Source organism: Ferdinandcohnia jepli (assembly GCF_047246645.1).
In the GTDB taxonomy this organism is placed as follows: Bacteria; Bacillota; Bacilli; order Bacillales; family Bacillaceae_L; genus Ferdinandcohnia.
Genome location: NZ_JBFOKR010000006.1, coordinates 154799 through 212469, shown reverse-complemented (window position 1 = coordinate 212469; position 57671 = coordinate 154799). Strand labels below are relative to the sequence as shown.

At 37.1% G+C, this 57671-nt stretch carries 56 protein-coding genes, 1 pseudogene and 1 other annotated feature (1 of these 58 cut by a window edge); of the genes and pseudogenes, 22 read left to right on the top strand and 35 right to left on the bottom strand.

Annotated elements, in window-relative coordinates; all coding sequences use genetic code 11:
- The 6 genes from AB3M96_RS08375 to fabL all read right to left on the bottom strand — a co-directional run.
- On the bottom strand, nt 1-588 hold the 5' portion of the coding sequence (locus tag AB3M96_RS08375; RefSeq protein WP_412967130.1) for an ABC transporter ATP-binding protein. 426 nt of this gene lie to the left of the window's left edge; the window shows 588 of its 1014 coding nt (coding positions 1-588); its start codon is at nt 586-588; its stop codon lies beyond the left edge, outside the window.
- Nucleotides 589-758: 170 nt separating this feature from the next.
- Entirely contained in the window at nt 759-2507 is a 1749-nt protein-coding gene (locus AB3M96_RS08370) for an ABC transporter ATP-binding protein (RefSeq protein WP_412967129.1), read from the bottom strand.
- Between the two features lie 109 nt (nt 2508-2616).
- The gene (gene ntdP, locus AB3M96_RS08365) at nt 2617-3147 is read right to left on the bottom strand and encodes a nucleoside tri-diphosphate phosphatase (RefSeq protein ID WP_412967128.1); all 531 of its coding nucleotides are present in this window, start codon (nt 3145-3147) and stop codon (nt 2617-2619) included.
- 244 nt (nt 3148-3391) lie between these two features.
- On the bottom strand, nt 3392-3646 hold the full coding sequence (locus tag AB3M96_RS08360) for a YgaB family protein (protein WP_412967127.1): 255 nt from the start codon (nt 3644-3646) through the stop codon (nt 3392-3394).
- Nucleotides 3647-3941: 295 nt separating this feature from the next.
- The gene (locus tag AB3M96_RS08355; protein ID WP_412967126.1) at nt 3942-4118 is read right to left on the bottom strand and encodes a gamma-type small acid-soluble spore protein; all 177 of its coding nucleotides are present in this window, start codon (nt 4116-4118) and stop codon (nt 3942-3944) included.
- An 88-nt stretch (nt 4119-4206) separates the two neighbouring features.
- Nucleotides 4207-4956 carry an enoyl-[acyl-carrier-protein] reductase FabL gene (fabL, locus tag AB3M96_RS08350; protein WP_412967125.1) on the bottom strand — a complete coding sequence of 250 codons (750 nt, stop codon included), beginning with the start codon at nt 4954-4956 and terminating at the stop codon, nt 4207-4209.
- Nucleotides 4957-5237: 281 nt separating this feature from the next.
- Between fabL and AB3M96_RS08345 the strand changes: the two genes are divergently transcribed.
- On the top strand, nt 5238-5462 hold the full coding sequence (locus AB3M96_RS08345; protein WP_412967124.1) for a hypothetical protein: 225 nt from the start codon (nt 5238-5240) through the stop codon (nt 5460-5462).
- A gap of 38 nt (nt 5463-5500) precedes the next feature.
- On the opposite strand, the gene mutY is transcribed toward AB3M96_RS08345, so the two are convergent.
- On the bottom strand, nt 5501-6577 hold the full coding sequence (mutY, locus tag AB3M96_RS08340; RefSeq protein ID WP_412967123.1) for an A/G-specific adenine glycosylase: 1077 nt from the start codon (nt 6575-6577) through the stop codon (nt 5501-5503).
- Nucleotides 6578-6897: 320 nt separating this feature from the next.
- Between mutY and AB3M96_RS08335 the strand changes: the two genes are divergently transcribed.
- From AB3M96_RS08335 to AB3M96_RS08325, 3 genes are all read left to right on the top strand, one after another.
- Nucleotides 6898-7878: a metal-dependent hydrolase gene (locus AB3M96_RS08335; RefSeq protein WP_412967122.1), complete on the top strand. Its 981-nt coding sequence runs from the start codon at nt 6898-6900 to the stop codon at nt 7876-7878.
- A 221-nt stretch (nt 7879-8099) separates the two neighbouring features.
- Complete coding sequence (locus AB3M96_RS08330) at nt 8100-8258, top strand: small, acid-soluble spore protein K (RefSeq protein WP_412967121.1); 159 nt, start codon at nt 8100-8102, stop codon at nt 8256-8258.
- A 51-nt stretch (nt 8259-8309) separates the two neighbouring features.
- On the top strand, nt 8310-8462 hold the full coding sequence (locus tag AB3M96_RS08325; protein ID WP_412967120.1) for a YpzG family protein: 153 nt from the start codon (nt 8310-8312) through the stop codon (nt 8460-8462).
- Nucleotides 8463-8497: 35 nt separating this feature from the next.
- Here AB3M96_RS08325 and AB3M96_RS08320 read toward each other — a convergent pair whose 3' ends face one another.
- On the bottom strand, nt 8498-8815 hold the full coding sequence (locus AB3M96_RS08320; protein ID WP_412967119.1) for a YfhH family protein: 318 nt from the start codon (nt 8813-8815) through the stop codon (nt 8498-8500).
- A 1-nt stretch (nt 8816) separates the two neighbouring features.
- Nucleotides 8817-9617 (bottom strand): recombination regulator RecX, encoded by an 801-nt coding sequence (gene recX / locus AB3M96_RS08315; RefSeq protein ID WP_412967118.1) that lies wholly within the window; start codon nt 9615-9617, stop codon nt 8817-8819.
- 99 nt (nt 9618-9716) lie between these two features.
- Between recX and AB3M96_RS08310 the strand changes: the two genes are divergently transcribed.
- From AB3M96_RS08310 to AB3M96_RS08280, 7 genes and pseudogenes are all read left to right on the top strand, one after another.
- Nucleotides 9717-10619, top strand: coding sequence for a TIGR01777 family oxidoreductase (locus tag AB3M96_RS08310; RefSeq protein WP_412967117.1), 903 nt, complete (start codon nt 9717-9719; stop codon nt 10617-10619).
- Between the two features lie 335 nt (nt 10620-10954).
- Nucleotides 10955-12079 carry an amidohydrolase gene (locus AB3M96_RS08305; RefSeq protein WP_412967116.1) on the top strand — a complete coding sequence of 375 codons (1125 nt, stop codon included), beginning with the start codon at nt 10955-10957 and terminating at the stop codon, nt 12077-12079.
- A 361-nt stretch (nt 12080-12440) separates the two neighbouring features.
- Nucleotides 12441-13001 (top strand): GNAT family N-acetyltransferase, encoded by a 561-nt coding sequence (locus tag AB3M96_RS08300; protein WP_412967115.1) that lies wholly within the window; start codon nt 12441-12443, stop codon nt 12999-13001.
- 103 nt (nt 13002-13104) lie between these two features.
- Complete coding sequence (locus AB3M96_RS08295; RefSeq protein ID WP_412967114.1) at nt 13105-13233, top strand: YfhE family protein; 129 nt, start codon at nt 13105-13107, stop codon at nt 13231-13233.
- Between the two features lie 115 nt (nt 13234-13348).
- On the top strand, nt 13349-13543 hold the full coding sequence (locus AB3M96_RS08290) for a YfhD family protein (protein WP_412967113.1): 195 nt from the start codon (nt 13349-13351) through the stop codon (nt 13541-13543).
- Nucleotides 13544-13793: 250 nt separating this feature from the next.
- A pseudogene (locus AB3M96_RS08285) lies at nt 13794-14297 on the top strand (peptidoglycan recognition protein family protein); the annotation flags it as partial.
- Complete coding sequence (locus AB3M96_RS08280; RefSeq protein ID WP_412967158.1) at nt 14286-14846, top strand: peptidoglycan-binding domain-containing protein; 561 nt, start codon at nt 14286-14288, stop codon at nt 14844-14846. The pseudogene AB3M96_RS08285 and the gene AB3M96_RS08280, both read left to right, overlap by 12 nt.
- On the opposite strand, the gene AB3M96_RS08275 is transcribed toward AB3M96_RS08280, so the two are convergent.
- The 6 genes from AB3M96_RS08275 to AB3M96_RS08250 all read right to left on the bottom strand — a co-directional run bounded on the left by AB3M96_RS08275 (nt 14781) and on the right by AB3M96_RS08250 (nt 19388).
- Nucleotides 14781-15230, bottom strand: a complete 450-nt coding sequence (locus tag AB3M96_RS08275; protein ID WP_412967112.1) for a VOC family protein — start codon at nt 15228-15230, stop codon at nt 14781-14783. The genes AB3M96_RS08280 and AB3M96_RS08275 overlap by 66 nt on opposite strands.
- Nucleotides 15227-16258: an S-adenosylmethionine:tRNA ribosyltransferase-isomerase gene (locus AB3M96_RS08270; RefSeq protein WP_412967111.1), complete on the bottom strand. Its 1032-nt coding sequence runs from the start codon at nt 16256-16258 to the stop codon at nt 15227-15229. Before AB3M96_RS08270 ends, AB3M96_RS08275 begins: the two co-directional genes overlap by 4 nt.
- Nucleotides 16258-16989 (bottom strand): SDR family NAD(P)-dependent oxidoreductase, encoded by a 732-nt coding sequence (locus AB3M96_RS08265; RefSeq protein WP_412967110.1) that lies wholly within the window; start codon nt 16987-16989, stop codon nt 16258-16260. The genes AB3M96_RS08270 and AB3M96_RS08265 overlap by 1 nt, the downstream gene beginning before the upstream one ends.
- 327 nt (nt 16990-17316) lie before the next feature.
- A complete protein-coding gene (gene larC2 / locus AB3M96_RS08260) occupies nt 17317-17802 on the bottom strand; it encodes a nickel pincer cofactor biosynthesis protein LarC2 (protein ID WP_412967109.1) in 486 nt (161 codons plus the stop codon).
- A 107-nt stretch (nt 17803-17909) separates the two neighbouring features.
- Nucleotides 17910-18872, bottom strand: coding sequence for a DUF4097 family beta strand repeat-containing protein (locus tag AB3M96_RS08255; protein WP_412967108.1), 963 nt, complete (start codon nt 18870-18872; stop codon nt 17910-17912).
- Nucleotides 18873-18875: 3 nt separating this feature from the next.
- Nucleotides 18876-19388 carry a DUF1700 domain-containing protein gene (locus tag AB3M96_RS08250; RefSeq protein WP_412967107.1) on the bottom strand — a complete coding sequence of 171 codons (513 nt, stop codon included), beginning with the start codon at nt 19386-19388 and terminating at the stop codon, nt 18876-18878.
- Nucleotides 19389-19586: 198 nt separating this feature from the next.
- On the opposite strand from AB3M96_RS08250, the gene AB3M96_RS08245 reads away from it, so the two are divergent.
- On the top strand, nt 19587-20780 hold the full coding sequence (locus AB3M96_RS08245) for a sensor histidine kinase (RefSeq protein WP_412967106.1): 1194 nt from the start codon (nt 19587-19589) through the stop codon (nt 20778-20780).
- Complete coding sequence (locus tag AB3M96_RS08240) at nt 20781-21434, top strand: response regulator (RefSeq protein WP_412967105.1); 654 nt, start codon at nt 20781-20783, stop codon at nt 21432-21434.
- A 322-nt stretch (nt 21435-21756) separates the two neighbouring features.
- Here AB3M96_RS08240 and AB3M96_RS08235 read toward each other — a convergent pair whose 3' ends face one another.
- The 5 genes from AB3M96_RS08235 to AB3M96_RS08215 form a co-directional block, all read right to left on the bottom strand.
- Nucleotides 21757-22944, bottom strand: coding sequence for a DEAD/DEAH box helicase (locus tag AB3M96_RS08235; RefSeq protein WP_412967104.1), 1188 nt, complete (start codon nt 22942-22944; stop codon nt 21757-21759).
- Nucleotides 22945-23097: 153 nt separating this feature from the next.
- Complete coding sequence (locus AB3M96_RS08230) at nt 23098-23820, bottom strand: polymer-forming cytoskeletal protein (protein WP_412967103.1); 723 nt, start codon at nt 23818-23820, stop codon at nt 23098-23100.
- 15 nt (nt 23821-23835) lie between these two features.
- Entirely contained in the window at nt 23836-24462 is a 627-nt protein-coding gene (locus AB3M96_RS08225) for a YhbD family protein (protein WP_412967102.1), read from the bottom strand.
- Between the two features lie 133 nt (nt 24463-24595).
- The gene (locus tag AB3M96_RS08220; protein WP_412967101.1) at nt 24596-25609 is read right to left on the bottom strand and encodes a PfkB family carbohydrate kinase; all 1014 of its coding nucleotides are present in this window, start codon (nt 25607-25609) and stop codon (nt 24596-24598) included.
- Entirely contained in the window at nt 25606-26256 is a 651-nt protein-coding gene (locus AB3M96_RS08215) for a bifunctional 4-hydroxy-2-oxoglutarate aldolase/2-dehydro-3-deoxy-phosphogluconate aldolase (RefSeq protein ID WP_412967100.1), read from the bottom strand. Before AB3M96_RS08215 ends, AB3M96_RS08220 begins: the two co-directional genes overlap by 4 nt.
- 127 nt (nt 26257-26383) lie before the next feature.
- Between AB3M96_RS08215 and AB3M96_RS08210 the strand changes: the two genes are divergently transcribed.
- Nucleotides 26384-27145 (top strand): IclR family transcriptional regulator, encoded by a 762-nt coding sequence (locus AB3M96_RS08210; protein ID WP_412967099.1) that lies wholly within the window; start codon nt 26384-26386, stop codon nt 27143-27145.
- A 57-nt stretch (nt 27146-27202) separates the two neighbouring features.
- Here the strand turns inward: AB3M96_RS08210 and glpK are convergent, their stop codons facing one another.
- The 7 genes from glpK to AB3M96_RS08175 form a co-directional block, all read right to left on the bottom strand.
- The gene (gene glpK / locus AB3M96_RS08205; protein ID WP_412967098.1) at nt 27203-28693 is read right to left on the bottom strand and encodes a glycerol kinase GlpK; all 1491 of its coding nucleotides are present in this window, start codon (nt 28691-28693) and stop codon (nt 27203-27205) included.
- 158 nt (nt 28694-28851) lie between these two features.
- The gene (gene lacZ / locus AB3M96_RS08200; protein WP_412967097.1) at nt 28852-31887 is read right to left on the bottom strand and encodes a beta-galactosidase, LacZ type; all 3036 of its coding nucleotides are present in this window, start codon (nt 31885-31887) and stop codon (nt 28852-28854) included.
- Between the two features lie 41 nt (nt 31888-31928).
- Nucleotides 31929-32753, bottom strand: coding sequence for a carbohydrate ABC transporter permease (locus tag AB3M96_RS08195; protein WP_412967096.1), 825 nt, complete (start codon nt 32751-32753; stop codon nt 31929-31931).
- Nucleotides 32750-33640, bottom strand: coding sequence for a carbohydrate ABC transporter permease (locus AB3M96_RS08190; RefSeq protein WP_412967095.1), 891 nt, complete (start codon nt 33638-33640; stop codon nt 32750-32752). The genes AB3M96_RS08195 and AB3M96_RS08190 overlap by 4 nt, the downstream gene beginning before the upstream one ends.
- A 243-nt stretch (nt 33641-33883) precedes the next feature.
- Complete coding sequence (locus AB3M96_RS08185) at nt 33884-35170, bottom strand: ABC transporter substrate-binding protein (RefSeq protein ID WP_412967094.1); 1287 nt, start codon at nt 35168-35170, stop codon at nt 33884-33886.
- Between the two features lie 567 nt (nt 35171-35737).
- Complete coding sequence (locus AB3M96_RS08180) at nt 35738-36763, bottom strand: LacI family DNA-binding transcriptional regulator (RefSeq protein WP_412967093.1); 1026 nt, start codon at nt 36761-36763, stop codon at nt 35738-35740.
- Between the two features lie 109 nt (nt 36764-36872).
- A complete protein-coding gene (locus AB3M96_RS08175; RefSeq protein WP_412967092.1) occupies nt 36873-39104 on the bottom strand; it encodes an alpha-galactosidase in 2232 nt (743 codons plus the stop codon).
- 223 nt (nt 39105-39327) lie between these two features.
- Nucleotides 39328-39573, top strand: a binding site (T-box leader).
- Between the two features lie 52 nt (nt 39574-39625).
- Here AB3M96_RS08175 and brnQ point away from each other — a divergent pair.
- Nucleotides 39626-40960 (top strand): branched-chain amino acid transport system II carrier protein, encoded by a 1335-nt coding sequence (gene brnQ / locus AB3M96_RS08170; RefSeq protein WP_412967091.1) that lies wholly within the window; start codon nt 39626-39628, stop codon nt 40958-40960.
- Nucleotides 40961-41013: 53 nt separating this feature from the next.
- Here the strand turns inward: brnQ and cydC are convergent, their stop codons facing one another.
- From cydC to AB3M96_RS08140, 6 genes are all read right to left on the bottom strand, one after another.
- Complete coding sequence (cydC, locus tag AB3M96_RS08165) at nt 41014-42747, bottom strand: thiol reductant ABC exporter subunit CydC (protein ID WP_412967090.1); 1734 nt, start codon at nt 42745-42747, stop codon at nt 41014-41016.
- A complete protein-coding gene (gene cydD / locus AB3M96_RS08160) occupies nt 42710-44464 on the bottom strand; it encodes a thiol reductant ABC exporter subunit CydD (protein WP_412967089.1) in 1755 nt (584 codons plus the stop codon). The genes cydC and cydD overlap by 38 nt, the downstream gene beginning before the upstream one ends.
- Nucleotides 44464-45477, bottom strand: a complete 1014-nt coding sequence (gene cydB / locus AB3M96_RS08155) for a cytochrome d ubiquinol oxidase subunit II (protein ID WP_412967088.1) — start codon at nt 45475-45477, stop codon at nt 44464-44466. Before cydB ends, cydD begins: the two co-directional genes overlap by 1 nt.
- Nucleotides 45467-46867, bottom strand: a complete 1401-nt coding sequence (locus AB3M96_RS08150; RefSeq protein WP_412967087.1) for a cytochrome ubiquinol oxidase subunit I — start codon at nt 46865-46867, stop codon at nt 45467-45469. The genes cydB and AB3M96_RS08150 overlap by 11 nt, the downstream gene beginning before the upstream one ends.
- Nucleotides 46868-47298: 431 nt before the next feature.
- Nucleotides 47299-48477 carry a toxic anion resistance protein gene (locus AB3M96_RS08145; protein ID WP_412967086.1) on the bottom strand — a complete coding sequence of 393 codons (1179 nt, stop codon included), beginning with the start codon at nt 48475-48477 and terminating at the stop codon, nt 47299-47301.
- A 5-nt stretch (nt 48478-48482) separates the two neighbouring features.
- A complete protein-coding gene (locus AB3M96_RS08140; protein ID WP_412967085.1) occupies nt 48483-49133 on the bottom strand; it encodes a 5-bromo-4-chloroindolyl phosphate hydrolysis family protein in 651 nt (216 codons plus the stop codon).
- Nucleotides 49134-49469: 336 nt separating this feature from the next.
- Here AB3M96_RS08140 and AB3M96_RS08135 point away from each other — a divergent pair, with 336 nt between their 5' ends.
- The 4 genes from AB3M96_RS08135 to AB3M96_RS08120 are packed head-to-tail and all read left to right on the top strand — an operon-like array spanning nt 49470 to nt 52188.
- Complete coding sequence (locus AB3M96_RS08135; RefSeq protein WP_412967084.1) at nt 49470-49865, top strand: GntR family transcriptional regulator; 396 nt, start codon at nt 49470-49472, stop codon at nt 49863-49865.
- A complete protein-coding gene (locus AB3M96_RS08130; protein ID WP_412967083.1) occupies nt 49852-50754 on the top strand; it encodes an ABC transporter ATP-binding protein in 903 nt (300 codons plus the stop codon). Before AB3M96_RS08135 ends, AB3M96_RS08130 begins: the two co-directional genes overlap by 14 nt.
- Nucleotides 50735-51475, top strand: a complete 741-nt coding sequence (locus AB3M96_RS08125) for a hypothetical protein (protein ID WP_412967082.1) — start codon at nt 50735-50737, stop codon at nt 51473-51475. Before AB3M96_RS08130 ends, AB3M96_RS08125 begins: the two co-directional genes overlap by 20 nt.
- Entirely contained in the window at nt 51475-52188 is a 714-nt protein-coding gene (locus AB3M96_RS08120) for a hypothetical protein (protein ID WP_412967081.1), read from the top strand. Before AB3M96_RS08125 ends, AB3M96_RS08120 begins: the two co-directional genes overlap by 1 nt.
- A 48-nt stretch (nt 52189-52236) precedes the next feature.
- Here AB3M96_RS08120 and AB3M96_RS08115 read toward each other — a convergent pair whose 3' ends face one another.
- Nucleotides 52237-53616 (bottom strand): MATE family efflux transporter, encoded by a 1380-nt coding sequence (locus AB3M96_RS08115; RefSeq protein ID WP_412967080.1) that lies wholly within the window; start codon nt 53614-53616, stop codon nt 52237-52239.
- Between the two features lie 192 nt (nt 53617-53808).
- Here AB3M96_RS08115 and AB3M96_RS08110 point away from each other — a divergent pair, with 192 nt between their 5' ends.
- From AB3M96_RS08110 to AB3M96_RS08100, 3 genes are all read left to right on the top strand, one after another.
- Nucleotides 53809-55119, top strand: coding sequence for an alkaline phosphatase family protein (locus AB3M96_RS08110; RefSeq protein ID WP_412967079.1), 1311 nt, complete (start codon nt 53809-53811; stop codon nt 55117-55119).
- Between the two features lie 73 nt (nt 55120-55192).
- Complete coding sequence (locus tag AB3M96_RS08105) at nt 55193-56452, top strand: MFS transporter (RefSeq protein WP_412967078.1); 1260 nt, start codon at nt 55193-55195, stop codon at nt 56450-56452.
- Nucleotides 56453-56531: 79 nt separating this feature from the next.
- A complete protein-coding gene (locus AB3M96_RS08100; RefSeq protein WP_412967077.1) occupies nt 56532-56708 on the top strand; it encodes an SE1832 family protein in 177 nt (58 codons plus the stop codon).
- Nucleotides 56709-56789: 81 nt separating this feature from the next.
- Here the strand turns inward: AB3M96_RS08100 and AB3M96_RS08095 are convergent.
- A partial coding sequence (locus AB3M96_RS08095) for an LPXTG cell wall anchor domain-containing protein (protein WP_412967076.1) occupies nt 56790-57671 on the bottom strand: 882 nt, incomplete at its 5' end.

The following is a 57671-nucleotide window of genomic DNA, read 5'->3' as shown; positions in this document are numbered from 1 at the left end:
TAAAATTTGTGATTGAATGGTAACATCAAGTGCAGTTGTTGGTTCATCTGCAATTAACACCTTAGGGTTACAAGCCATGGCCATTGCAATCATGACTCTTTGCCTCATACCACCTGATAATTGATGGGGATACTCGTCAAGTAGCTCTTCTGCTCGAGGAAGCCCCACTTTTTTCATAATTTCTACTGCTCGTTCGCGTGACTTCTTTTTATCAAACTTCGTATGTATCTTGATTCCTTCAACCATTTGATCACCGATTGTAAACAATGGGTTTAGTGATGTCATTGGTTCCTGAAAAATCATTGCAACATCATTTCCTCGTATTTGCCGCATCTTTTTCTCTGGAAGCTCGACCAAATTTTTTCCATCAAATACAATCTCGCCACCAACGATTTTTCCCGGAGGACTTGGAACTAGTCCCATAATTGACAAAGATGTAACACTTTTCCCACAGCCAGATTCTCCAACAATCCCAAGAATCTCGCCTTCTTTAATATAAAAGTCTACATTGTCAACCGCTGGAATTTCTCCTTCATCCGTAAAGAATGAGGTACGGAGACCTTTTATTTCGATTACCTTTTCTCTCATCCAACCACCCCTACCTTTACGATGAGTTTTTTCAATAATACAATTATTACAAATACGTAAGAAAAATACTGTCGAATATTTACTAAATTTTTAGATAATTTATGCTACTATTTCCCTGGAAATGACAAAAAAAGACACAGTTCTTATGAACCGTGTCCTACCTTCTTTTACTAGTTGTCGAGTTGTTGTACTTGGAAAAGTTTGAAATAATGACCTTTTTTACTCATTAATTCATCATGCGTCCCTATTTCGACAATTTCTCCGTGTTCGATCAGGACAATTTTGTCGGCATGTGTAATTGTTGAAAGTCGGTGTGCGACAATGAAAGTGGTTCGGTTTTTAGCTAGTTTTTCTAGCGATTCTTGAATGAGATGCTCACTTTCTAAATCCAATGCAGATGTCGCTTCATCCCAGATCAGTAGAGGAGGATTTTTCAAGAATACCCTAGCTATTGATATTCGCTGTTTCTGACCACCTGAAAGCTTAACGCCACGTTCCCCGACCTTTGTATCATAACCTTGTGGTAGGCTCTCTATAAACTCGTGAGCATTGGCAGCCTTAGCTGCTTCGATTATTTCCTCATCGCTTGCATCAGGTTTTCCAATACGGATATTGTCTTTCACCGATTCACTAAACAAGAAAGTATCCTGAAGTACCATTCCGATCTTATCACGAAGGCTTCTTGCTCTAAATGAACGGATATCTGTTCCATCTATCTGAATTTCACCTTCTGTAACATCATAAAATCTAGGAATCAAGCTAACAAGAGTTGACTTTCCTCCACCACTCATTCCTACTAAAGCAACTGTTTCCCCGCTATTAACAAATAAATTCACATTTCGCAGGACATTCTGTTCCTCATCCTCGTATGTAAATGAAACATTTTTAAACGTTACATTACCTACTATATCCTTACACTCAATTGCGTTTGGTCTATCTTCTATATCATACTTCTCATCAACGAATTCAAATACACGATCCATTGAAGCTAAGGCTTGCGTTAATGTCGTAGAAGAGTTAACAAGTCTTCTTAAGGGGTTATAAAGCCTATCAATGTATCCAACGAAGGCAACTAGCGTACCTACTGTCAAATCGCCTTGTATGACTTGGTAACCCGCATACCCAATGACAAGTAGTGGAGCAACGTCAGTAATGGTATTAACAACAGCAAATGTCTTTGCATTCCAACTCGTATGATCGAGTGCTTTTGTAAGAAAATTACTATTTTGTTTATCAAATTGCTTTTGTTCGTGGTTTTCAATCGCAAAGCTCCGTATTACAGGAATTCCTTGCACACGTTCATGAAGATATCCCTGTACCTCAGCCAATGCCTGTGACCTTGCTCTTGTTAGGTTTCGAAGGCGGCTATAAAAATACTTAATCGAAAGTCCATATAGAGGAAAGAGTATTATCGATACGATGGTTAGTGGGATGTCCATTGTAAACATAATGATAATTGCAATTACAATCGTAAACAAATCTAACCAGAGATTCATTAATCCAGTAATAACGAATGCCTTCGTTTGTTCTACATCATTAATAACTCTCGAGATTACTTCTCCTGCTCTTGTGTTTGCATAATATCGCAAACTTAACTTTTGAATATGGTCAAAAAGTTGATCACGAATATCATATAATATTTTACTTCCTACCCATTGCGCATAATATTGTCTGTAATATTCCACTGGTGGTCTTAGGACAACGAAGATAACTAGCATAATACCCATCGCCCAATAGAGATGAGTTAGCTTTTCATTACTCGTAAGGTCCTTTGCTCCGATGACATCATCAAGTACATATTTTAAAAGCAATGGAATTAATAAGGGAATTGTAAATTTTATAATTCCTATTAAAATTGTTAGTACAATCTGAAACCGATATGGTTTCACAAATTTCATATAACGTTTAGTACTCCCCAAACCATAAACCTTCCTTCATGTTGCTGTGTTTAAAATGACAAACTCTGTAAGTTTTTCCTTCCCACCAAAGTAAAAACCTGTTGTCTAGTTCAACAGGTTTTCGTAATAACTAACTTCGATAGGTTAAATACCGTTCATACCAAATATCAATAAAGTCTGGTGCAAATGGACCTTTTCGTCCACGAATCCACTGGATAAGCTTGTCTACATTATTTTTTAAAATTTTATCAATTACATCCGGGTAATTCATTTCACGACGATGACGTTCATACTCATCTTCATCTAAGAGAATGTATGTCATATCAGGGAACACCTTTATGTCTAAATCATAATCGATGTATTTTAATGCCTCGTTATCAGCAATAAATGGAGAACTAATGTTACAGTAATAATACACACCATCTTCTCGAATCATCCCAATAATGTTAAACCAGTGGCGTGCATGAAAATAGCAAATTGCAGGTTCACGGGTAATCCATGTTCGACCATCTGATTCCGTAACTGTTGTACGATCATTACCACCAATTACTAGACTTTGCGTCCCTTTTAGAACTTTGGTTTCTTCCCAAACCCGATGGATATGACCATTGTGTTTATAGCTATGTATTTGTATAGTATCTCCTTCCATGGGAACACCCATATTCTCTCCCTCTTTCACTTTTGGACGCTTTGTTTCATATTTCTATTTGAATCTCTTCTAGATGTGAGTAAAACAAAGAAAAACCATTTTCTATTATTATAACGGTTAGAGGGATATTTTATCAAATATACCATGTCGTATTTGTGTTCAGATTTTTTTCAATCTTTGTTGATTCCAGTAAATTAGTTCAAATCTATTATAAACAAAAGAGCCACCGTATTTTAACGATGACTCATTACTTATCCTATACAGTTTGGTGCAATCGTTCTTGATAGGAACGAATAACCTCCTCAGTTTGTTGCTGAAATAAATTATGAATTTGTAACAATTCATCCTTCATATGTTTAATCTCTTCTTGTATTGATTGTAACTCCGTTTCCTTTTGTAGTTCTGCTAATTCTAATTCAAGCTGCTGACATCTCTCAATTTCGGATTGAATAAACAGAAGTTTATCCATTGTTTTTAGCTGTTCACCAACAAGGTTATCAAAATTGCTCATAATGTTGCACCCTCCTATTGTCTATGAACCCTCATTATTGTTATATCCTATTATTTCTGTATGTAGACTTAATTTCCTTTGACTTTATATGTTGAGAATTAGGAGGTTTTGTCGTTTGAAATAATGAGTCCAGTGGTAAAATAAAATGGCTTTTTTAAAAGATTGTTGGTATTTCCTTTTTTCCTTTGAGACATAGGGGTACAAAATGCATCAGATTTAGGAGAAAACAGACATTAAAAAACACTTCCTAACGTATGTAGGAAGTGTTGCTTGTACTAAGTATTATATGGGTGTATTAGCCTTGTCCTTTGTTAGACTGAGACTGTTGGTTTTGGCGTCTTACTTCTTGAGCGTTAGTTTCGCTAGCAAATTCAGTTCCGAATTGACCACCAGCACCTTGAGATTGAGCGTTTTGTTGTCTCACTTGTTGAACGTTAGTTCCAGATTGAGTTCTGTTTGGTTGTTTAGCCATTTGTAATCACCTCCACGACAATTAATTTGTCCCAGAAGTGATTTGATTATCCCGAAAAAATAATTTTTCTCAAAATAAAATTTCCAGCCTATACAAGTAGTGATCTACCGCCATCTACAATAATGGTCTGGCCTCTAATCATACTGGCTTCTTCAGTTAGCAGGAACATAACAACATTTACTAAATCCGCAGGTTCGACCATCCGACCAGCTGGAGTATTCTTTCTCGCATCCTCAAGTAACTCCTCACGATTTGGAAAATGTGTCAGTGCTTCGGTATCAACTGCTCCACCTGAGACTGCGTTTACAACGATATTCTTTGCTGAAAGTTCTACAGCCAGATAACGGGTTAAAGCTTCTACTGCCGCTTTAGAAACACCAACTGTAGTGTAGTTTTCTAGATAACGAATGGAACCTAGTGAACTAAGCGAGATAATTTTACCTCCACCATTTTTTTCCATTCTTTTCGCAGCCTCTTGTGCGCAAAATAAAAGTGCTTTGCTATTGATATCCATTGTCCAATCCCAATGAGATTCTTCTAGTTCCATTGCGGGACGTAACACTCCTGATGCTGCATTATTCACTAGAACATCTAAACGACCAAAGGTTTCATCAATTTGAGTAAACATATCCTTAATCTTTTCAGGTTTACCTACGTTTGCCTTGACAACCATCGCTTTTTGTCCAAGTGCTTCAATTTCTGCTGCAGTTTCAAGTGCAGCCGTTTTACTTCTAGCGTAGTTTACAACGATATCATATCCTGATTTAGCTAAACGTAATGCAATTGCTTTTCCAATTCCCCTACTACTTCCTGTAACTAATGCAACTTTTGATGACATATGTACAACTCCTTTTGTTTGTCATTTTCACCTTGCCTATTTACCACAGTTTGCTTTTTTTTCAGTAAATTCTTAAAAAACCCCCTCAAAAAAAATCAGTGACATTGTCTTATACAGCAAGGTATGTGTCCTAAATTTGTCTTCAAATTCCACATCTAATTTAATTTGAAGACAATTGTTTAATAAAATAATTAGGATAATTTTGCTTATTTTGTATAAACTTATTAATTGAAAAGAGATAAAAAAATTGACGCTTCATTTAAAAAGGAGGGTAATTGAATATGTATGTTGGTCGCGATATGACTCATTTATCAATGATCCCAAAGAGTGAATGGAAGGAAAGTGAACTTGCTTTTTTCCATCATTCACTCCAACAAATTGTTCCATATCTTAATGCCGAAGGTCAATCTATTCATCGTGAAATCATTCAAGAAATTGAATCCCGTGGTGGTTTTCGCCACTATGACGCAGATTATACTCATGGTTCTAGGCTGTCTTATGATTAGAGAAAGATTTATAAAATATTTTATTCCCTTGAGCTTTCTCATCTGTCGAGAAAGCTTTTTAATATGCGCTGATGGGATACCGGGAATGTAAATTGTTGTAATTCCTCTAAGTTAACGAGTCTAAGCGAGTCGGATTCTACTACATCATTTACACTTCCTACAAAAACGGTAATATTCCATACTAAATGTGAGAATACATGTTGTATCGTTGTATATGCTTCTCCAATTGATGCTTCAATATCATAATCTGACTGTAAAAACTCCGTTAACTGCTCTTTTTGGGTGAAAAATTCCGAAACTGTTTCATGGTTTGGAAATTCCCAAAGATTTGCCAGTAGTCCTTTATTAGGTCTTTTATGAATTACAAATTGATCTTTATCATTTTTTAACACAACAGCAGCCATTGATACAGCTTTAGGAGCCTTCTTTTTAGTTTTAACAGGGAGCTCCTTTTGAACACCTTCTGCAAACGCCTTACAATGGTCCTGAACAGGACATAATAAACAAGCAGGATTACTAGGAATACATATTAACGCACCTAACTCCATCAGAGCTTGATTAAAAGCGGATGGATCTTCCTTAGAAATGAGTTCTCTCACAATATCTTCAAAAAGTTGCCTTGTTTTTGGTTTTGCAATATCATCCCAGATGGATAATATCCGAGATAATACTCTCATTACATTACCATCAACGGCTGGTTCTGGTATGCCATATGCAATACTTAGTATAGCACCAGTTGTATATGGTCCAACACCCTTTAAACTAGAGATTTCCTTTACTGTACTGGGTACTTGTCCACCGTACTGTTCTGCTACCTCCTTAACCGCAGCCTGAAGATTTCGAACCCGTGAATAATAGCCCAGACCTTCCCAAGCCTTTAATACCTTTTCTTCATCGGCGTGTGCCAGGTCTTCAATGGTCGGAAATGTTGAAATAAAGTTATTAAAATAGGGTATAACTGTGTCTACCCTAGTTTGTTGTAGCATAATTTCAGAAACCCACACTTTGTATGGATCCTGGTCCTGCCTCCAGGGGAGGTCTCTTTGTTCTTTTTCAAACCAGCTGATTAAATCCGCTTGAAATTGTTTGATTGAAAAATTTTCTAATGCGTTCATTTATCTATTCACAATTCCTCTCACATGGTGGTAAACTTATTAGAAAAGCGCAAGCGCCTTGATCAGCCCCGACAAGCGCTGGAACCCTGACGAGGAGGCTGTTGCCGCCGCAGGAGGGGTGAAGCGACCTCGAGGGGCTAGGCGCTGGAGCTAGACACTAGAATAAATTGAGAGCATTTTAAATATATAAAATGCTTGATCTCTAAATAAACATTACGCGCAAAACCACAAATTACATTACCTCACTACATGAATCCCTTTATGAAATTAGAAAGTTTGGTTACATTAAAAATAAATAAGTGTGAAAAGGAGGTCCACGCTTGGATACAGGAACACACGTAGTTATGGGTCTTGCTTTAGGTGGGATTGCTACCTTGGACCCTACAGTAACAGTAAATTCAGCAACAACTACTGCTGTCATATTTGGTACCCTAATTGGCTCACAGGCACCAGATTTAGATACGATTCTAAAATTAAGCAACAATGCTCATTATATACGAAACCATCGTGGGATTACCCACTCGTTACCAGCTGTTTTACTATGGCCACTAATTATCACAGGAGCACTTTCCTTGTTTTTTCCAGAAGCAAACTTATTCCCTTTATGGCTATGGACATTTATTGGAGTTATCTTACATGTTTTTGTAGATATCTTCAATGCTTATGGAACTCAAGCCCTTCGTCCTTTTTCGAATAAATGGGTTGCATTAGGCGTTATCAATACGTTTGACCCTTTTATTTTTCTTGTCCACATTCTTGGAATTATTATATGGAAGCTTGGCGTTCATCCCGGAGTAACCTTTTTCACTGTCTATGCAGTACTTATTCTTTATTATATCATTCGTTTTCGAATGCGAAATAAAGTTGAAAAAGCTATTCGAGCAAAGGTCGACCATATCACTGACATCATTATTTCACCGACATATCGGTTTAATCAATGGCATATTGCGGTAGTAACCGAAGGGTATTTTTATGTAGCACGCTCAGTAAAGAACGAAATCATTATCCATGAACAATTTGTAAAGCGGCCGATTCCTGATACACCAGTCATAAACGCTGCTGTTAAAGATAAAAACCTATCTGCCTTTTTATCCTTTTCCCCAGTATATCGTTGGGAAATAGATGATTATGATGATTACTATGAAGTACGGTTTATTGACCTACGTTATCGTAGTAAAGGACATTATCCTTTTGTTGCGGTTGTTCAATTAGACCAAGATTTGACTATTATTAATTCATATACTGGATGGATATTTAGTGAAGAAAAACTTCGCAAAAAGTTAGAACTTGTTCCAAATTAACCCTCAATTGAGGGTTTTTTATTTTCATGCAACAATTTTATAAAATTCGTTTATCAGCATGTCTTTAAAAATTAACAAGTGTACTGTTACACTTCTAATATTACCATTAATTCACGCATGCTTTTTTACATGATTCAACTGATATAACCTATACTATAAGTACGTGTTTAAAGGGTAAATCCTTTTTACACGATATCTTTTGCTTTTTAGGAGGTATTCGCATGCGGAATAAAAAAAGAGGCTTCCCAAATCAAGAAAGCAATAAATTTGAGGGTGAACCTAGAGCAAAAGCAGAATATGCCTCACGAAGAGCAGATGGTACGATTAACACTCATCCACAGGAACGAATGAAAGCTTCAAGTGAACGACACGACTTTTAAAAGTAAAGTACTGTAAGAAGTCAAACTCGAAACTACTTGGAGGTGCGTTTTGTGGGTAACAAGGGATATAAGAGAAACAATTATAACAATCCTTTCCAACAAGCTTGGGCTAACCCAAAACATGCTTGGGCACAAGTAAATGGTGAAACTCGAAGAACACAAAACCTCATCATTTTAGAGCACCAAACAAGAAAACAGTCATGATTGGAAAAACCAGAGAGCATGCCTCTCTGGTTTTGTTATTCCTTGATTAATAATGAAATTGGTAATGCTTCTTCTGTACTTTCCTGACCGACACGGTGTCCCCATGCAAAAACACCATTCATATAGTTTATTTTAAAATAACTTCCAGGATCACCATCTATTTCATATATTTCACCTGATTTAAAGTCCTTTGGATTTAACAAATATGCTTTTGCCATTGCTGCTTTTCTTTCTAGTACTGCTAACTCATTTACAATTCCTAGTTGTTCTGCTTTTCGTGCTTTTTCTTTAAGAGTTGCGATTTCCTGATTTAATTCGTATTCAGTCATTTGGCTATAACGCTTTTCTTGCATGTTAGTTCCCATCCTTTATGTGTTCAATCAATTTTTCAATAAGTTCAATGTTAAAACCTTTTCGGTACAGGGATTGCTTCATTTTCTGCTCATACTCCCAGCCTTCCAGCTTCTCGTACTTTCGATGTGCCTTTATTCCGTGATGTAGTACCGCTTCCCATTCCTCATCAATGTCCTTTTCAACAGAAACCTCTTCCAAAGCAATTTGAATAATATCCCACGTAAACCCTTTTCGCTGTAATGCTGTCTCAAGTTTTTGAATCGTGAGTCTTTCTGATAACTTAGCTGTTTTACTTAATGTTTTTTCAACAAGTTTTATTGCTGTTTGGATTTGTTCCTCTTTTGAAAAGAGTTCTAAACTTTGTTCAATAAGGTCCCGATTTATCCCTTTTTCATATAATTCCTGTTTAATGACTTCAGGTCCTTTGCTGGTCGTGTTTATTTGTGTTTGAACATACGCTTTGGCAAATTCTCCATCATCTACGTATTTATAGTCTACGAGTTTATGTATAACATCTGGAATAATCGGCTCATCTATTTCCTTTTTCTTTAAATAATCGATGATTTCTTGTTTTGATCTCATACGATAGGACAAGTAAGTTAGCGAAAGATTAAATGCTTTTTTCACTTCATCCTCAAATTGAATTTCTGTTATATCAAGCTCATCTAACTCCATGCCCTTCTTCAATTGAAACGAGATAAATACATCCTGGTCAACACTAAACGCATATTGCTCATCAAGAAAAATATTATACCGTTCTATATTCTTCTTTTGAGTTGTTATCTTCGTAATAATGGCCATTTTACACACCTCCCTTTTATAGTAGCACAAGATTTTAAAGGATAAATGTGAAAGTTATGGAATATGTAGAAAAAGGATTCTTTCGAAGGAGGGTACGTTATGAAAATTGCGATTGCGGGTGGCACAGGATTTGTTGGCAAAGCACTAACAAATTATCTCCTACAACAGGGGCATAGCGTATATATATTAACTAGGAACACTTATAATCGTCATTCAGAGGAAAACATAACTTATGTCGAATGGCTCACTGATTCGAGTAACCCGGAAGCACACCTATCTGGGATAAATGCTTTTATTAATTTCTCTGGAGAATCACTAAATAGTGGTAGATGGACGAAGGAACGAAAACAACGCATTATTGACAGTCGCCTTGAGGCAACCCGCGAGGTAAATAGGATTCTTTCGATATTACCTACTAAACCTGAAGTTTTACTAAATGCGAGTGCTATCGGGATATATGGTACTTCACTAGAAGGAACCTACACTGAGGAAACTTCACAAAAAGGAAACGACTTTTTAGCAAATACAGTTGAAGCATGGGAAAAAGAAGCTGCCCAAGCAGAAGAGCTTGGGATGAGAGTTTGTTTTCTGCGTCTAGGTGTTGTCCTCGGTAAAGAAGGTGGGGCATTAGGTCGGATGGTTCTTCCTTATCGCTTTTTTGCGGGCGGAACTATTGGTACAGGACAACAATGGCTTTCTTGGGTTCATATAGACGATGTAATCAGATCAACTGACTTACTTCTACACAAGAAAAACATCTCTGGACCAGTAAACCTGACCGCACCCAATCCAATGAAGATGAAGAATTTTGGAAAAACGATTGGAAAGAGCCTGGGACGGCCGCATTGGTTACCCGTACCCGGATTTGCATTGAAACTACTTCTGGGAGAAATGAGTATTTTGGTTTTAGAAGGACAAAGAGTGCTTCCACAGAAATTGCTAGAGAATGGATATGAGTTTACCTATGAAACAGCGAATGCTGCTCTGGAGAGTATTTTATAAGGAAATATTGGTTCTATGAATTAAGTTAGTTGGTTATGGATCTATCGGATCTATCGTACTCTGCTCTTGGCTTTTTCTTATGAGGCCGGACATAATATGGATTTCCTTGCACCTCGCTTCAATCTTCCATCTAGCAGGGACCGATTACAGTTCTATCGTACCCTGCTCTTAGGTTATTCAAATCTAACTGGGACTGCTTTCCAACAACCCTTCTGACATAAATTCATATCAGCAGGTGCAAATAGTTCACTCTCACCCTCTTAGCGTAATATCAATCGAAATAGGAACCATATACTATCAATAAAAGCTAAAAGAAAGATAGGAGTTCACCACTAATGAAAAAAACAATTTTTAAAAATGCTTGTGTGTATCCGATAACATCGGAAAAGATCGACAATGCCGATGTCATTATAGAGAATGGAAAAATAGTAAATATAGGACATAACCTCGTTACGCCTGAAAATGCGGAGGTTATCGGTTGTCATGGTAAGTATTTGTTCCCTGGTTTTATTGATGTTCATACGCATCTTGGTTTATATGATGAAGGTACCGGTTGGGCAGGTAATGATGCGAATGAAACCATCGATGTCCTTACTCCACATATCCGGGCCTATGATAGTGTTCATCCGTTAGATATTGCTTTTCAGGACGCAATCCAGTCAGGTATTACTACTGCTCATATCATGCCTGGAAGTGCCAATGTGATTGGCGGTACCACTTCTGTTATTAAAACTCATGGAAAAAATATTACTAAGATGCTTCTCCAAGAAACCGCAGGGCTCAAAATCGCATTGGGTGAAAATCCGAAACGAATTCACAGCCTGGGCAATAAGGATTCTATAACCCGAATGGGTATTATGGGTATGCTTAGGGATGCTTTTTATAAAGCAAAGTATACGGATGACATTGATGACTTAAAAATGATACCTTTGATTCAAGCACTCAAGCGTGAAATTCCTGTTAGAATTCACGCACATCGTGCAGATGATATTTTATCTGCTTTACGATTTGCAGATGAGTTTAATCTTGATATCAGGATTGAGCATTGCACGGAAGGTCATTTAGTTGCTGAAGAGTTAAAGGAGCGAAATTTAAAGGTATCAGTTGGCCCAACACTGACACGTAGATCTAAAATTGAATTAAAGAATAAGAGTTGGAAGACCTATCAGGTTTTAACAGATGTTGGGGTTGAAGTATCCATTACAACGGATCATCCTTATACACCGATTCAATATCTTAATGTCTGTGCTGCAATTGCAGTTCGTGAAGGATTAGATGAGCAAAAGGCGCTAGAAGGAATAACGATTTCACCAGCCCGAAATTTAAATGTCGAGCATGCCGTTGGTAGCATCGAAATCGGTAAAGATGCAGATTTAGTAGTTTGGAACGAACACCCATTTCACTTCCTGGCAAAACCAGAACTAACTATGATAAATGGGGAAATTGTCTTTCAAAAATAAAAGGTTCGACACCTTCTGACAATGTTAAATAAGAAACGTCGAAACTTCCAATAATTTGATAAAAAAAATAATAAAAATCCTATTTATTTTTAAAGAAATATCGAGTATTATACTTAAGCAGAGCAAATTTGAAATATAAAAATTCAAGCCTACTCGGCTAAATTTATTTCCTAACTAACAACTATATATAACTTAAATTTGACCAACAATTGTTGGTTATCTTTAGGGAAGGCAAATGGTGCGCCACCAGTTTCTCTGGTTCTAGTGGGTTCGATTCCCACCCCGAAATTTTTTATCATTACAAAAAATTTCGAGGGTGGAATCGTTCAACACGAGTCTGTCCTCTTTGGAGGGGAAACTGATGCTAAAAAAGCGTGAACTTCAAGATAGTCAAGCTCTTTATGACTTAATGGTGCACCCGGATGTCTTCCCATTTGTGCGTCATAAAGCTTATTCTTATGAAGAATTTCTATTTTTAACAAAGCAAACGATTGAAGCGGAAGAGCGTGGTGAATTGATTTCACGAACCATTTTAGACGAATGGGGCTCTCCAATCGGGACAATTAACTTATTTGATATTCAAGACAATGCAGGTTTTCTTGGCACATGGCTTGGTAAGCCATTCCATGGTAAAGGATATAATCAACCAGCTAAAGATACCTTTTTCTCAGAGCTATTCTACGAGTTAGACATTGATACAATTTTTATGAGGGTCAAAAAGGTTAATGGCAGATCTACGAAAGCCGTTCAAAAGCTACCATATGTTACTTTAGCTAATGAGACACGAAAACATATCTTTGATAAGCTTAATGCTGAGGGAGATATATATAATTTGTTTGAGGTTTCAAAAGATTTGTATACACTTCATACAATGCGCATTGGGCATTTTACCGAAGAAGAGCATCAACTTAAAGAAGCATAATCTTAATAACCAAAGCCTGTTATATTTTTAACAGGTTTTTTGTTTGGATTTTTTTAGTAATGGACAAAATAATAGTACATTACATGAAAGTGAGGAATTGTAGATGGCAAAAGAAAAAAAGCGTGATAAATCAAAAAGCACACTAAGTAGTATGCAGGAGGTTTCTTACTCTCGAGACTTTAAAATGGCTGACCAGGCTGGCGGTTTTACTGCGAAACAGGCGCGTCATTAATCACATCTACGATAGAAACAATATTCTTCCACTTATGAATTGATTTAGTTAGGCCATCCTATAAATGAGCAGGTTGCATGGCAGCCTCTCTATTTTTTCAGGGGTGGTGTTTTTTATGGGAAGAGCTCATGGACATAAAACACGTGACAAAAATAAAGCAAAACTACCTCAGGTACCTAAAAATATGAAGTCTGACGGTCGCGACGTAGAATTCTCACGTGAGCTTGCTGATCAAGACGACTTAGAAGCATTGGCTCGTTCTAACGCCGCAGATGCAAGAGCAAAAAAACGAATGAAAAAAAATAAATAACATCTCAAGCTTAGTAAAGGGACTGTTCAATTTCGGACAGTTCTTTTTCTAATTTCTGCTACTTGTTTACCCCCTATTACTCACCTTCAGTTTCGATTCATTTAGCAATAGACAAAGTACCCTTACATATATTTAATATTGTCATTTTTTCATTTTCACAAGACAACTAGTACTAAGGTAGTAGAACATGTTCCATTGTTAACGCATATGATGGAACGACTCCTTACTATACATCAAATGGAGGTGTGAAATAATGGAGTATACAATTACAAGAGATTATATTCGTCTTGGAAATTCACGTTCTGGGCAGAAAATCTCGAAAGTACGCTTTATCGTCAGTCATGACACAGGTAATCCTGGTTCAACTGCGTATGGAAACCGAAATTATTTTGACCGCCAACAGCCTACTGCATCCGCTCATACATTCATTGACGACAACTATATTCTTGAAATAATTCCATTAAACGAAAAAGCATGGCATGTCCGTTATAATGTTTCAGCAGATAATGAGCGTTTTGGTGATGATGCCAACGATGCAGCTATTGGTGTAGAACTTTGTCACGGTGGTAAAATAAATTTCCAAGAAGCATATAAACGATACGTTTGGTATCATGCTTATTTATGTGACAAGTTTGGTTTAGATCCAAGAAGACATATTGTTGCTCACAGTACTCTTGACCCTGCAAGAAGATCTGACCCTCAAAATGCTTTACGGCCTAGAGGTATTTCTTGGGAAGAGTTTATCAATGATGTTCAAGCTTCACTAAATCGTGACTTCAAAGGCGTAGAGCCTCCTGAGCCTTCCCCAACTCCAGTTGTAGCTGGTGTATCGACTCGGCTTCCAATTAAAGAAGGAGATCGAGGTCCGTTTGTAAAAGAAATTCAACAAGACCTTATAAAAGCAGGATTTGCATTGCCACGCTATGGTGCCGATGGCAGCTTTGGTCCTGAAACCGAAAATGCAGTCATGCGGTTTCAAAAGCGTTATGGACTAGTGGTTGACGGCCTTGTAGGACCAAACACACTTGCTAGGCTCCAAGAAGTGCTCCGACAAAGTAACTCTGATGATGACTTTCCGCTACCTAATGTTGTATTACGTAGAGGGGATACCGGTGAAAATGTACGAATGCTTCAACGTGCTTTAAAACACCTTCGATTTGATCCAAAACAAATTGATGGCAGCTATGGTCCTCAAACCGAAGATGCAGTTAGACGGTTCCAGTCTATGTTTGCGGCGTTAAAGGATGATGGCATTTTTGGACCTAATACAAGAAAATATATGCGCATGGAATTGAACGATTGAAGACCCACTGAATTTAGTGGGTTTTTTTTTACATTCTATTAATTCGATGATCTCTTGATTAGGTCCCTGATAGAACACTATCGACCAACCATTGTTTAGAACTAACGGACCCTCAATTGGTAATAAGTTTGAAATTGCTAGTTGTTCCATCCAATTTGATAAATCTGAAACCTGCCAAGAAAAGTGAATTGTTTTAGTATCTAGAGTCGGTTCTTTTTCCTCTGGTTCAACTAACTCAACAATAATTTCTTCACTTTTTAAAAAGACAACCCTTTCACCTTCTAACTCCAGTAACTGTTCAACACTAAAGTCAAAGCAATTCTTATAAAATCGGATTGACTCCTCCATATTTTGCACTTGAATGCCAACATGATGCCACTTCATTGTTTTGTCTCATCTCGAAAAATTAAGTTCATATCACCAAATTCGTGCCATAAATATTCATGCGCTACCGCTATCTGATAACATTTTTCTAAGTAGTCTTTTCTTACAAAAGCAGATAGTAAATCAAGATGACTTGCCTCTGGTTCATGGAGTCCTGTTAACAGACCATCAATAACTTTTAATGAGTACCCAGATGTAATATATAAGTCAGTTACTCCCTCTCTTGCCTTCACTACCCCACCCCCATCAACAGCCGATTCAAGTGCACGAACAACTGTTGTGCCAACAGCTATTACACGTCCTCCATTTTCACGCGTTTTATTCACTAGTTGAGCTGTTTCAGGAGGAAGTATATACGGTTCAGGGTGCTTATTTGGAGTCGGCCACTGGTCATCCCCATAATAGCTTAAGCCTGCATGCAGTTGTAAAAACGCGAGATTTATACCTTGCTTTTTTAATTCCTGTAAGAGTTTCCAGGAAAAAGCTCTTCCTGCAGAGGTCATTTCAACTGAACCAGGAATAGTAGCATAAACTGTTTGATAGTTATCCAAGGACCATGGCTGGTTGATATATTCGTATCGAATTGGCTCACCATACTTGTAAAACATGTTAATTAAGTCGGTTTGGCCTTTTGAAAAGTGAAGCCTTACAAGTGGCTCCTCACTTCCGTAGTCTGCAATAATCGCAGTAACTCCCTCATAAAATTCAATACGTTCACCTATTTGTTTTGAACCATTTACAACCAATACATCCCATTCGTTTTCCGAAATTTTTCTAGATAATCGTATTTCAACTGGTCGGTCACCTTGTCTCCCATACAATACACAAGGAATTGTACGGCTACTATTCATTACAAGAAGGTCACCTTTTCTTAGGTGCAGTCCTAGATTTTTAAATGTATCGTGCTGAATTGTTGAAGTACCATCCATCACCATAAGTCTAACACTATCTCGTGATACTCCCCTTCGTTCAGCCGGTATAGTAGCGTTTAAATGTGCAGGTATTTCAAATTGAATTGTTTCAACCATTAGAGAGCACCCTCACTTTCATATTCAAAGGATTGTGCTTCGTAGCGTTTACCGTTACTAGACTTGGATTGGTCAGAAGCCAGGTAAAAGAAAACAACCAGCACATCATTTGGATTAGCAAGTTCATAATCACAATCCGGAACAGCCTTATCATGCATGTCTGTATCCATTTCTCCGGGGTCCACCATATTAATTCGAACATTCGTGTCCTGCAGTTCATCAGCCCATGTTTGCGTTAAACCTTCGACTGCAAATTTCGAAATCCCATATGCTCCCCATTCAGCAAATCCAGTTCTGCCAGCCTCAGACGTCACATTAATGATAGAACCTTGATCTCTCATTAACATTCCAGGGAGGACTCGTTTAGTTAGTAAAAAAGGATTCATAACATTTACATATAGAACTTCAGTAAAGTCTATATTGGGGTAATCCAGTAACAATGAAGGTCCCGGTCCGAAGATGGAAGCATTGTTAATTAACACATCTACTCTTCCATACACATCTTCAACAATTGACACGAACCTTTCAACATCTCTCTCTTTTGCAACATCTGCCGTTACAGCAATTACCTCTGCACCTAGCCTTTCAATTTCTTCTTTTACTTCATACAATTTTGTTTCTCCTCTAGCACAAATCGCAAGCCTCGCTCCCTGCTTAGCAAACGCTAAAGCTAGTGCTTTACCTAGACCCTTAGATGCCCCTGTTATCATGACAACTTGATTGTTTTTCATTTCTAATCCCCTTCCTTATCACTTGTTGAACTAAGTATAAATTGAAATAGGATTTAATAAATCGTGATAACGAGGGAGACCTTTCTACAAAAATGGGAGGAAACAAATATCAGACTTTAGATGTAGACATAATTTTCCCCAATCAAATGCGCCTTGGCGTATTTGCGCCCGATTTTTTTCGAGCTTGCTCGAAAAATTTCCTTTTAAAAATCGTGGCATCCGCCGGAGGCTTTAACTTTATTCAGCCGGAATTTGAACCCCGGCTGAATAAAGTTAAAATAGCTTCCCTCAATTTAGTGAGCGAAGCTTTTATCTATGCTACTTTTTCTATTCATAATCAACTTGCTTATGGTACTCTTTCCAAACCGCTTCATATACCTTTTTAAGTGGCATTTCGTATTGAGTAGCGATTTGTCGGCAGTCTTCATATTCCGGTGCTTTTTGGACGACTTGTCCTTCAAAAACACCTTCTTTTACAGTAACTTTTCCCCATTGAGTGCTAACTTCTGTAAATTTCCGTTCTAAACGATGAACAACTAATGGATAGTAGCGTAAACCTAGAGTAGTTGTCTCTGAGAATAGGATTTTCTTCATCTGTTCAAGCTTACTTTGTGCACAAAGAAGCTGTAAGAGCACACCAGGTCGATTTTTTTTCATAAATATGGGAGTATAATACACATCATTCGCCCCGGCCTCGAACAAAAGATCCATTACATATCCTAGCCATTCCCCTGACATATTATCGAGGTTTACTTCTAGTTTTATCATTTGATCATCAATATGCTCATGATTGGGTGGTAGTTTTTTGCTCAAGCCTCTCCTCCCCTTTCCTATATTAAGTATATAACATTTACTAATATTAGAAAAAGCCCGACCTTGTCGGGCTTTCGTGATATTGGAGCTGACATTTCACTTTCGTACTAGTTTACTGTGAAGTCGCCAGAACTTGTTCTAACATTTAATTTATACTCTCCAGAGCCAATTTCTCCGATGATTCGGTGCTCTGTCTTCTCTGAAAATTCCATTCCTTCGATATTTGCGTCTCCATCTCCTGATCCTCCTCTGAAATCAACAGCTAGAGAAGCAGGCGTCTTTAAAAACTCAACATCAATATCTCCACTACTAGCTTCAAGTATCAAATCTCCCGTTACCTCAACTGCCTCAACTTCTATGTCTCCTGAAGAAGTATTGATGGTTACTTCTTTTGAGTTTAGATTTGTTGTACTAATGTCGCCACTGCTTGCAAGTAATTCTATTACTTTTGCTTGATTATCAGTAGCAACAATATCTCCACTACTTGTTTTAATTTCCAGCTTATTCTCTACGAATACATCATTTACAAGTACATCACCACTTGACGCTTTTACAACAAGTTTACCAATACCTTCTCCATTTTTCACATCGATATCTCCAGAGTGTGTTTCAATCGTTAGCTCTTGTGCATTTACCTCGTCAACTACAATATCTCCTGATGCTGCGTTAATTTGTAATTCTTCATATACCTTTTCTGGCACTTCAACATTCAAGCTTACTTTTGTAAAATTAAACATCATGAATTGGAACTTGTTTTCCTTTTCCATTGTAATTTCAACTGTGTCACCGTCTTCATTTATGTCTAGGTTATAAAGAGCCTTGCTTTTTTTACCTACTTTACCAGTGAACTCAACGTAAATTTCATCTCCATTACCGGGAGTTACATTAACGTCGACAGAAGGTGAATCTATTACAATTTTCTTTACTCCTTCGGCCGGTACCTCCTGTTTTTCATCCACTTCTACTGAGCTAAACGTGAAAACTTCTACTCCGGAGGTATTAACAGAAATGATTAAACCTAAAACCCCGACCATTACCAACAACAACGCACCATACATTATTTTTTTCATTGTTTATTCTCCCTTAATTAAGTGTATATTCCAATTTATATACTTTTTCGTAACTCGATATAATGCCCTACCAACAGGAATCATTCCTCCACCTAAAGCAAGACCAATCCCACACAACACGATCGATATAAACAGTTCCCAGCTTTGGAATCCATAAATGAAACTCTCTCCCATTACTAATAGTGGAGATATCACAAAGCAAATTGATACGATCCAAAGTGATAGATATAGAGAAAATATTGCAATTGCTGGCCCTAAAACAAAAATACTATTAAATAAAAACAAACTTACAGACGCTAGAATCACCCGGCCAAGGTTCCGGTATGAACTAGTTTCATATTCCATAGGAATTCTAAAATCATCTTCTAAACTTGCAGTCTCTAACGGTTGATTTTTTCTATTTTCCTGTGCAACATCAATAAGGTCCTCATAAAGCTCTATAAGTTTTTCACGATCTTCAGGGGGAATTCCTTTTAACCGTTCTTCTAAATCTTGCAGTAGTTGTTCCTTTTTCATCCTTCTCGTTCCCTTCTGGCTTCCTATGACCTTATCTTATCTAATAAAAGTCATATGACCATAGTGACACTGGTCACAAAATGAGTGCTGAACAATTTTTTGTAAAAAAGGAGGCAGAATTACAACTTTTGTACTATTAGGATTCACCATTTTCTAGTAAGATAGGTAAAGATAGGTAATTTAAGGGTGGGATGCTTTATGAAGAAGTCAGTACCTGAATGGATTTGGATTGATTGGTTTATTTTTTTCCTTCGGCTTTGTTGGTTTCTTTCAGGGGTTTTATATTTTTCTATTGAGCGAGGGGATCTAGGGGATTTATCATATTTTGCTTTCGTTGGCATATTAACAGCTTGTTATATTGTGCCACAACTATTTTGGCGACCTGGATATAAGAATCCAATCCTCTATCCAATTTCTGAGCTAATTGTCTCTGGAGGCGCATCCATTTATTTGAATATAGTGTTACAAATGAATCTTGGAACCTCTATGATCTTAATGACACTCTTGATGATTGGTTATCTATCAACAAAACAGACAGCAAAATGGACATTTCCATTCTTCCTACTTGTTTTTCCACTTCCTCAGCTATGGACAACAGATATAGTCTCGTATTTACTTCAATATATTGATATTTTCATTTTCGTAGGTTTTGGAGCATGCTTTAACTATGTAGTTCAGTCACAGCAACGTACAAAACGAATTATTGAAGAAAACAACAAGCAATATAAATTAATTCAAGAACAAAATAGAGTGTTACAGCAGTATACTGAACAAGTAGAAAAAGTAACCCTACTTCAAGAACGAAATCGACTGGCACGTGAACTACATGATACAATTGGCCACCATTTCACATCTGTAACTGTTGGCTTGGATGCTGTTAGCTATCTACTTGAAAGTGATGTTGAAAAAGCGAAGCAAAAGATACAAGTTCTCGCAAACGTTTCTCGTAAGGGACTAGATGATATAAGGCAGCAAATTCATCAGATTTCTCCTACCGAGAATGAAGAAATGCTATCAATCCTTTTAAAACAAATTGCCAATGACTTTAAGGAACATACAAATACAAATGTTCAATTTCATATTCAAGGAAATGAACTTCCCGTCTCTAAAAATATTAAACTTACATTAATCAGATGCCTTCAAGAAGCTCTTACTAATGCAAAAAGACATGGGGAGGCAACAACTGTTAACGTTCATTTTCTTTTTACAAACAATGACCTTACATTAATCATAGAAAACAATGGTTCTCCTATTGATACGATTCATCCAGGGTTCGGGTTAACGGCCATGAGGGAACGAATAGAAGAATTGCAAGGGAATCTTGATATAACTAGCGGTAAGCATCGCGGAGTTAAACTTACAATATCTGTACCTATTAAGGAGGCTGTATAAATGAGTGCTATTAAGCTAGTAATCGCTGATGATCAAGAGCTAATTCGGGAGAGTTTATCAATTGTATTAGATATGGACGACGAAATTGAAGTTGTGGGCTTAGCTGAAAATGGTGCTGAGGCAGTCTCACTTTGTGAAAAAATCAGTCCAAATATCATCTTAATGGACATTCATATGCCAGAAATGGACGGAATTGCTGCAACTAAAATCATTAAGCAGCGTTGGCCAAATACTAAAGTATTAATTCTAACAACCTTCCAAGAAGTTCATCATGTAATTGATGCATTAACAATTGGAGCTGATGGCTATTTATTAAAAGCCATACATCCTAAGGATCTGCTCGCTGGAATAAAGCTCATTCATAAAGGCGGTACCCTGCTACCACAGGATTTAGCTAAATTACTTGTTCAGCAGATTAATAACCCTGAAGTTAGTACCAACACAACTGGCAATTCCACAAACTATGATTTAACTGAGCGTGAAGTTGATGTTCTTGAATGCTTAGCTCACGGACTGAGTAATAAACAAATTGCCGAACGGTTGTTTTTATCCGAAGGTACGGTAAAAAACTATATCTCAAATATTTATCACAAGTTAGATGTAAAAGATCGAATTCAAGCTGCGTTTAAAGCACAAAAAGAAGGATTGATTTAGAAGTTGGGGGAATTTCGCTTTTTGAGGTCATTCATCGGGTGATGAATGACCTGTTTTTTGAATTTCGCAATTTGTGGGCTTTCATCGGCTTGATGAACGTCCTCATGGTGGGATTTCTACTATCTCTGGGCTTTCATCGGCTTGATGAACGTCCTCATGGTGGGAATTCTACTACCTGTGGTCATTCATCACCTTGATGATTGACCTCACAACCTGATTTCTACTATCTCTGGGCTTTCATCACCTTGATGGTTGACCTCACGTACGACGAAAATATACGAAGAAAGGCCTTCATCTAAAGATTGAAGGCCCTCACTTTTCTTTATTTCCTTGACTTACGAGCACTAAAAGTTTTTGAAGCTGGTCTGTCTTTTTTATCATCTCTTGCGTCGACGATTTTTCCACCGTAAAGCTCTTTCTTCGCAAATTGTATTCCCAAATCATGACCCATTTTTTTCAGGAAACTTTCCTCGCGTGCGTTCACAATTGAAATGACAATACCCTTCTTACCCATTCTCCCTGTCCTTCCCGAACGGTGCACATATTGGCTAGTTGTTTTCGGGAAATCAAAATGAATAACATAGGCAACATCCTGAATATCTAACCCTCTCGCCGCAACATCTGTTGTGATTAGTAAAGGCACTTTTCCTTCTCGGAACTTTTTCAAGGATTGCTGGCGTTCCATTTTTTTCGACTCACCTGCGAGTACCGCAACATCAATATGATTATAGGCAAGCTTTGCTTCAATTTCGTCTACCTTCTCAATACTTTTAATGAAGGCAATTGCTTTGTCTGGCTCTGTATGCATAATTCTACGAAGTACATCAACCTTGTCTCTTTGCTCACTTACAATATAGAAGTGGCTAATATTTTCAAGACTAACGGTATCTTTAACTCGAATAACTTCAGCATTATTCATTAATGACTGAGCAACCTTTTCAGTCTGGTCTGCTATAGTCGCTGAGAAAAACAATACTTGTCTGTCACGCAAAGTTGATTTTAGGATACTTTGCACATTTCCTATGTGTTCATTTGAAACGAGTTGATCTGCTTCATCAACAATAACAGTGGACACTTCATGCATTTTCATTTTTTTCAATTTAATTAATTCAACGATGCGCCCTGTCGTACCAATTACAATTTGCGGACGCTCTTTTAACTTTTCTATCTGTTTCTTAACATTAGCACCGCCAATAAAAGAGGCACTCTTAATCGCTGTCCCTTTTGTCCACTTACGAACTTCCTCAGATATCTGCATAACGAGTTCACGAGATGGCGCAAGTATGACAACTTGGATCCCATTCTTCGATTCATCAAGCTTATTAAGTACAGGTAATAAATATGCAAGAGTTTTTCCGGTTCCGGTCGGTGATTCACAAATAACATCTTTGCCTTCTAAAATAGCTGGTATTGATTTCTCTTGAATACTTGTCGGTGCTTCAAATCCTGATTCCTTCCAAACATTCTGAAGAAACGGTTTTAAGGTTTCTAATTGTGACCAATTTGACATGCTATGTACCACCTTATCTAAAATTACCTATGTATAAGTTTTTTCTTTACTGTAATCACTTCATTCTAAACTATATTCTCTACAAGTACAAAAAAACTACGCATAAAAAGATGCGCAGCAAACTCCTCGAAACATAACAATGTTCTATTACAACTATATTTTTCTAGTTTCTTTTACTTTTGCTGAAGAATCTTGCTTATATGTCCCACTATATTCAACAACTTCTATTTCGCAGTCTGGCCCAATAATCACGTTATTTCCTCGAACCATCTTAGCATGTGTGTTTTCAATTTCAATTTCGTCAGCCTCTACTGTGTCTACTCTTAGTGATGTTGGATACACCGATTTAAATAATTGAAGCAGTCCCTTAGGTTTTTGAATAACCTTTATGTTTTGCCCTCCAATTTCCTTGGCGCGACATTCACCAACAATTATGATATCGATAAGGTCTGCATTCAACAGTCCACCTATCGAGAAGGCTCCTTCCCCCTTAAAGACATCGGCTTCACAATCACCGCCAATTTTCGCTTTCCCTTTAATTCTCACTTCTTCTCCCTCTAGGTTTCCACCTACTGAACCCTTTCCTGAGATCTTCATTTTCTTAACAAATGCATTGTCTTGAATTGTACCCGATCCATCAATTAAAAACTCTTCAAATTCAATTTGACCTTCAATATTTCCACTACCGCTTATATGTCCATTACTACCCTTTAAATTACCGTTTACCGTACCAGACCCGTTTAATCTAAATTCGTTACATTCAACATTGCCGTTAACAGTTCCTTTACCATTGATGCTCACTTTATTAAAGCTGCCACCACTCGAAGAGCCCATACCATTAATAATTAAATCCCCTTGATTTTCTACTTTTACCATTTTTCTAACCTCCGTTTATTCTAATATAGTTCGCAATTCTTCAATTAATCCTGAAAAAGCTATCCGACAAACGATTTTAATGCCTTTTTCAAAAATAACCTCGTTAACGTTTGGTACTATGAAACAAGTGGATACACCCAGCTTACGAATGAGTACTAGTTCTCCAGTGTGCAGTTTTGAATTTTTTAGGTAATCAGTGGTTACCTGGATTACCACTTTTGCTTCATCGAGGTTTATGTCTCCAGATTGTAATAAAGTTTCAGCAAGATACACTGTAAGGATATTTTTAAATGTAAATTGATCTTCCATTTCTCCTACGCTCTCTAGATACAAATTCATTGTAGTCAGGGAACCGAGGCCACGTTTTACAACTTCTTCTTTACTTAAATTCACTTCCTTTACATTCGGAGAGAACATTGAAGCCAGTTCATCAAGTGACAGATTTTCTTTCATTTTCTGTATTTTATCTATCCGCTCAATAATCTTTTCTTTCGGAAAAAATGTCTCCTGACCTGTAAAAGTTGACTTCCGGATAAACCATTCCTCTGGTATTAAGTCCTTTCTCTTCCATCTATACAGCTGCCCATACGAAATACCGGTTTGTTCAAGTAGTTCTTTTTTCGATAAAAGTTCTTCATTCATATAAGACGGCTCCTTTCTATACCTATAATGTAACATAACACTGTTACGTCACGCAATAGAATAACCCTAGTTTTTCCAAAAAAATAAAAAACTGAACTGCAAAAGCAATTCAGCCTTGTTTTTCCCATTCCTATTACCGAACTATCTTGCCCGAGTCATTTTCAATAAACCCTTTAATTTCAGCTTTTGAAAAAAGATTAGAATCACCATGTACAGTATGCTTTAATGCCGAAGCAGCAGTTGCAAAGCTAACCGTTTCTTGCGGTGTCATATTATCAATAATTCCACATAAAACACCTGATGAATAAGCATCTCCACCACCAACACGGTCAACAATCGGGTTAATATCATATTCTTTTGATTGATATAATTGCCCATTTACATAAAAATTCCCCTGTAATCTGTTATGAGACGCGGAAATCACATTTCTAAAGGTTGAATATAAATACTTGATATTGGGATACTTCTCATTGATTTTTTCATAATAATACTCAAGCTGTTCATTCTTCTGTAACACATGATCAACTTTATCAATATTCAAAAAGTGGATGGCATCCAATTCACCACAAGAACAAATATCAACATAAGGTAAAAGCTCTGCAAATGCAGCTCCAGCCTCTTGTTGGCTCCATAGCTTTGCTCGATAATTGAAATCAAAGCTTGTTTTCACACCTAATTCTTTTGCCTTCTGTAAAGCGACTAAAGTTAGTTTTCTTACATTTTCTGATAATGCAGGAGTAATTCCTGAAACATGAAACAGGCCTGCTCCCTCTAAAATCTCGGAAAGTGCTACATCCTCTATGAATATCTGTGAAAAGCTTGAATGCTTTCGGTCATATGTAACCTGTGCGCTTCTTTCTCCTACTCCAGACTCTAAGTAGTATGTACCTATTCGCTCACCACCCTTTTGAACGTAATCGGTACGAACGCCAAATGAACGTAAATGTCTTTCTGCAGCTAAGCCGAGAGGGTTTTCTGGTATCTTACTTACGAAATATACATTGTAACCAAAATTCGCGAGTGAGACAGCAACGTTTGCCTCTGCACCTCCATAATGTAATGAAAGCTCACTAGATTGACTAAGACGTTCTCCAGTAACGGTTGATAAACGGAGCAATATCTCTCCTAAAGTCACAATTTTTTTCATAGATTACGCTCTCTTGCTTCTTTAACTTTCGCTACATATTGTGAAGCATACTCTGTAATCTTTTCAAATTCACCCGTCTTAGCTGGAGCTACTAAGTTGCCGCCAACTCCAACTGCTACACACCCATTCATAATCCACTGATCGACATTTTCCAAACTAACTCCACCTGTCGGCATTATATTAACCTGTGGTAGTGGTGCTTTAACCGCTTTCACAAAATCGGGTCCAAATGCGTTACCTGGGAACAGCTTGATGATGTCTACTCCAGCCTCCATGGCTTGTTTCATTTCAGTAATTGTCATACAGCCTGGCATATAAGGGACTTGGTATAGGTTGCATAATTTAGCTGTTTCTTCGTCAAAACTCGGACTTACTACAAACTGGGCCCCTGCTAATATTGCGATTCGTGCAGTCGTCACGTCGAGTACTGTTCCAGCACCAATGACAGCCTCACTATTTTTATAGATTGAAGCTAATTCTTTAATAACTTCATCTGCACCTTGAACGGTAAACGTCACTTCTATTCCTAAAATACCGCCATGGATACATGCATCTGAAATCTTAACTGCTTCTTCTTTTGACTCCGCCCGAACTACCGCTACAACTCCACAATCTGATAATCTAGTCAGTACTTGTAACTTTTTCATGACTGCCTCCAGCTTTATCTTAATTTCCTATTTGGAAATTAATGATATTATATGGAAATCTTTAAAACTATTATATATAATTATGAAAGGGATTACAATATAGAGATATCATAGCAAGGGAGCTTTCATGGATACTACTAAACAACTATATGGAACTGTACTTTTAAAAGCTGACAAAATATTAAATTACTTATCTTCCGTTGAACAACCACAAAGTCTACAACAAATCGCAAAAGAAACTGCATTAACGAGTTCCACTGCCTTAAAAATATTAGATACACTTCAGTATATTGGATATGTCAAAAAGGATGATGAAACGAAGAAGTTTAGTATAGGGACTCGTATCATCCAATACGCAAATAAGGCGATAAATCAGGCACAAATAAAAGATATTGCACAACCATATTTAGAAATACTTCGAAAACAAACAACCGAAACTGTGCACCTTGGGATGCTTGATAAGAATAAAATTGTTTATATTTCAAAGTTAGAGAGCTATAACCCTGTTGCTCTCTACTCTAGCGTTGGAAAATCCATTCCACTCTATTGTTCGGCAATGGGCAAATCAATTTTAGCCGATTGCTCTAACCAGGAAATTGATAACTATTTAAATGAGAATGAGTTACTTCCGAAAACAGTCAATACCATTACAACAAGAGAAGAATTTTTTGAAGAAATAAACCTCATTCGTAAAAATGGCTATGCATTTGATAATGGTGAGCATGAGCTGGATATTTTTTGTGTTGGTGCAAGTATTACTGTAAACGAGCAAAATTTTGGGGCTTTTAGTGTAAGTGTTCCTAAATACAGAATAACAGATGAGTTCGTAGAAAAAATAATTGAAGAAGTTTTAATTTGCAAGAAATCAATTGAAGATAAATTAATGTAAGTCAAATACTCAGAAAGGGTTGAAGATTCTCGATACCTTCAACCCTTTTACTAACTATTATTTAAATGCCATTGCGGCAAGTACTGCTTTTTTCCAACCTGCGTACAAGTCTTCTACTTGTTGACCTTCCATCTTTGGTGTAAAAGTACGGTCCATTTTCCATTGTGCCGCAATTTCAGCTTGATCCTTCCAATATCCAACTGCAAGACCTGCTAAATATGCTGCTCCCAATGCAGTTGTTTCTTGAATCATTGGTCTTTCAACAGGAACTCCAATCATATCACTCTGGAATTCCATTAAAAAGTTATTTTTAACTGCTCCACCGTCAACACGTAGTGTTTTTAATGATATACCCGCATCTGCCACCATTGCTGTTAAAACATCTCTTGTTTGATAAGCAAGTGATTCAAGTGTCGCACGGATAAAATGTTCTTTTGATGTTCCTCGTGTGAGACCGAAGACAGCCCCTCGAACGTCACTATCCCAATACGGAGTTCCAAGACCAACGAAGGCAGGTACAACATATACACCACTAGTTGATTCAACTTTGGCAGCATAGCTTTCAGTGTCATTTGCATCCTTAACCATACGTAGTCCATCACGTAACCATTGTATTGCAGATCCAGCTACAAAAATACTGCCCTCTAACGCATACTCAATTTTACCGTTTACTCCCCATGCAATCGTAGTCAATAATCCATGGCTTGAGTTCACGGCTTTTTCACCGGTATTCATTAGCATAAAGCAGCCAGTTCCATATGTATTTTTTACCATACCTTCATCATAACATGCTTGACCAAATAAGGCTGCCTGTTGGTCGCCGGCTGCTCCTGCAATTGGCACTTCTTGACCGAAGAAATGATGTGATGCTGTGTGCGCATAAACGTGAGAGGAAGGACGTACCTCAGGTAGCATGCTTTTAGGAACGGATAGATGCTCAAGAAGCTCTTCATCCCATTTTAAGTCATGAATGTTATACATCAGTGTCCTTGAAGCGTTTGAATAATCCGTGACATGAGCCTTTCCACCTGAAAGCTTCCATATAAGCCACGTATCAATTGTCCCAAATAATAATTCACCTTGTTCAGCTTTCTTACGGGCACCAGCTACATTTTCCAGTATCCATTTTACCTTTGTTCCAGAGAAATAAGGGTCAATTAGTAAACCTGTTTTTTGACGGAATGTATCTTGTAAACCATTCGCTTTAAGCTCTTCACATATTTCAGTGGTTTGGCGTGATTGCCATACAATTGCGTTATAGATTGGATGACCGGTTTCTTTTTCCCAAACAACAGCTGTTTCACGTTGATTTGTGATACCAATTCCAGCAATTTGCTTTGCCTTAATGTCAGCTTCAGATAAAACCGTTGCCATTACCGATAAAATCGATCCCCATATCTCATTTGCATTATGCTCTACCCATCCTGGCTTAGGAAAGATTTGAGTAAATTCCTTTTGAGCTGTATGTACAATTCCACCCTTTTGGTTAAATAGAATTGCTCGGGAACTTGTTGTTCCCTGATCTAATGATAAAATATATTGTTCCATTAATGGTCCTCCTTGCCTTACATAGATTCAACATCTAGCATCAATGTTGACTTCACTGAGTCTTTCGCTTACAACTTATAGTTTCGTAAAGTAAAAGGAAATACCTATCCAAGGCGGATAGGTATTTTCGTAACGCTCTTAGTTTTCCTATTCAGAGTCTATAATCTATTAATGACGAATTCAAATTCCATATTTTGGTCTGGCTTGATTAGGAACTCGTCGTGTACAGGTGCTCCCCAGCTATCATCTCCACCTACACCCATCTGTCTTCCTGCAACAGTGATCACTGTATAGTGTACATTCGGTAGTTCATGATGATGTTGTGCATTTTCGAGTTCAAATGCTGTGTAAGGAGATACCGTACATTCCACCGGGAGATTCGCAGAAGAAACTTTAATACCCTCACCAATCGGGTTAGACACCTTCACCCAACGAACTCCAGTACGATTTCCTGATTCTTGTGGCATAAGGTAACTCGAGACGTTTTCAGAGACAGTATTTTTAAAGATTCCCAGTTTAGCTCCCTCTGCACGATCTATATAATTTTCCTCAGGTCCCATTGCATACCATTCAAGTTTATCATAATCAGAAGGTACCTTAAATGATAGCGCAAAGATTGGCATTTGAGGTAAATCCTTGACGCCACGGTATACTGTTCGAACACGGACGCTTCCAGTAGAAGCAACAGTATAGTACACCTTCACCTCGAGGTCTTTATGAATAGAGAAATGATAAGTGAATGCAATTTCTGCTCCTTCATCTGTCTCTCTTACATCAGTAGCAACACATTTTCGAGCTAAGCTAGCAGCAAACCATACACCCGAGTCAAATCCTTGAGAGAACCCTCTATCATTGTCAGTTGTAGCACGCCAGAATAATGGAGCTGGTGGACTAGAAATCATTTCCTTACCTGCATATTGAAGGGAAACTAAGCTTCCAACTTGTTTAGAAAAGATAACGCTAAAGTCTCTACCGTGCACCCCAATATTGACGTCTCCAACAACTAACCTAGCCTTATCCGCAGTTTGAACTTGCTTGTTTGGTTTATCGACTTTATAGATATATTGTCCAAATGCAATTTCATGTCCTGCTTCAGCCCATTGGGTACTTTCCTTTAATTTAAAGGATGCTTCAACACAATATTCTCCTGCATTCAAATCAATTCCTTCAGGCCAATCAAATGTAATTCGCTCCTCTGATTGTGGATTTACGATTACTTGTTTTGAAGCGCGGTACACTTCATGTCCTTCATGGAATAATGCATATTCGAATGTATAATCGTCTGTATCTATGAAAAGATTATCGTTTACAATCAATACACCTTTTTGGTCTGGTGTAAGCTTTAGGTTTTGGTATAAATATTTCACTTCTTGCATTTTCGGCGAAACTTCACGAGTAGCATAAACAATACCATTTGTTGAGAACCCATAATCGGTTGGTCTGTCACCGAAGTCTCCACCATATGCTAAATACTCATTCCCATATCGATCTTTGTTATATAATGCTTGATCCATGTAATCCCAAATGAAACCACCCTGATACATTGGGTATTTGTTTTCTAGATCAGTGTATTTATTCATTCCACCAACTGAATTACCCATAGCGTGCATATATTCACAGCTAATATATGGCTTTTCTGGATTATCATTTAAATATTCTTCAATATCAGCAGGTTTTGCGTACATTCTGCTTTCCATGTCACTAGTATCGTTATAATCTCTATTATGGAAAACTCCCTCATAGTGAACGAGACGACTTGGGTCAACAGATCTGAAGTAATTAGAAACGTTTAGGATCACTTCACCAGCATAAGCTTCATTTCCACAAGACCAAATAACAATAGATGGGTGATTTTTATCTCGTTCGTACATTGAAATTGCACGATCCATTACAATATCCTGCCACTCAGGCTTGTTTCCAGGGATATTCCAAGATGGCTCAACGACTCCCATCTTTTGCCAAGAACCATGTGTTTCTAGATTCATTTCATCTATTACATATAGACCATATTCATCACATAATTCATACCAAAGTGTTTGATTCGGGTAATGCGATGTGCGGACTGAATTAATATTATTTTGCTTCATTGTCTTAATGTCCCAAAGCATATCTTCTTTTGTAATCGTGCGTCCTGTACGAGGGTTAAACTCATGACGGTTAACACCCTTAAACATGATACGCTTGCCATTAATACACATGATTTTATTAATCATCTCAAATCTTCTAAATCCAACTCGTTGGGGGATAACCTCCACAATCGTACCACCTGGATTGTAGATTTGAATGTATAACGTATATAAATAAGGTGCTTCAGCGCTCCAAAGCTCAGGCTTATCAACCTCAAACGTAAATACTGCAGTATTACCTTCAACTTGGAAAGAAGTATTTGCGACGGTATTATCCTGATGATCAACTAGTTCTGCAACTACCTTCGCTCCAGCTGGTAATTCAGAAAGAAAATCAAGGCTTCCGTGTAATGTTCCAACTGAGTATGTTGAATCTAGTTCAGCACGGACATGGATGTCCTGCGCATGTATTTCCGGTACAGTATATAAGTAGACATCTCTAAAGATTCCCGAGAATCTCCAAAAGTCCTGATCCTCCAGCCAGCTGCCGGTACTACGTTGGTAGACTTCGATTGCTAATTTGTTTTCTCCATTTACTAGATAAGGAGTTAAATCAAATTCAGATGGAGTAAAAGAATCTTCACTGTATCCAACAAATTTTCCATTAATCCAAACATAAAAAGCTGATTCTACACCTTGGAATGAGATATATACAGGTTTGTTTTCCATATTTTCTGGAATCGTAAAATATTTCACATAGCTTCCTACTGGATTATGGTCCATTGGAATTTCTGGTGGACGAATATCATTACTCCCATCCCATGGGTACATCGTATTTACATATTGTGGCCTTCCGTAGCCTTGTAACTGGATATGGCCGGGTACTGTAATATCGCCCCAGCTAGAGCAATCAAACTCTTCCTGATAAAATGATTCAGGTCGATTTGCTGGATTTATCGAATAACTAAACTTCCAGTTTCCATTTAACGAATATCGTAATGGCATTGATTCTTTTCTCTTTGCTTCCTCTACTGTCTCATAGTAAAGGTGATCTGAATGCGCTGGAAGTCGATTTACAGCAAAAACCTGCAAATCAGAAAGCCAGCTAAGTCTTGGCAATGTTGTCATAATACTTTACACGTCCTTTTACATACTTGTTCAAAACCCAATTATTTTACGGCACTACCTAACATACCAGAGATAAAGTGACGTTGAAGTGATAAGAAGAAAATAATAATTGGTACAGTTGCTAGTGATACACCAGCCATTACTTGTCCATAATCAATACGAGATAAACCAAATAGAGATGATAATGCAACAGGGAATGTATACATATCTGTCGAGCTAACCGCAATCAATGGCCATAAAAAGTTGTTCCATTGATACATAAACAAGAATATAGCGGTTGCTGCCAATGCTGGTTTCATTGATGGAAGAACAATCTTCCAGAAAATTTTCCATTCACCTGCTCCATCAATTCGAGAAGCCTCAATAAGTGCAGTTGGGAAAGCCAACATATTTTGGCGCATTAGGAAAATCGCAAATGGATATGCCAGGTTTGGCAAAATTAGAGCTTGATATGTGTTTAACCAACCTAATCCTGCCATCATTTTAAACAATGGAATTACTGTTGCATGGTATGGAACCATCATGGAAACTAGGAAAATCGTAAAAATTACATTTCTTCCTTTAAAGCTAAACTTTGCAAATGCATATGCTGCCATTGTACAAATTAATAGTGCCAAGATTGTATAAACAATTGATACGAAAAGTGAATTGAACATTACACGCCCAATACCGATTGCTTCATTAAGATTTGTAATATTTTCAACTAATTTACTGCCCGGTAATAGAACTGGTGGTTTTGCAAACATTTTTCCACTTTCATTCGTAGCACCTATAAGAGCCCAATAAAAAGGAAATAATGATACAATCGCACCGATTGCTAGACCTATATATAAGAAAACCTTTTTAACTCCGTTTTTCTTTCTCATTTGTCATCACCTGTTACTTTGAATTGTATAAATGTTAAGATTCCAATTAATACTACGATTACATATGCAATAGTTGATGCATAGCCAAAGTCGAAATAACGGAAACCTGTTTGATATAAATACATCCCAATTGTTAATGTTGCATCACTTGGGCCACCCTTTGTTAATGTAAACGGCTCATCGAACAATTGTAATGTACCAATTGTTGATAGAATTGCAGTAAATAGAATAACAGGCTTTAATTGCGGAATTGTAATCGAGAAGAATTGGCGTACTTTTGATGCACCATCTATACTTGCTGCTTCATACATGTCCTCTGGAATATTTTGCAGGGCCGCTAAATAAATTACCATATTATATCCAACCCAACGCCATGTCATAGCTAATATTAATGCTGCTTTTGCCCAAATAGGATGTGATAACCAAGGAATTGCATCCAATCCAAGCCATGTTACGAATTGATTAATAATACCATCATCCATTAGCATGATTGAGAATATAATTGCATACGCAACTAATGAGGTAACAGCGGGTAAAAAGAATGAAACACGAAAGAAACCTTTAAGCTTTAGTAATGCCGAGTTCATTAAAGTTGCAACAATAATTGCTAAAAATAGCATTAATGGAACTTGGATAATCATAATGATAAATGTATTTTTTAGAGCAGTTAGAAAAATAGAATCACTTAGTAGTCGTTTGTAGTTCTCAATTCCATTAAATACATAAACTCCTCCTTCACTTGTTTGGAAACTCAAGATTAAGGAAGAAATAATTGGATACACCATAAAGATAGCAAATAGGATTACTGCAGGTGCTATAAATAAATACGGTGCCAATTTATGCGATTTAAATTTACCTTTTGTTGATATTGCTTCTGTTGACTTCATGTTCGATCTTCTCCTTTAAAGGAACAAAAATTAACTTGAAAAAGCTATGGCGCCCGTCTATTGGTAACAGGCATAAGACTAGTGCTAGCAGAAAGCACTTTACCTTCTGTAGCGATTGGCGGTTACCTCGAGCCGAATGGCTTGAAGCTAAAAACCAACAAACTAGGTTCAAATTATGATACTTACTTATTTGTTTGAAAAAAATGAGAGACTTAGATGACCTAAATCTCTCATTCTATTTTCTTAGTGCGAATTAATCTCACGTTCTGTACGGTCTTTTAGACGTTTAGCTGCTTCTTCAAGAGCAGTTTTAGCGTCCTTACCATTAAATACATCTGCTTGTGCTTTTACCGCTTCATCAAAACCGATTGAATAATCTTCTGTGTAATTCAGAGAAGGAATATCTTTCATTTCGTCTCCGAATAAAGTCCAAATCTCTTGTCCTCCAAAGAATTCAACTCCAGCTGTGAATGCTTCGTTATCGTATACAGATGATAATGAAGGGAATAAACCATACTTTTCCATCGATACTAATTGTGCATCAACATCTGTTGAGAAGTATTCCATAAATGAATATGCTTCTTCCTTGTTCTTAGTTGCAGAAGGAATCATCCATGCGCTACCACCTAAGTTAGCTGCTCTGTTTCCACCTTCTTCAAAAGCTGGAAGTGGGAATACACCCCAATTTCCGTTTGAATCAGCTGCTTGATCAATGATTGTTCCATAATACCAAGCACCAAATGGAATTGTTGCTACAGAAGCGTCAATAGTAGCAGATACAGTACCGTTCCAACCATCTACGTTTTTAATTAGTCCTGCGTCATCCAATTTTTTGTGCATTTCCATAGCTTTTACAGCTGCTGGATGTGTAAAGTCAATATTACCTTCTGCATCAAAGTAGTATGCACCTTGTTGGTTTAACATCATACGGAATGTTGCATCATCTTTGAATTTATCAATTGGTAGCATTTGAGCTCCAGTTGCTTCTTTGATTTTCTTACCAGCTTCTAAGTACTGATCCCATGTTCCGATTTCCTCTGGGTTAACACCAGCTTGTTCGAATAAATCACGACGGTAGAATACCCCTGTTGGACCAGCATCAAATGGCATTGCATAAAATGTGCCATCAATTGAAGCTAGATCATTTTTGAATGATGGGAAAAGATCTGTTTTCTTATCAAATCCTTGTTCAGTAAGGTTTAGGAAACCTTTTGGGAATGCATTTACATACCCGCCAATACGGTCATCTTCAACTAAAACGATATCAGGTAATCCTACACCACCTGCAGCAAGACCAGTTGATAACTTGTCATAAACATCAAGACGACCAATATCCTCTACTTTTAATTCAACATTTGGGTGATCTTCTTTATATACTTCAAATGCTTCTTCAAGTGCCCCTACGTTTACATTCCAAGCCCAAGCCGTTAATGTAACCTTATCACCATCTGAAGATTCACCATTGCTGCATGCTGCAGCAAATACTGTTAACACTACAAGCATCATAAGAAACTTCCAAGTTTTCTTCATTGCTTAAATCCCCCTAACAGATATTTTTTTATGTAACCGATTAAATAAGCGATTACACTTTTTTTGTTTGCAACAAAACTATATGTGTTTAATGTTGTATGGCTTCGTAACCACATCTGAAAACACTTATATGGTTTCGTGACCACATCCGACTAATTTATATAACTGACCCATATAAATCACTATGCATTCTGGCTTCGTAACCACATTCATCTGTGATCTATAATTTGGCACTATGTAAATAAGAAGGACGCCCTTGTGGTTTCGTAACCACAGACTTGTTACAGTTGTCATTTCATAGTAAGAACAAGTACAAGTAGACGCTTACATTTTTGTCATTTTATAAAATCCAACCAACATGGTTTCGTGACCATATTGATGAGGTACTTGTCCAACTTTGACAGCTATAGACTCGAGACCACATTAAGTACACACACGTATTAGATACAAACATTTTATACAACAATTCAAATATAAAGCTATTTTACAAAAAAAATGAAAACGCTTTACATGGTAAAGTATATTACTATATTAATAACTTGTCAATCTAGTTTGTTCAAAAAGTCGTCACAATACTTTTTCTTTTATTTCCCTTACAGATTCTCTGACTACTAATTGTGGAACATACTCAATAGACTCTATTTCAGTTACCCCATTAAGCTGTTGAAGCAAAAGTTCCATTAACGAACGTCCAATCTGCCTTTTTGGTATATTTATCGTAGTCAAAGCAGGATTAAACATTCTTGCAATCTCAACATCGTCAAATCCAGAGACTGAAACATCTTCTGGCACACGAATACCTCTCTCATTTAGAGCGCGGATTGCCCCAATTGCCATTAGGTCATTACATGCAGCTATTGCCGTGAATGGAATGTTTTTCTCTAGTAATTCAACTGTTTTTTCGTATCCGGATGATAATGTATCCTGCCAGTTTGGAACATAAAGCAAATAATCCGGATCAAGTGAAATGCCTTTTCCAGTAAGAGAATCAGCATATCCGTGGAACCTTGGATTTTCTTTTACCCCATCTATGCCGTCTCTTGAATATCCAAGATAGACAATTTCCTTATGACCGTTCTCAAGCAAGTAATTGACTGACTTCTTCATCGCTTCATACAAGTTAACGCTTACATTCGGAACAGTAGTTGGATAGCCTAAATCCCAGTAAACAGCTGTTGGTATTCGTTCCTTAACCTGTTGGAAATCAACAACGTCGATAAATTCAGATTCAGTCAATATAATCAATCCATCATAAAAACCTTCGTATACAAGATTTAATAGTTTTTCTCTCTCTAGGCTAGTGCTATAAATTGAAAAAGTATAGCCATTTTCAATAACAACCTCTTCAATTCCTTGTACAATTTCAGCATAAAATGAGTTACTTAGGCCATGGGTAATACAAGCTACCTGTCCAATTTTTTGTGTACGTAAACTCCTTGCAATTCGATTCGGAACATATTGCAGTTCCTTTATTGCTGCCAGAACCCGTTCCCTCACATCTTCTGAGACGTAGCCATTATTATTTAGCACTCTTGAAACCGTTGTTGGTGATACCCCAGCCAGCTTTGCAACATCATCTCTTGTAGATTGCATACTCTCAAATCCTTTAACTATTTTTATAGATTAATAATAATCATGTTTGTAGAAAAAAAGCAATAACAGTATAAGGAATAAAAGGCCGCACACTTTGCGGCCCTCTCTTTTATTCCACAGCACTTAATTTATAAATCCTAGAAGTAAAATCTCCCTTTATGCGATTTACTGAACTCTCCGCTCCAGAAAATTCTTTATCCAGGAGTAACCCGACATTTTGTAACTCATCTCCAAAGTAGGTAGTGTCGCGGCCATTAATTTTGTATTCAACATTTGAATCTAGACCTTTAAGCAATAGGTGACTAAAACCAGGATTTGGCCTTGCCAGTACTCGATAATAGCCAACTAGTGCCTCTCTCCTGTCCTGTGAAACGACCATCCAGCTTGTCACGTTGCCATCCCCCTCAAAAGGACTTTGCAATCGGAAGAATGTCCCCTGCATAATTAGATTTCGGTGTTCTTTATAAAAATTAATTTGTTGTTTCATGATTTCTTTTTCTTTGTCGGTCATTCTTGTTACATCAAGTTCATATCCAAACATCCCAAAATAAGCAACATCAGCTCTCATATCTATATCTGTAACTCTACCGACTTGATGGTTTGGAACTGCCGATACATGGGCTCCCATGGAACTTAATGGATATACCAGGGAAGTACCGTATTGAATTTTCAATCTTTCGATTGCATCAGAATCATCGCTTGTCCATGTTTGTGGAGCATAATAAAGCATTCCAGGGTCAAAGCGATTTCCTCCTCCTGCGCACGATTCGAATAAAACATGTGGAAACTTTGCAAGTAATCTTTCATAAAGGTCATATACTCCCAAAATATAACGATGAGCAACTTCTCGTTGTCTTTCTGATGGCAGCTTTAAGGAACCAACTTCCGTCATATTTCGATTCATATCCCATTTTACATATGATACTGGTGCATCACTAAGGATTGCAGACATTTTTTTATAAATATGATCCACTACTTCTTTTCTAGAAAAATCAAGAACAAACTGATTTCTTCCGTGAGATAATCTTCTATCTGGCACTTGTATTAGCCAATCAGGATGCGCCTTATAGAGTTCACTTTCCTTCGAGATCATTTCAGGTTCAAACCATAATCCGAATTTTAATCCTAAGCTTTCGATTCTTCGTGCTAAACCCTCTACACCATTAGGTAGCTTTCTCTTATTAGAGAACCAATCGCCTAATGAAATTGTATCGTCATTTCTTTTTCCAAACCAACCATCGTCCAGGACAAAAAGCTCGACACCTACTCTTTGAGCTTCTTCTGCAATGGAAACAATCTTTTCTTCGTTAAAATCGAAATAAGTTGCCTCCCAGTTATTTATTAAAACGGGTCTCTCCCTATCTCTCCACTCACCTCTTACCAAGCGTTTTCGGTAAAGCGTATGAAAGATGTTACTCATCTCATTTAAACCGTTTTCAGAATATACCATCACAACCTCAGGGGTTTGGAAGCTTTCCCCATTTTCAAGGAGCCAGCTAAAATCAAATGGATTTATCCCCATAGTTACCCTCGACACATCATAATGGTCAACCTCAACCTGCGCAAGGAAGTTCCCGCTATATACCAAGCTAAACCCATACACCTCACCACTATGCTCAGTTGTTTCTGGTCTTTTTAGAGCAATGAATGGATTTTGCTGACTACTACTTGCTCCTCTTGTTGAGGATATTGCTTGAATTCCTTTTTCTAGTTTTCTTGTCTTAAGATGACGCTCCCTGATCCATGCACCTGAAAGCTGTATCATCTCGAAATTGGCATCTCGAAGGTCAACACTTGTACTAAGCACTCTAGTAAGTGAAAGCTTTTGAGAACCAAAATTGCTAATCTTAGCACTTCTAGTAATCACATTTGTATCTTCAAATACTGTATAAAGCAACTTTATTTCCGCCTGTAACAAACGATCTTCTAATACCACCTCTAATGTGGTTGCTTCTTGATCATTCTCAACATATGTCGCTGGCAGACCTACAAGATTTGGTTTCCCTTGCAAAATAGTATGTGATTTATATTCAAAATTTGTAATTCTACTGCCATTCTCCTGTAGAATTTGGAATGCAGGTTCACGGAAATCTGTTGTTCCAAATGAAGGGTATTCTTGCATCGTAATATCTAGTGAAAACTCGTGTTCTCCTTCATATACTGCCGGTGTATAGCCCCTTGACTGCAATCGAAATAGGTGCGAAAAATTGTCACGGTGACGAATCCTTTTGCCATAATACAAATGACCTAACTGGTTATTAGGTAAGACTGTGAAAATATAGCTTACATTATTTGCTTGTAAGTGAAACTCATTTGTAATTTCATTGTAAAGAATTGGCACTTAATAACCTCCCAGCCAATATTTTTATATCAACGATTGAATAATAACAAATTACTATCCTATTTCCAACTCTAACTCCACCTTACCATTATATAAATCTACTATCCCTCTTAAAAAATCCACGTACTATCGCAACATTCGTAACGGAATTTACTTTTTAATAAAATAAAATATTTTTTTGTTATTGACTGAACATTTTTACTTTGCTAATATATCAATATATTAAAATTCGATGACGAGAAAGAGTACGTTAAGATGTCTGTTCCCCAGAGAGTCGACAATTGCTGAAAGTCGATGTTCAGAGCTTATCCGAAAATCATCTCCGAGATGCAAAGCTGAAATAAGTAAGCTTTGACGGGTTGTCCGCCGTTACGATGGAACACGTATGATTGTACGTTGACTGAGTGCCGTTGCTTTTTTTGATGCATCGGAATATGGGTGGTAACGCGAGCATAAACTCGTCCCTTTTTATAGGGGCGAGTTTTTTTATTTTACAAAAATAGTTAAAGGGAGAGATTTAAATGAAAAAGCTTGATACTTTGTTTGTCGGATTTATGTTATTTTCAATGTTCTTTGGAGCAGGTAACCTGATTTTCCCGCCATTTCTTGGTGCAGGATCGGGTACAAATTATTGGCTTGCGATGGCAGGTTTTGTTGTAACAGGAGTAGGTCTACCAATTGCCGTTATTTTTGCTGTTTCACTTGTAAAAGGGGGAGCACAAGCAATGGGAAATCGTGTTCACCCTGTCTTCAGTACAGCGTTTATGGTAGCTGTTTATCTATGTATTGGACCGTTTTTGGCTATCCCGAGAAATGCGAATGTAGCATTTGAGATGGGGGTTACACCATTCTTAGGTGATTCCGTAAATACTGCTCTTGTTTTACTTTTATTTTCTGTAGTATTTTTTGGTCTTGTGTATTTCATTAGCCTAAATCCTACCAAGATGGAAAAGTATATGGGGCGCTTTATTGCACCATTCCTGTTATTATCAATGGTTGTTTTACTAGTTGTCGGCTTTATTAAGCTTGATGCTCCTTTCCAAGCACCAACAGAGCAATACCAGTCAGGTGCATTTTTTACTGGTTTCTTAGAAGGCTATAACACAATGGATGCACTCGCTTCATTGGCCTTTGGAATTGTTATTCTGACTGCTATTCAAAAAAGAGGAGTACAAGGAAGAAAAAATGTAACTGGTTATATGTTTAAAGCAGCGTTAGTTGCTGGAGTATTGCTTGCTGCAGTCTATGTAGGCCTAGGTTTACTTGGGGCTCGAATGGCAGCTAACGGCGTTTTTGAAAATGGGACCGATATTTTATCACATACTGCAACTTTATTACTTGGTAATAGTGGTACAGCTTTACTTGGTCTCATTTTTACTTTAGCTTGTTTCACAACTGTTGTCGGTTTAACAACTGCTTGCGGGCACTATTTTTCAAAGCTTCTTCCTAGATTTAGTTACAAAACAGTAGTCTTAGTAGTTACTTTAGTTGGATTCACGCTTTCTAATTTAGGTTTAGCTCAAATTCTTAGGGTTTCAGTTCCGTTTCTAGTGACCGCCTATCCATTAACAATCGTCTTGATCACATTAACCTTTTTCAGTCGATATTTTTCACATTCTAAAGCGGTTTATGGATGGTCAATTTCTTTAACAGGAGTATTTGCAGTATTAAGTGGTGTTGCTGCCTTTGGACTGGATTTAGGCCCACTTCAATCACTTAGAGAAGCCCTGCCACTTTCTTCTGCTGGACTAGAGTGGGTTGTGCCTGCTCTTGTTGGTACACTTGTGGGTCTCGTACACAGTAAGTTTAGTCCGGGAACTCAGGTGGCTAAAGGAATAGTGGAAAAGGCATCTTAAAAGAACACAAAAAATGTGTCCTTCGTTTTAAAATGAAGGACACTTTTCTTTTTTTAAATTGCCCCACGGTCTACCTCATAAAGTTGACGGTATCGCCCATTGTTTTTAAACAATTCTTCATGAGCACCGTTCATCACAATTTCTCCTTTGTCTAAAAAGATAATATTGTCCATTTGCTCAATTTGTATCAAATGATGGGTAATCCAGATAACCGTTTTGTCTTGTAATGTTTCAAATATAGTTTGAATCAGCTGATTTTCAGTTTGTGGGTCAAGACCCACTGTAGGTTCATCTAATACCACAATTGGTGTATTTTTTAATAGAATTCGAGCTAATGCGATTCGTTGGCGCTCACCCCCTGAGAACCGTTGTCCAGCTTCTTCCATCTGTGTATCAATCCCATGTGGTAATGAAGAGATATAGGATGCTAGTCCTACCATGGTAATCGCTTGCTCAACTTCCTGACGTGTCGCTTGTTGATTTCCCAGTCTAATATTATTTTCAACCGTTGTCGCAAACAAATACGGTTTTTGATTTAACACACTAATCACATTGTAAACGTCTTCCTTATATTCATTTGGACAATTAGCTCCAATTGATAAGTAACCAGACGTTGGTATCATTCCCCCTTGTAGCAATTGCAGTAGAGTCGATTTCCCTGAACCGCTTTTACCAAGGAATGCTACCTTCTGACCTTGTTGTATAGTGAACGTAATATCTTTTATTGCATAATCCTTACCGTTTTCATATTTGTAAAAAAGTTGCTTAGCAAATAAATCGAAACTCTGAGTTTCAAGAAAAATCTTATTCTCTCCAGGAGGTTCATGAGAAATATGAGTATCAATATGATGCAATCTTCTTAGAGACTCTTGGTAAGTCGGTACCCTTTCAACTGCATTGGAAAGTGGGATTAAACTTTCTAAAATAGGAAGTGTACCAAGAATAAAAGCAGCTATAAAGGTTGGTGCAAGTTCACCTGCTTGAACTTCATTACTAGCCCAATACCCCATGAAAATAAGAATGATTCCCGTAAAAACCCGCATTTGAAGCTCTCGAGATTGATTCCAATAACGAATTTTTTTATCAATTAGATTTGTATTATTACTTATGTTTTTAAATTCTATTTGAAAGTTTTCCTTCCTCCCGCTTATTATCCAATCCCTTAAACCAAGTACCGCATCAGTCAAATATTGATAGAGTTCCCCTCGTTTTTGCTTTTGATCAATCTGTCTTTTCTTAGATAGATAGAGTGAAACTATTGGATAAACAAACACAATAATACTTAAACAAAATGCCATCCAGAGAGCAAATACCCAATCAAATAAAGATAAAGCTGTCACTGAAAAAAGAAAAACACATAACCCGATCACTGTCGGAAAAATAGTCCGTACATATACTTCTTGTAAATGCTCGATATCATCTGCAAGTGTGCCTAGAATATCTCCCATTTTAAACCTTGACCGGATAAATAATGCTTGCGGTTCTAACATTACATATAACTTAACCCTCATAACAGCAAGTATCTTCAGGACAGTATTATGGCTATTTAGCCGTTCTAGGTAACGTGTAACCGCCTGTGATAATCCAAAGGTACGAACTAATACTATCGGTACATATAATAGTAAAATGTTTTCCGGTTGCTCTGACGCTCTTGTAATTAAATACCCTGAAGTAAAAGTAAGCATCGAACTAGCAAGAACTGTTAAGAAACCAACGAATATTGTTAGAATAATAGGGCGATAGTATTGCTTAATATATGGAGCTATATATTTCTGAAACAGCTTCATGTTGACCTCCTCTTAACTGTGCATTCAGAAGGCGATAATATGCACCTTTTAAAGCAGCGAGTTCTTCATGTGTTCCCATTTCAACAAGCCTGCCCTTATCCAAGACGATTATGATATCCATAGCTCTCATCCAATGCATTCGATGTGTCGCGAAAAATACTAACTTATCTTCTAAAAAAGGTAGAATCATGTTTTTTATGTCAAACTCAGTTTCTATATCTAAATGTGCTGTTGGTTCGTCAAACAATAGGATCGTACTATTTTTCAAGAAAGAGCGAGCAAGAGCAATCCGCTGCTCTTCGCCTCCACTCAAACTCCGACCACCTTCCCCAATTTTTTCATGTAGCCCATTTGGCAGCTGGTCAACTATCTCAGTTAAGCCCGCTTTTTCAATGGCAAGTTGAATTTCCTCATTTGAAGCATCGGGTTTGTACCAGCATATATTTTCGGATAGAGTCCCAGAAAAAATATAGGGATGTTGAGGGATATACACTACCTGGTTAAGCCAGCTTTTTATAGCTAGATGTTCTACTGCTGTCCCATTAACAAAAATGGAACCTTCTGTTGGTAACGACATTCCTGAAAGTATATCGATTAAAGTTGATTTTCCAGCACCAGATAACCCGATAATTCCAACTTTTTTAAAGCCATCCACTGAAAAATGAATATTTTGTATGATAGCCTGCTCACCTGAGTATTTTGATAGATTTTGTACTGATAGTGTACTATCTTCACACCATGTAAGATTGAAAATACCTTTTTCTACTTCAACTTCTTCTTTTTCATCTAGGAAATTCTTAATTAACCTTCCCGCTTCTTTACCATCCATAGTTGCGTGATAATCGTTTCCAAAGCTACGTATTGGTAGGAAGTACTCTGGTGCAAGAATTAGAATTACAAGTGCCGACTGTAAGCCGACATGACCGTTTATAAGCCGCAAACCAAGTTCTACAGCCACTACAGCAACAGCAAGACTTGAAAAAAAGTCTAATGAAAAAGTAGATAAAAAAGCGACTCTAAGTGTACGGTTTGTTGCCTTTCTATATGAATCGCTTACACTTTCAATCGCTTTCTGGTGTGATTTACTAATTCCTAAGTATTTTAATGTAACCAGCCCCCGTAACGAGTCTACAAAATGTCTTGATAATAATTGGTATGTTCCCCACTGGGTTTGGATTTGTTTTTTTGCAACTAGACCTAAAAGAATTAAAAAAACAATCATAATTGGCATAGTTACTACCAATACCGTTCCTGAAAGTATATCGACTGTAAAGAGGTATATTAATAGAATGATAGGAATAAAAAGCATAGATAAAAATCTTGGTATAAATAACTCCAAATATGTTCGGTAGTTAGTTATTCCCTCCAAACAGAGAGTGATCAGATTACCAGATCCATTATTCCCTATGGCTCTTGGTCCAAGTTTAAATAGCTTTTGAATCATTTCTGCTTGTGTAGAGTCAGATATTTGGCTAGCAAAATGATACGTTATCCTTCCCTTTATCCAATCAAGTATATATCGAAGACAAAGCATCCCCAGGAAGAGAAGAAATACAGGAAGGACAGCCGAAAAAGCTGTCCCTTTATATAGGTCTGTAATTGCTTGAGCCAAGAAAATAGCTTGAGCTATGATAGCTACACCTTGTCCAATTGTTAGAAATGCAACGATAGCTACGATTCGCCTAATGCCTCTAGTTTGAAAAAGATACTTATCCATTAATATTCTAAATGCTCCTTATCAGTTACTCGTTTACGGAAAATATAATAACTCCAAATTGTATAAGCCAGTACAATAGGCACCATCGTTCCGGCAACAATTGTCATTAGTTTCAATGAGTAATCTCCAGAAGCGGCATTGTAAATAGAAATATTGAACGCTGCATTAGTCGAGCTAATCAATACATTCGGAAATAGACTAATAAAAAACGATGCTGTTACAAGGAGCAAAATAACTCCTGTAGTGGCAAAGCTCCATCCTTCTCTCTTTTGACGTAGAAAACCAAACAGTATTACATACAAAACAATTGCAACGGCATATAAAGGAATTAGGATTGAACCCTTTTCTATAAATGCATTCGTATAGATAGCTGTAAGTACAACGAACAGGACAATAACGGCTGCACACACTAGATATATTTTTTGTGCCATCTTCCGCGCCCGTTCTCTAAGTGGATCCACAGTCTTCAAGGTTATGAACATTAATCCATGGAGGTAAGCTAAAAGTGTAAAGGCTACTCCACCTACAACTGTGTATATGTTTACGATATCAAAGAATCCTGCAGTCATATTCATGTTTTGATCAATCGGTAATCCCTTAATTAAACTTGAAAACAATACCCCTAGTAAAAATGGAGGTAAAAGACTACCTAGAAAAATAGACCAATCCCATGTTTTTAGCCAACCATTTGTATGCACCTTCCCTCTGAACTCAAAGGCTACCCCCCTTGAAATTAAGGCTAGCAACAGTACTACAAACGGTAAATAATAGCCGCTAAACAAGGTCGCATACCAATGTGGAAACGCAGCAAACATGGCTCCCCCTGCTGTGAGCAACCAAACCTCGTTCGCATCCCAAAATGGACCAATCGTGTTAATTAGAACTCGTTTTTCCATTTCATTACGGGCCAGAAGCTTCGTACTCATTCCCACCCCAAAATCAAAGCCTTCTAAAAAGACAAAGCCAACAAATAAAACGCCTACTAAAACGAACCAAAGCTCACTAAATTGCATTTCTTACCCCTCCTCTACCAAATGGATCAGAAGTGTAAACATCCTCTTGCCCTTTCTCATGAGGCCCTTGCTTAATTACCTTAAGGAACAAGTAAACCATTGCTGCTGCAAGTAAAGAATAGATTAATGAAAAGGAGATTAATGAAAATAAGATTTGGCCTGATGTTACATTTGGAGAAACTCCATCCGCTGTTGTCATTAATCCATACACAACCCAGGGCTGCCTTCCAAACTCAGACATAATCCAACCAAATGAGTTTCCTATGTAAGGTAGTGCAATCCCTGCAATCAACCATTTTAGATAGATATTACTTTTCTCAAGCTTGCCTCTCCATAACAATAACAATCCGATAAAGCTTAATAATATGAGACCTCCACCTGCTGCAACCATAATACGGAAGCTCCAAAACGTTGTTTTTACTGGAGGGATATAATTTCCCTCTCCAAACTCATTTACATATTTTTCTTGGAGTGTGTTCATTCCCTCAATACCTCCCTCAAATTCCCCATATGAAAGGAAGCTTAGTAAATATGGAATTGTTATCTCCATGGTTGTTTCTTTTTCATCTGTATTTATGTTTGCGACCACAGTCCATGGTGCTGGATCTGCACTGTCTTCCCATAACCCTTCTGCAGCTGCCATTTTCATCGGCTGTGCTTCTATTAAATAATTCGCCTGGGAATGTCCTGAAAATGCTATTCCAACACTTGAAATTAAACCTAAGATTAGTGCAATGGTCATTGATGATTTAAAAATTGCAGTATCTTGTTTCTTCAGTAAATACCATGCGCTAATACCCAAGATAAAGAACGCTCCCGTAGTAAATGCACCAAAGATTGTGTGCGGAAAAGCAACCCATACTTTTGGATTCGTAATCACCGCTACAAAGTCATTCATCTCAGCCCGTCCATTCTGAATGGTAAACCCGAGTGGATTCTGCATAAATGAGTTTGCCGTTAAAATCCAAAAGGCGGATAGAGTTGTTCCAATCGAAACAAGCCAAATACACGCTAAGTGAAGCTTTTTAGGCAGCTTATCCCATCCAAAAATCCACAACCCGATGAAAGTAGATTCGATGAAAAAAGCAAGTAATGCCTCAATTGCCAGTGGTGCACCAAATACATCCCCCACAAAACGAGAATAACTGGACCAGTTCATACCGAATTGGAATTCTTGAATAATCCCGGTTACGACACCAACCGCAAAGTTAATTAAAAAGAATTTACCCCAAAACTTTGTCATCGTTCTGTACATTTCTTTCTTCTTCACCACATAAAGTGTTTGCATAATAGCAATAATGAAAGCCAGTCCGATTGATAAAGGTACAAAAATAAAGTGGAACAACGTTGTAGAAGCAAACTGAATTCTAGCAAGAATGATTTCTTCCATGACCCTTACTCCTTTACTCGTATTCTAGCTTCAGTATAGCAATATAGAATTTTTAAATTGTGAGAATTCTGAGAATACATTGTGACATTTATTTTAATAAAAGGGTGGGTAATTTGAGGGATAAATGGTGGTGCAATCCGTTGTCACACTATGTACACAATTTAGAGGAATGTTCTATAGAAGTTCTCTTATCGCGGTAACTATTTGTGGCCATAGTTTCCCTACTTTTCAAGTATTTCAATCAAGGTCAACATATAAGGCTCATAGAGACGGAAATCTGCTGCGCTTCAATCTTGGTAACTCATGAACGGTTCTAGGTTACCGTACTCAACTACTTTCCTCAGTCTCGGTAATTATGAATTACACTATGTTGCCCTTACAGAAAAAAAGAGTAACCCAACATGGGTTACTCTTCTCTACCTATATTTAATCTACTCTGTTTTAATTTCCAGAAGCTTTTGTCTTAATTCAGTTTCCATTGTAGCGAGTTCCAGTTCAGCTTGACGACGCTTGTTTCGTCCTTCTTCTTGAATCCGAAGTGTTTCTTCAAGAGTTGAGATTAGATTTTCTTTTGTTTTCTTCAATGTTTCAATATCAACTAAGCCACGTTCGTTTTCTTTTGCAGTTTCAATTGTGTTGCTCTTTAACATTTCAGCATTTTTCAATAATAGTTCATTTGTTGTTTTTGCTACTTGTTTCTGCGCCTCTACTGCGTTGCGTTGACGAATAAGAGTTAGTGCAATTGCCACTTGGTTTTTCCAAAGCGGAATAGCTGTCATAATGGAAGACTGAATTTTTTCAACAAGTGCTTGGTTTGTATTTTGAATCAGTCGAATTTGCGGTGCACTTTGAATGGTAATTTCCCTGCTTAGCTTTAAGTCGTGAACACGTTTTTCTAAGCGGTCAGCAAACTGAACCATATCATTTACTTCTTGCACCTTCATTTGGTTTTGCGTTATCTCTGCTTGCTTTTTCAGTTCAGGGATGGTTTTTCGATTTAATTCCTCAAGTTTTAATTCACCTGCAGCAATGTAGACATTCAGAGCATCAAAGTAGTCTTTGTTATTCTCATATAGCTTTTCAAGGATTGCAATATCTGAAAGAAGCACATTCTTACTTCTATCTAGTTTTACACTGATTCGATCTATTTGTGCTCCAGTTTTTTGATACTTTGAAAGTACCTCTTGTACAGAATTTGAAATTTTCCCAAACATTCTTGAAAGGACATTACGCTTTTCTACGCTTAATTCTTCAGGTTTCATATCGTCTAGGCGTTTCATTAAATCTGAAATAATTTGTCCAACTTCACCTACATCATTCTTTTGCACATGTTCAAGCATCGTATTAGAAAATGACAATAACTTGTTCTGAGCAGGTGTACCATACGATATCATGGCCTGATGATTAGTAGGATCAATTTGCTCAGCCAACTGAAGGGCCTTTGCTTTATTTTCTTCTGGAAGAACATCAATCAGTCGAATTGGCTTCTCCTCTGTAGGAGAAGAAATTACAACAGGGTTCTCCTCTTCTTCTTTTTGATCATTAAATGGATTTGCAAGTAGGTCATCCATTAGATTTGTCGGCTCTTTATACTTAGGGGATTCACTCATACTTATTACCTCCTGTTTTGGTCAAGAAATTGAGAGTTATTTACATTTTTAGTTGCATTCTTTGCAACGTCGATTTCGAAGTGTAGTTCATCTATATCATTCGATAACATTCTATATAAATCCTTTTCTATTGTTTCAGTTAATTCTTCTAGAACTCGTCGTGTTTCATGTAATGAATGTTCTAGCTCGCTACTTCTTTTGGGCTGTGATGATAGTAAGGCATATTTCTCTGATAATTCAACAGCCGAATCTAAATGTGAGAAGTAAAAACGTTCAGCAAGGTAAAAGCGTCTAGGCTCGCTTTTTGATAGCTTATAAATTTTCTTTGTTACTCTGTGTAAATCCACTCGTTGTTTAATAGAAGGGATATGCCTGATGGTAAGTAACGCTTTATTTAGGCGTGTAATTTTTTTCTCTGCTTCTTGTAGATTCTTCTTTATATACGCGTATTCCTTCCTAGTCAAACGATGTTTCTTTAAAAATATGTGTTTCATGTAAGCTGAACTAAACCAATAGGTTACTCCTCCACCCAAGATGGCATACCCAGAAGAAAGTAGTAACGTTTGATCAAATGTAAATAAACTAACCAATCCAATAGTAAATGAAACTGGAATGGCTATAAAAGATTTAATAATAAAAGCAAGAAACGGATTCATCATATCGACTCCTGTCATACTATCTTATTTATTTATACGATTGAAAAAGAAACAAAGTTTCACTATTATAGTACTTTGTGTTTAGGAAGATTAAGGAAAATCCTATAACTAACTATACAATAAGATATGTATGCTTACTAGGGACCTAGAATTTACAAGATTCTAAGACCTGAGACGTATTTTTTCGTATTTATCATTTATAACGGTTTATTAAACGGACATAAACCCTATTTTTAATAAAATTCTCCAAATGTATGGATTTTTTTAACAATACGTAATATACTACATTATATCACTAATGCACTATTGTACGTAACCACCTGAGGAGGTGTTTCAATGATTTTTAATCAAGACAGCATGAAACCTATATATGTCCAGCTTGCTGAATGGTTAGAAACTGAGATTTTAAGTGGTTCATTATTGGAGGGTCACAAGGTATTTTCTCAGTACCAGCTTGCAGAGATGTTTAATATCAACCCAGCTACTGCTGCAAAGGGGCTAAATTTACTAGCAGATGAAAATATCTTGTATAAAAAAAGGGGCTTGGGGATGTTTGTTACTCCGAATGCTCAACAATTTATTCTTGAGAAAAGGAAGGACCAAATTATGAAAAACCTTGTTCAAGAACTGGTTGCTGAGTCTGAACGGCTTGGAGTAAGTGAGGAAGAGTTGCTATCGATGATAAAAGACGAAAAGAAAAAGCAAAGGGGGACTCATGATGAACGTAATTGAGTGTCAAAACGTTACAAAACAGTATAGAGGTGTTCATGCACTAAACCACCTCTCTTTTACAATTGAACCCAATACAATTACTGGCGTAATCGGAAGAAATGGAGCAGGTAAGACAACACTTTTGAAAATCCTTGCTGGTTTTCACCTCCCAACAGAAGGTGATGTTCGTGTATTTTCTGAAAATCCTTTTAATAATTTAAAAGTATCCTCAAACCTGATATTTATTGATGACAATATGGTTTTTCCACCAGGTCTTACTTTAGTTGAGATATTAGAATCTGCGAGGAGCTTTTATCCAAATTGGGACCATGAAATTGCCAATGGTTTGTTTCAATACTTTGATTTTAATCCGAAACAGTATCATCAACACTTATCAAAAGGCATGAAAAGTACGTTTAATATGATTATCGGACTCTCCTCTCGATGTCCTTTAACCATTTTTGATGAGCCAACTACTGGTATGGATGCATCTGTTCGAAAGGATTTCTATAAAGCATTACTCAAAGACTATATTGAACGTCCTCGAACAATCCTAATTTCCAGTCATCTACTTAACGAGATCGATAGTCTGCTTGAAAATGTTTTACTTATTCGCAAAGGTAAATTAGCGCTTCATCTACCTGTGACTGACTTAAAAGAATATGCAATTGGATTAAGCGGTAAAAAGAACATAATTGATGAGTTTACAAGTAACATGGAAATTATTCATGAAGAATCCTTCGGAAGCGATAGCATTTACACTGTAGTTAAAAATACAACTCCAGACCTTACTAAAGAGAAAGCAAAAAAGCTTGGAATAGACCTGCTGCCCGTCACTACTGATGATTTATGTGTATATTTAACGGCGAAAAATAAAGGAGGAATTAATGATGTATTTAACAGAGGTTAGCCTACTGGAGCAAACCAAAAAGCAGTTTACCTTTAAAGTTAAAGCATTCCTCGGTTCTCTTACTAGTCTACTAACCGTTCAGATTGTAGCGATGCTTTTTTCCCTGAACGGAGTTGGCTCAATGGGTATGGGTGGCAACTCACTCATACTAACTATCAAATCGTTCTCAGGTAATCTCGTATTTTTCTTTTCTATCTTTTGGGCTTTTATAATGGCCATTACATTAACAACAAAACCTTATCGATATATGGACTTTTCATTTGTAACAAATCGTCTAAGCAGTCATCTGTCAACAATTGCTTTATTAGTTTTATATTCGTTAATTGCCAGTGTTACAGCTATGCTTTCTGGAATTCTATTACGTGTAATTATGTACTTTACATTCGATGGAGCAAATATAATCGGAAATCACTTTTTCCTTCCCTTATCTGAACTACTCTTAGGTATTTATATCGGAACATTGTACATTATGTTATTTGCGACTATTGGCTACTTTATTGGGATGTTTGTTCAGATTAATAAACTGTTTGGGTTTATCATTCCAGCAATCATTATTGGGTGGGTTATTATTGAACAAAAAACAATAGATACATTTAGTGGACTAACATTTTTCTTTCATGAACTATCAGTACTTCTCTTCTCTGTAAAGGTATTGGTAACAGTAACAGTTCTCCTTGCCGTTGTAATCATGGTAACAAACCGGTTGGAGGTGCGTAAATAATGTCAACAATTGTAATGTCCATTTTGCCCATACTTATCTTTGCTGTAATCTTTATTTTCTTATATATGATACAACGGAATGCTAGTTTTAAAGGGGTCCGCTTAGTGGTTAGTATTTATATGGGTATCTTACTCTTAGCCACTATACTGTATTACTTCCTACCTGATACTCACTTTGTATGGAATGAGCAGCTTGATAATGGGAAATCACCCCAGTGGGAGCTTGATCGCTATGACGCATTTTATAATGCAGCCATGGACGGAACCATCGAAGATTATGAAGGTGTAAAGAAAAAGGAGACCTGGAGTTTTCCATATCAAGAAAAGGAACTAGATATTACTTCATTGGATAATTTGCAAATATTTACTGTCTTTGAACGAAAAGAAAGCAATGATGATATGATTGAGTTAGCCTATTATGTTGGTAACACTGTATATAAAGGAATTGATACGTATGCAGACCTATCTGGTCCATCTGTGTTGTTACAAGGTCAAGAATTAAGGGTGGATAATCCAAAGGAATACCAACTAACCTTTGCCTCTTTTCATAAGGATTTTGTGATTTCACAATTTAAAGGTAATGGTATAGATGAAGAATTCGATTACAATGAGGTCGACCATCCTGCTGATTTTCAAGTGCTGTATATTAAAATCCCGAAGGATCTTACACTTACTGGGACAGAGTTTGTAAATTATGTTGGTGACCAGGAATAGAAGTACAAAAATAAGACCACACAAAACTAAATTGTGTGGTCCTTACTTTTATTGGTTAACAACAACCTGTTTGTTTTTAACATTTACAAACCGTACTCTTTGAATGTATATCAGTCTCGCAGCCAATCCAACTCCTGCAGCAAGTAGTCCAATTGTTAATCCAATCCAATAACCTCTTGCCCCTAAGCTTGTGAAGTGTGCGAGTCCCCACCCAACTGGAAGACAGATGAGCCAATACGCAATTAAGGTCATCACAAAAGCAATATTAACGTCTTTATATCCTCTTAGAGCTGCCTGCGCGGTCGCTTGGATTGCGTCCGAAACTTGGAAGAATAAGGCGTAAATTAGGAAATGCGCTGTTAATGTAATAACCGCAGATTCTGTTGAGTATAGCCCTGCCACTTCGTAACGGAAAAGTATGACCAACAATCCTGTCACTAGAGCTATCAACATAGAGAGTATAATTCCCATCCAACTGTATACTTTTGCATCTTTGTATCTCTTTGCACCGACCTCATACCCGACTAACACCGTCAATGCCATTGAAATACTAACAGGTATCATGTATAAAAAGGACACAATGTTTAATGCGGATTGATATGCCGCAATCGTTGTTACTGAAAATCTACTTATTAATATGGTAACTACAGCAAACATACTCGTTTCAAAAAAAGTTGAGAATCCCATCGGGACACCTATTTTCAGAATTTCCTTGCTCTTCTCTAATGAAAAGCCTTTAACTCCTGCAAATACCTTAAAGGAAGAAAACGGCTCCTTTACTTTTATTATAATGGCCGTAATCACTACAATTACCCAGTACGTAAAGGCAGTAGCAAAGCCTGCACCCGCTCCACCTAATTCCGGAAATCCCCAGTATCCAAAAATTAAAACGTAGTTTAATAGAAGATTAATAGGTAAAGAAACAAGTAAAATAAACATAACCACACGTGTAATCCCTAGAGCATAAATAAACGAACGTAACACGTTGAAAATAAACAGAGGAATAATTCCAAAGCTCAAGCCTATTAAGTAATCCCTAGCTGTTTCCTCCACCCGCTCTGTCAAGTCCATCATCCCGAGGATTGGATTTAGCAATATTGCTCCTATTAAAATAACAAGTACTCCAATTATCAAACCAAGATAGATTCCACTTGTAACTATAGAGGAAACTTCCTTTGTCTTCTTTTCACCAAAACGCTGTGCTGCAATTGGTGAAACTGCTAGGAGAATCCCACTTAACCCGGTAAATATCGGATTCCATATTGATGAACCGATTGCAACTCCAGCAAGGTCAGAAGAATCATAACGGCCAGTCATTATGGTATTAAAAAACACCATCGAAAACATGCCAAGCTGTGTAATTAATATCGGAACTAACATAACAAATATTAGTTTTAGTTTTTCTTTCATATTATTTGTTTCATACATGATGTTAAAACTCCTTGTAGATTATTCCTATATAAGCCAAACTTAATTATATTCTATATCCAATCGAAAAGAACATTTTTTTACACTTTTACTTTATGTTATTTCTTTCCTAGTTAATAGAAATAAAATACTTCGATTCTAAATTTTCTGTTATATTAAAGATAGAATCCTTTTTTTTGGATGGAGGTTCATATGTCACGTCTTACAAACCATTTACTTGTGATTTCATTTGATTGCCTATCATCACTTGATTTTCCGATAATACAAGAGTTACCTCATTTTAAAGAACTTTTAGAGAATGCATCTTATTGTAAAAGCGTCGAAACGATCTATCCTTCAGTTACATATCCATGCCATGCAACGATTGTTACAGGGAAGTTTCCATATAAACACGGCATTATTAATAATACGTTTGTACAACCAGGAAGACCCTCCCCTGACTGGTATTGGCATAGAAAACATGTCCAAGGAACAACTTTGTACGATGAAGCTAGAAAAGCCGGTTTGAAGACGGCAGCTCTTTTATGGCCAGTTACAGCGAAAGCCCATATTCACTATAATATGCCTGAGATTTTTGCTAATCGACCTTGGCACAATCAAATACTAGTTTCTTTATTTAACGGAAGCCCCTTCTATCAACTAGATATGAATCGACGTTTTGGGCATATCCGCAAAGGGCTAAATCAACCAGAACTTGATGATTTTGTATTAGAGTCGACAGTACAAACAATAAAGGATAAAAAGCCAAATCTTACTCTTGTTCATTTTACTGATTTAGATACACAACGACACTATCACGGGTTTTCTTCTAAAGAGGCGATGAATGCCCTCCGTAGGCACGACCAGAGACTTGGCAGGATTATAGAGGCACTAAAAGAAAGCGGTATATATGAGAATACTACCATAGTCGCTTTGGGTGACCACAGTGCACTAGATGAATCAAAAGCTATTAAATTGAATGTACTTTTTAGAGAAGCAGGATTAATTGAAGTAAATCAAAAAGGAAAAGTAGTAAATTGGAAAGCTTATTGTAAAAGCTGTGATGGTTCAGCATATATTTATGTTAAGGATCCTTATGATACAAAAACTAGACGAAGTGTAAAAACGCTTTTAACAGAATTAGTAAAGGATAAACAGAATGGGATCGAAGGAATTCTCACGAGTGAAGAAGCCAAACAAAAAGGTGCTGATGAAAACGCGATATTTATGCTTGAAGCACAATGCGGCTACTATTTTAAGGAAGAGCTTGATGGAGAATTTATTGATGAAATTCTTGAGGAAGATGTAAAAGAAAAACGCTATACCTATGCCAGTCACGGATATTCACCTGAAAAAGAGAATTACACGACTGTCTTTATTGCAACCGGAAAAGGGATTAAGCAGAAAAAAGTCATTCCATTTATGCACTTAGTGGATGAAGGCCCAACTTTCGCACGCTTATTAGGCTTACAATTAGGCGAGACCGATGGCAACAGTATTGATGAGTTATTAGATTTCTATTAAAACTTTGTAAATAATAACTTATAAACTTAGTTTTCAACTAAAATATATATATAGAGTACTAGGGGGAATCCAAATGAAGCGGTTTACCAAAGAGGAGAGTAGCTGGATGTTCTATGATTGGGCAAACTCTGCCTATTCAATCATTATTACAACAGCAGTATTTCCGATATTTTATAAATCTGCAGCAACTAATGCAGGTGTAAGTGCCTCAGATTCGACAGCATACTTAGGCTACACCATCGCTATCTTTACATTTATTCTAGCGATGATTGGTCCGATATTAGGTACCATTGCCGATTATCAAGGACTTAAAAAGAAATTTTTCACTTTCTTCTTTGTTTTAGGTGTTTCTGCGACCGCTTTATTAGCATTTGTACCTAGTGATAATTGGCTATTATTACTTATTTGTTATACCTTTGCAGCACTAGGTTCTACTGGTGCAAATGTATTTTACGATGCCTTCTTAGTTGATGTTACAACTGAAGAAAGAATGGACCGGGTTTCCGCTCGCGGCTATGGATTGGGCTATATCGGTAGTACCATTCCGTTTCTTTTAAGTATTGCAATTATACTATTAGCACAAAAAGAACTTATTCCAGTTTCATCAACTCTTGCTGCTAAAATTGCATTTATCATTACTGCGATTTGGTGGGCATTGTTCTCTATTCCATTGTTTAAAAATGTAACACAACGATATTATATAGAGCGTGAGCCGAACCCAGTGTTGAACAGTTTTAAAAGGTTAGGTCAGACCTTTAAAGAAATTAAAAAATACCGCGCTGTCTTTTTATTCTTACTTGCGTACTTCTTCTATATTGATGGAGTTGGAACAGTCATCTCAATGTCTACTGCATACGGAACTGACTTAGGAATAAGCGCAACTAGTTTGTTAATCGTGTTATTTGTAACACAAGTAGTTGCAGCACCTTTCGCTGTTTTATACGGAAGATTAGCTAAAAAATATACCGGCAAAAAGATGCTGTATGTTGGTATTTTCGTATATATTATTGTTTGTATTTATGCTTACTTCCTAGAGACAACGATTGATTTTTGGATACTCGCTATGCTAGTTGCAACCTCTCAAGGTGGAATCCAAGCATTAAGTCGTTCTTACTTTGCAAAGCTTGTACCAAAGAAAAACGCGAATGAATTCTTTGGGTTTTATAATATATTCGGGAAGTTTGCATCCATTATGGGCCCTTTATTAGTGGGAGTAACTGCCCAGATTACAGGAAACTCTAGTACTGGTGTATTTAGTTTAGTTATTCTATTCATCATAGGATTTATCATACTTACACGTGTTCCTGAGCCTACTGCAACAACACAGGTTTAGATTCATTCGGATAGAAGGCATTCTCATTCCATCAATGTTATAATGTATTTGCTGAAAAAACTGGAAATGAGGATGCCTAATGGATAAAAAGACAATTGAATATAAAATACAAGAACTAAAGCTAGATTATGTACGTCTCCAGAACGATTTAGAAAAACTTGATTCTGTGAACGGGAATATTTCTCCCTTAGAAAAGCAAATCGCCGATATTGAGCAGGAAATTAGCGCACTGAATAAACAATTACGAGAATTGTAAAGGAGTTGCATCGAAAAATGATGCAACTCTTTTTTTCTACCTTAAAAAAGGAGGTGTCCCAAAAGACACCTCCCTAAAGTATTATCCTTTTACTGTTTTACGTCTTTGAACTACGAATAGAACTGCTCCACTTATTAACAATAATGTTCCAATAAGAAGAGTGTTAAATACTGACGTAGCTGTCTTAGGAAGTTGTTTGCCAGCCTCAGGTGCTGGAAGATTCACAATATTATCCTCGTTGTTATCAGCCACTTCAAATACAGTAAATGTACTAAAGTGATTTGTTTCAACGAAAACTTTACCATCCTTGTATACAGCACCAGGGACTAATTCCCACTTCTTAGTACCTTCATTGTAATAGAATACTTTTAAATCTGCAGTATTCTTAACTTTTTTAAGATCAATATTAAACACTAGTGTAACTGGTTTATCAAAGGTATTAACAGACTTACCATCTGCTAGAATAGTAAAATCATATACACTACTCACGGCCCCTTTAATATCCTTCATTTTTTTCACTAATACAGAGATATTTTTACCATTTGGTAAGTTGTCTAACGGAATATGAAGCTCTACATTATTATTTTGAATAACAAAAGATGCTCCCTTATCCTTTAGTGTTTTAATTTGTGCCATCGTTAATTTAATTTCAAAAGTATCGGCTGTCTTAACATCAACAACCAATGTTCCACCTGTTTCTACATTTTCGATATCTTTGTTTGGTATCGTTGCAATTCCATTTTCAATTTTTGGTTTTGAAATTACTGGTTTAGAGTTGTCAGGATCCTTTCCGTTGCCTGGATCTTCTCCATTACCTGGATCTTCTCCATTACCTGGATCTTCCCCATTACCTGGATCTTCTCCATTACCTGGATCTTCTCCATTACCTGGATCTTCTCCATTACCTGGATCTTCTCCATTACCTGGATCTTCCCCATTACCTGGATCTTCTCCATTACCTGG

Coding starts and splice junctions, on each gene's coding strand:
- AB3M96_RS08330 (WP_412967121.1), top strand. CDS start 8,100: ATGCGGAATAAAAAAAGAGGCTTCCCAAATCAAGAAAGCAATAAATTT.
- cydB (WP_412967088.1), bottom strand. CDS start 45,477: ATGCAATTTAGTGAGCTTTGGTTCGTTTTAGTAGGCGTTTTATTTGTT.
- AB3M96_RS08320 (WP_412967119.1), bottom strand. CDS start 8,815: ATGCAAGAAAAGCGTTATAGCCAAATGACTGAATACGAATTAAATCAG.
- AB3M96_RS08130 (WP_412967083.1), top strand. CDS start 49,852: ATGAACGTAATTGAGTGTCAAAACGTTACAAAACAGTATAGAGGTGTT.
- AB3M96_RS08195 (WP_412967096.1), bottom strand. CDS start 32,753: ATGAGAAAGAAAAACGGAGTTAAAAAGGTTTTCTTATATATAGGTCTA.
- AB3M96_RS08220 (WP_412967101.1), bottom strand. CDS start 25,609: ATGAAAAAAATTGTGACTTTAGGAGAGATATTGCTCCGTTTATCAACC.
- AB3M96_RS08240 (WP_412967105.1), top strand. CDS start 20,781: ATGAGTGCTATTAAGCTAGTAATCGCTGATGATCAAGAGCTAATTCGG.
- AB3M96_RS08150 (WP_412967087.1), bottom strand. CDS start 46,867: ATGGAAGAAATCATTCTTGCTAGAATTCAGTTTGCTTCTACAACGTTG.
- glpK (WP_412967098.1), bottom strand. CDS start 28,693: ATGGAACAATATATTTTATCATTAGATCAGGGAACAACAAGTTCCCGA.
- AB3M96_RS08290 (WP_412967113.1), top strand. CDS start 13,349: ATGGGAAGAGCTCATGGACATAAAACACGTGACAAAAATAAAGCAAAA.
- recX (WP_412967118.1), bottom strand. CDS start 9,617: ATGGCCATTATTACGAAGATAACAACTCAAAAGAAGAATATAGAACGG.
- brnQ (WP_412967091.1), top strand. CDS start 39,626: ATGAAAAAGCTTGATACTTTGTTTGTCGGATTTATGTTATTTTCAATG.
- AB3M96_RS08210 (WP_412967099.1), top strand. CDS start 26,384: ATGGATACTACTAAACAACTATATGGAACTGTACTTTTAAAAGCTGAC.
- AB3M96_RS08225 (WP_412967102.1), bottom strand. CDS start 24,462: ATGAATGAAGAACTTTTATCGAAAAAAGAACTACTTGAACAAACCGGT.
- AB3M96_RS08295 (WP_412967114.1), top strand. CDS start 13,105: ATGGCAAAAGAAAAAAAGCGTGATAAATCAAAAAGCACACTAAGTAGT.
- AB3M96_RS08275 (WP_412967112.1), bottom strand. CDS start 15,230: ATGAAGTGGCATCATGTTGGCATTCAAGTGCAAAATATGGAGGAGTCA.
- AB3M96_RS08250 (WP_412967107.1), bottom strand. CDS start 19,388: ATGAAAAAGGAACAACTACTGCAAGATTTAGAAGAACGGTTAAAAGGA.
- AB3M96_RS08355 (WP_412967126.1), bottom strand. CDS start 4,118: ATGGCTAAACAACCAAACAGAACTCAATCTGGAACTAACGTTCAACAA.
- ntdP (WP_412967128.1), bottom strand. CDS start 3,147: ATGGGTGTTCCCATGGAAGGAGATACTATACAAATACATAGCTATAAA.
- AB3M96_RS08185 (WP_412967094.1), bottom strand. CDS start 35,170: ATGAAGAAAACTTGGAAGTTTCTTATGATGCTTGTAGTGTTAACAGTA.
- AB3M96_RS08265 (WP_412967110.1), bottom strand. CDS start 16,989: ATGAAAAACAATCAAGTTGTCATGATAACAGGGGCATCTAAGGGTCTA.
- cydC (WP_412967090.1), bottom strand. CDS start 42,747: ATGAAGCTGTTTCAGAAATATATAGCTCCATATATTAAGCAATACTAT.
- AB3M96_RS08140 (WP_412967085.1), bottom strand. CDS start 49,133: ATGAATCCGTTTCTTGCTTTTATTATTAAATCTTTTATAGCCATTCCA.
- AB3M96_RS08245 (WP_412967106.1), top strand. CDS start 19,587: ATGAAGAAGTCAGTACCTGAATGGATTTGGATTGATTGGTTTATTTTT.
- AB3M96_RS08105 (WP_412967078.1), top strand. CDS start 55,193: ATGAAGCGGTTTACCAAAGAGGAGAGTAGCTGGATGTTCTATGATTGG.
- AB3M96_RS08120 (WP_412967081.1), top strand. CDS start 51,475: ATGTCAACAATTGTAATGTCCATTTTGCCCATACTTATCTTTGCTGTA.
- AB3M96_RS08215 (WP_412967100.1), bottom strand. CDS start 26,256: ATGAAAAAGTTACAAGTACTGACTAGATTATCAGATTGTGGAGTTGTA.
- cydD (WP_412967089.1), bottom strand. CDS start 44,464: ATGGATAAGTATCTTTTTCAAACTAGAGGCATTAGGCGAATCGTAGCT.
- AB3M96_RS08190 (WP_412967095.1), bottom strand. CDS start 33,640: ATGAAGTCAACAGAAGCAATATCAACAAAAGGTAAATTTAAATCGCAT.
- AB3M96_RS08115 (WP_412967080.1), bottom strand. CDS start 53,616: ATGTATGAAACAAATAATATGAAAGAAAAACTAAAACTAATATTTGTT.
- AB3M96_RS08345 (WP_412967124.1), top strand. CDS start 5,238: ATGTATGTTGGTCGCGATATGACTCATTTATCAATGATCCCAAAGAGT.
- AB3M96_RS08125 (WP_412967082.1), top strand. CDS start 50,735: ATGTATTTAACAGAGGTTAGCCTACTGGAGCAAACCAAAAAGCAGTTT.
- AB3M96_RS08230 (WP_412967103.1), bottom strand. CDS start 23,820: ATGGTAAAAGTAGAAAATCAAGGGGATTTAATTATTAATGGTATGGGC.
- AB3M96_RS08310 (WP_412967117.1), top strand. CDS start 9,717: ATGAAAATTGCGATTGCGGGTGGCACAGGATTTGTTGGCAAAGCACTA.
- mutY (WP_412967123.1), bottom strand. CDS start 6,577: ATGAACGCATTAGAAAATTTTTCAATCAAACAATTTCAAGCGGATTTA.
- AB3M96_RS08180 (WP_412967093.1), bottom strand. CDS start 36,763: ATGCAATCTACAAGAGATGATGTTGCAAAGCTGGCTGGGGTATCACCA.
- fabL (WP_412967125.1), bottom strand. CDS start 4,956: ATGTCATCAAAAGTTGCATTAGTTACAGGAAGTAGTAGGGGAATTGGA.
- AB3M96_RS08300 (WP_412967115.1), top strand. CDS start 12,441: ATGCTAAAAAAGCGTGAACTTCAAGATAGTCAAGCTCTTTATGACTTA.
- lacZ (WP_412967097.1), bottom strand. CDS start 31,887: ATGACAACATTGCCAAGACTTAGCTGGCTTTCTGATTTGCAGGTTTTT.
- AB3M96_RS08235 (WP_412967104.1), bottom strand. CDS start 22,944: ATGTCAAATTGGTCACAATTAGAAACCTTAAAACCGTTTCTTCAGAAT.
- AB3M96_RS08270 (WP_412967111.1), bottom strand. CDS start 16,258: ATGGTTGAAACAATTCAATTTGAAATACCTGCACATTTAAACGCTACT.
- AB3M96_RS08100 (WP_412967077.1), top strand. CDS start 56,532: ATGGATAAAAAGACAATTGAATATAAAATACAAGAACTAAAGCTAGAT.
- AB3M96_RS08305 (WP_412967116.1), top strand. CDS start 10,955: ATGAAAAAAACAATTTTTAAAAATGCTTGTGTGTATCCGATAACATCG.
- AB3M96_RS08110 (WP_412967079.1), top strand. CDS start 53,809: ATGTCACGTCTTACAAACCATTTACTTGTGATTTCATTTGATTGCCTA.
- AB3M96_RS08145 (WP_412967086.1), bottom strand. CDS start 48,477: ATGAGTGAATCCCCTAAGTATAAAGAGCCGACAAATCTAATGGATGAC.
- AB3M96_RS08360 (WP_412967127.1), bottom strand. CDS start 3,646: ATGAGCAATTTTGATAACCTTGTTGGTGAACAGCTAAAAACAATGGAT.
- AB3M96_RS08135 (WP_412967084.1), top strand. CDS start 49,470: ATGATTTTTAATCAAGACAGCATGAAACCTATATATGTCCAGCTTGCT.
- AB3M96_RS08255 (WP_412967108.1), bottom strand. CDS start 18,872: ATGAAAAAAATAATGTATGGTGCGTTGTTGTTGGTAATGGTCGGGGTT.